Origin of the sequence: Acidithiobacillus concretivorus, from assembly GCF_018853445.1 — a bacterium.
Taxonomy (GTDB): Bacteria; Pseudomonadota; Gammaproteobacteria; order Acidithiobacillales; family Acidithiobacillaceae; genus Acidithiobacillus; species Acidithiobacillus concretivorus.
Window position 1 is genome coordinate 1 of sequence record NZ_JABELD010000029.1, and the last position, 55,949, is coordinate 55,949.

General features: G+C 54.6%; 59 protein-coding genes, 1 tRNA gene and 2 pseudogenes (1 of these 62 running past the window's edge). 36 read left to right on the plus strand and 26 right to left on the minus strand.

All coding sequences use genetic code 11. The annotated features are described in order from the left end of the window. Both HJG40_RS04225 and HJG40_RS04230 read left to right on the plus strand, forming a co-directional pair. Positions 1-368, plus strand: a pseudogene (locus HJG40_RS04225) (NAD+ synthase); the annotation flags it as partial. Then, entirely contained in the window at positions 355-693 is a 339-nt protein-coding gene (locus HJG40_RS04230; RefSeq protein WP_215863037.1) for a P-II family nitrogen regulator, read from the plus strand. The pseudogene HJG40_RS04225 and the gene HJG40_RS04230, both read left to right, overlap by 14 nt. 54 nt (positions 694-747) lie before the next feature. Here HJG40_RS04230 and HJG40_RS04235 read toward each other — a convergent pair whose 3' ends face one another. Continuing rightward, positions 748-1,494, minus strand: coding sequence for an outer membrane protein assembly factor BamD (locus tag HJG40_RS04235; RefSeq protein ID WP_226857120.1), 747 nt, complete (start codon positions 1,492-1,494; stop codon positions 748-750). Positions 1,495-1,522: 28 nt separating this feature from the next. Here HJG40_RS04235 and rluD point away from each other — a divergent pair, with 28 nt between their 5' ends. From rluD to def, 8 genes are read left to right on the plus strand one after another with little or no spacing between them, the layout of a single operon-like run. Next, positions 1,523-2,482: a 23S rRNA pseudouridine(1911/1915/1917) synthase RluD gene (rluD, locus tag HJG40_RS04240; RefSeq protein ID WP_215863038.1), complete on the plus strand. Its 960-nt coding sequence runs from the start codon at positions 1,523-1,525 to the stop codon at positions 2,480-2,482. Beyond that, on the plus strand, positions 2,472-3,230 hold the full coding sequence (gene pgeF, locus HJG40_RS04245; protein ID WP_215863039.1) for a peptidoglycan editing factor PgeF: 759 nt from the start codon (positions 2,472-2,474) through the stop codon (positions 3,228-3,230). Before rluD ends, pgeF begins: the two co-directional genes overlap by 11 nt. A 6-nt stretch (positions 3,231-3,236) precedes the next feature. Continuing rightward, complete coding sequence (locus HJG40_RS04250) at positions 3,237-3,788, plus strand: cupin domain-containing protein (RefSeq protein WP_215863040.1); 552 nt, start codon at positions 3,237-3,239, stop codon at positions 3,786-3,788. After that, positions 3,785-4,957, plus strand: a complete 1,173-nt coding sequence (locus HJG40_RS04255; RefSeq protein ID WP_215863041.1) for a RuBisCO large subunit C-terminal-like domain-containing protein — start codon at positions 3,785-3,787, stop codon at positions 4,955-4,957. The genes HJG40_RS04250 and HJG40_RS04255 overlap by 4 nt, the downstream gene beginning before the upstream one ends. Further along, positions 4,957-5,613, plus strand: a complete 657-nt coding sequence (locus tag HJG40_RS04260) for an HAD-IB family phosphatase (protein WP_226857122.1) — start codon at positions 4,957-4,959, stop codon at positions 5,611-5,613. Before HJG40_RS04255 ends, HJG40_RS04260 begins: the two co-directional genes overlap by 1 nt. After that, on the plus strand, positions 5,603-6,232 hold the full coding sequence (mtnB, locus tag HJG40_RS04265; protein ID WP_215863043.1) for a methylthioribulose 1-phosphate dehydratase: 630 nt from the start codon (positions 5,603-5,605) through the stop codon (positions 6,230-6,232). The genes HJG40_RS04260 and mtnB overlap by 11 nt, the downstream gene beginning before the upstream one ends. Further along, positions 6,229-6,750 (plus strand): glycine cleavage system transcriptional repressor, encoded by a 522-nt coding sequence (locus HJG40_RS04270; protein ID WP_010641569.1) that lies wholly within the window; start codon positions 6,229-6,231, stop codon positions 6,748-6,750. The genes mtnB and HJG40_RS04270 overlap by 4 nt, the downstream gene beginning before the upstream one ends. Continuing rightward, a complete protein-coding gene (def, locus tag HJG40_RS04275; protein WP_215863044.1) occupies positions 6,750-7,259 on the plus strand; it encodes a peptide deformylase in 510 nt (169 codons plus the stop codon). Before HJG40_RS04270 ends, def begins: the two co-directional genes overlap by 1 nt. Before the next feature lie 56 nt (positions 7,260-7,315). On the opposite strand, the gene rfbB is transcribed toward def, so the two are convergent. The 19 genes from rfbB to leuS all read right to left on the minus strand — a co-directional run bounded on the left by rfbB (position 7,316) and on the right by leuS (position 26,717). Continuing rightward, positions 7,316-8,452, minus strand: a complete 1,137-nt coding sequence (gene rfbB / locus HJG40_RS04280; protein WP_215863045.1) for a dTDP-glucose 4,6-dehydratase — start codon at positions 8,450-8,452, stop codon at positions 7,316-7,318. 13 nt (positions 8,453-8,465) lie between these two features. Then, on the minus strand, positions 8,466-9,356 hold the full coding sequence (gene rfbD, locus HJG40_RS04285; RefSeq protein ID WP_215863046.1) for a dTDP-4-dehydrorhamnose reductase: 891 nt from the start codon (positions 9,354-9,356) through the stop codon (positions 8,466-8,468). Between the two features lie 99 nt (positions 9,357-9,455). After that, complete coding sequence (locus HJG40_RS04290) at positions 9,456-9,962, minus strand: hypothetical protein (RefSeq protein ID WP_215863047.1); 507 nt, start codon at positions 9,960-9,962, stop codon at positions 9,456-9,458. Continuing rightward, positions 9,962-10,300 (minus strand): DUF3579 domain-containing protein, encoded by a 339-nt coding sequence (locus HJG40_RS04295; protein ID WP_215863048.1) that lies wholly within the window; start codon positions 10,298-10,300, stop codon positions 9,962-9,964. Before HJG40_RS04295 ends, HJG40_RS04290 begins: the two co-directional genes overlap by 1 nt. Positions 10,301-10,363: 63 nt before the next feature. Next, the gene (gene rfbC, locus HJG40_RS04300) at positions 10,364-10,912 is read right to left on the minus strand and encodes a dTDP-4-dehydrorhamnose 3,5-epimerase (RefSeq protein WP_215863049.1); all 549 of its coding nucleotides are present in this window, start codon (positions 10,910-10,912) and stop codon (positions 10,364-10,366) included. Further along, positions 10,909-11,793 (minus strand): glucose-1-phosphate thymidylyltransferase RfbA, encoded by an 885-nt coding sequence (rfbA, locus tag HJG40_RS04305; protein ID WP_215863050.1) that lies wholly within the window; start codon positions 11,791-11,793, stop codon positions 10,909-10,911. The genes rfbC and rfbA overlap by 4 nt, the downstream gene beginning before the upstream one ends. Beyond that, positions 11,783-12,700, minus strand: a complete 918-nt coding sequence (gene galU, locus HJG40_RS04310) for a UTP--glucose-1-phosphate uridylyltransferase GalU (RefSeq protein ID WP_215863051.1) — start codon at positions 12,698-12,700, stop codon at positions 11,783-11,785. The genes rfbA and galU overlap by 11 nt, the downstream gene beginning before the upstream one ends. 66 nt (positions 12,701-12,766) lie before the next feature. Next, positions 12,767-13,456 carry a DUF502 domain-containing protein gene (locus HJG40_RS04315; RefSeq protein WP_215863052.1) on the minus strand — a complete coding sequence of 230 codons (690 nt, stop codon included), beginning with the start codon at positions 13,454-13,456 and terminating at the stop codon, positions 12,767-12,769. A 63-nt stretch (positions 13,457-13,519) separates the two neighbouring features. Beyond that, on the minus strand, positions 13,520-14,896 hold the full coding sequence (locus HJG40_RS04320; RefSeq protein WP_226857124.1) for a sigma-54-dependent transcriptional regulator: 1,377 nt from the start codon (positions 14,894-14,896) through the stop codon (positions 13,520-13,522). 13 nt (positions 14,897-14,909) lie between these two features. Next, positions 14,910-15,362: a hypothetical protein gene (locus HJG40_RS04325; protein WP_226857126.1), complete on the minus strand. Its 453-nt coding sequence runs from the start codon at positions 15,360-15,362 to the stop codon at positions 14,910-14,912. Between the two features lie 71 nt (positions 15,363-15,433). Further along, positions 15,434-16,945, minus strand: a complete 1,512-nt coding sequence (locus tag HJG40_RS04330) for a sensor histidine kinase (protein ID WP_215863054.1) — start codon at positions 16,943-16,945, stop codon at positions 15,434-15,436. Between the two features lie 154 nt (positions 16,946-17,099). After that, complete coding sequence (gene recN / locus HJG40_RS04335; RefSeq protein ID WP_215863055.1) at positions 17,100-18,779, minus strand: DNA repair protein RecN; 1,680 nt, start codon at positions 18,777-18,779, stop codon at positions 17,100-17,102. Next, entirely contained in the window at positions 18,780-19,667 is an 888-nt protein-coding gene (locus tag HJG40_RS04340; RefSeq protein WP_215863056.1) for an NAD(+)/NADH kinase, read from the minus strand. 79 nt (positions 19,668-19,746) lie between these two features. Then, a complete protein-coding gene (locus HJG40_RS04345; protein ID WP_215863057.1) occupies positions 19,747-20,511 on the minus strand; it encodes a type III pantothenate kinase in 765 nt (254 codons plus the stop codon). Beyond that, positions 20,466-21,410: a biotin--[acetyl-CoA-carboxylase] ligase gene (locus HJG40_RS04350; RefSeq protein WP_215863058.1), complete on the minus strand. Its 945-nt coding sequence runs from the start codon at positions 21,408-21,410 to the stop codon at positions 20,466-20,468. Before HJG40_RS04350 ends, HJG40_RS04345 begins: the two co-directional genes overlap by 46 nt. After that, positions 21,379-22,638, minus strand: coding sequence for a glutamate-5-semialdehyde dehydrogenase (locus tag HJG40_RS04355; protein WP_226857129.1), 1,260 nt, complete (start codon positions 22,636-22,638; stop codon positions 21,379-21,381). The genes HJG40_RS04350 and HJG40_RS04355 overlap by 32 nt, the downstream gene beginning before the upstream one ends. Before the next feature lie 101 nt (positions 22,639-22,739). Then, positions 22,740-23,735 (minus strand): DNA polymerase III subunit delta, encoded by a 996-nt coding sequence (gene holA, locus HJG40_RS04360; RefSeq protein WP_215863059.1) that lies wholly within the window; start codon positions 23,733-23,735, stop codon positions 22,740-22,742. A 1-nt stretch (position 23,736) separates the two neighbouring features. Beyond that, a complete protein-coding gene (locus HJG40_RS04365) occupies positions 23,737-24,255 on the minus strand; it encodes an LPS-assembly lipoprotein LptE (RefSeq protein WP_215863060.1) in 519 nt (172 codons plus the stop codon). Continuing rightward, complete coding sequence (leuS, locus tag HJG40_RS04370) at positions 24,252-26,717, minus strand: leucine--tRNA ligase (protein ID WP_215863061.1); 2,466 nt, start codon at positions 26,715-26,717, stop codon at positions 24,252-24,254. Before leuS ends, HJG40_RS04365 begins: the two co-directional genes overlap by 4 nt. 167 nt (positions 26,718-26,884) lie before the next feature. On the opposite strand from leuS, the gene HJG40_RS04375 reads away from it, so the two are divergent. Next, positions 26,885-27,688, plus strand: coding sequence for a DNA-formamidopyrimidine glycosylase family protein (locus HJG40_RS04375; RefSeq protein WP_215863062.1), 804 nt, complete (start codon positions 26,885-26,887; stop codon positions 27,686-27,688). 36 nt (positions 27,689-27,724) lie between these two features. On the opposite strand, the gene HJG40_RS04380 is transcribed toward HJG40_RS04375, so the two are convergent. The 4 genes from HJG40_RS04380 to HJG40_RS04395 all read right to left on the minus strand — a co-directional run bounded on the left by HJG40_RS04380 (position 27,725) and on the right by HJG40_RS04395 (position 29,033). Next, the gene (locus tag HJG40_RS04380; RefSeq protein ID WP_226857131.1) at positions 27,725-28,192 is read right to left on the minus strand and encodes a rhodanese-like domain-containing protein; all 468 of its coding nucleotides are present in this window, start codon (positions 28,190-28,192) and stop codon (positions 27,725-27,727) included. Between the two features lie 83 nt (positions 28,193-28,275). After that, positions 28,276-28,530, minus strand: a complete 255-nt coding sequence (locus HJG40_RS04385; protein WP_215863063.1) for a hypothetical protein — start codon at positions 28,528-28,530, stop codon at positions 28,276-28,278. Positions 28,531-28,617: 87 nt separating this feature from the next. Next, positions 28,618-28,830, minus strand: coding sequence for a type II toxin-antitoxin system HicA family toxin (locus tag HJG40_RS04390; RefSeq protein ID WP_215863064.1), 213 nt, complete (start codon positions 28,828-28,830; stop codon positions 28,618-28,620). Beyond that, entirely contained in the window at positions 28,827-29,033 is a 207-nt protein-coding gene (locus HJG40_RS04395) for a type II toxin-antitoxin system HicB family antitoxin (RefSeq protein ID WP_215863065.1), read from the minus strand. Before HJG40_RS04395 ends, HJG40_RS04390 begins: the two co-directional genes overlap by 4 nt. 320 nt (positions 29,034-29,353) lie before the next feature. Between HJG40_RS04395 and HJG40_RS15355 the strand changes: the two are divergent. The 4 genes and pseudogenes from HJG40_RS15355 to HJG40_RS04415 all read left to right on the plus strand — a co-directional run. Then, a pseudogene (locus tag HJG40_RS15355) lies at positions 29,354-29,590 on the plus strand (type I restriction-modification enzyme R subunit C-terminal domain-containing protein); the annotation flags it as partial. A 2-nt stretch (positions 29,591-29,592) separates the two neighbouring features. Further along, complete coding sequence (locus HJG40_RS04405) at positions 29,593-30,372, plus strand: HTH domain-containing protein (RefSeq protein ID WP_215863066.1); 780 nt, start codon at positions 29,593-29,595, stop codon at positions 30,370-30,372. A gap of 222 nt (positions 30,373-30,594) precedes the next feature. Next, the gene (locus HJG40_RS04410; RefSeq protein ID WP_215863067.1) at positions 30,595-30,855 is read left to right on the plus strand and encodes a hypothetical protein; all 261 of its coding nucleotides are present in this window, start codon (positions 30,595-30,597) and stop codon (positions 30,853-30,855) included. After that, complete coding sequence (locus tag HJG40_RS04415; RefSeq protein ID WP_215863068.1) at positions 30,848-31,057, plus strand: type II toxin-antitoxin system HicB family antitoxin; 210 nt, start codon at positions 30,848-30,850, stop codon at positions 31,055-31,057. Before HJG40_RS04410 ends, HJG40_RS04415 begins: the two co-directional genes overlap by 8 nt. A 50-nt stretch (positions 31,058-31,107) precedes the next feature. Here HJG40_RS04415 and HJG40_RS04420 read toward each other — a convergent pair whose 3' ends face one another. Together HJG40_RS04420 and HJG40_RS04425 are read right to left on the minus strand one after the other, a co-directional pair. Continuing rightward, the gene (locus HJG40_RS04420; RefSeq protein ID WP_215863069.1) at positions 31,108-32,223 is read right to left on the minus strand and encodes a ribonucleotide-diphosphate reductase subunit beta; all 1,116 of its coding nucleotides are present in this window, start codon (positions 32,221-32,223) and stop codon (positions 31,108-31,110) included. A gap of 20 nt (positions 32,224-32,243) precedes the next feature. Further along, a complete protein-coding gene (locus HJG40_RS04425; RefSeq protein ID WP_215863070.1) occupies positions 32,244-35,096 on the minus strand; it encodes a ribonucleoside-diphosphate reductase subunit alpha in 2,853 nt (950 codons plus the stop codon). A 515-nt stretch (positions 35,097-35,611) separates the two neighbouring features. Between HJG40_RS04425 and tldD the strand changes: the two genes are divergently transcribed. The 21 genes from tldD to nuoN all read left to right on the plus strand — a co-directional run. Continuing rightward, on the plus strand, positions 35,612-37,057 hold the full coding sequence (tldD, locus tag HJG40_RS04430; RefSeq protein ID WP_215863071.1) for a metalloprotease TldD: 1,446 nt from the start codon (positions 35,612-35,614) through the stop codon (positions 37,055-37,057). A 97-nt stretch (positions 37,058-37,154) separates the two neighbouring features. Further along, on the plus strand, positions 37,155-39,080 hold the full coding sequence (gene ftsH / locus HJG40_RS04435) for an ATP-dependent zinc metalloprotease FtsH (RefSeq protein WP_215863072.1): 1,926 nt from the start codon (positions 37,155-37,157) through the stop codon (positions 39,078-39,080). A gap of 53 nt (positions 39,081-39,133) precedes the next feature. After that, a complete protein-coding gene (folP, locus tag HJG40_RS04440) occupies positions 39,134-39,946 on the plus strand; it encodes a dihydropteroate synthase (protein ID WP_215863073.1) in 813 nt (270 codons plus the stop codon). Then, positions 39,943-41,283, plus strand: a complete 1,341-nt coding sequence (glmM, locus tag HJG40_RS04445) for a phosphoglucosamine mutase (protein ID WP_215863074.1) — start codon at positions 39,943-39,945, stop codon at positions 41,281-41,283. The genes folP and glmM overlap by 4 nt, the downstream gene beginning before the upstream one ends. A 97-nt stretch (positions 41,284-41,380) precedes the next feature. Next, the gene (gene tpiA / locus HJG40_RS04450; RefSeq protein ID WP_215863075.1) at positions 41,381-42,154 is read left to right on the plus strand and encodes a triose-phosphate isomerase; all 774 of its coding nucleotides are present in this window, start codon (positions 41,381-41,383) and stop codon (positions 42,152-42,154) included. A gap of 4 nt (positions 42,155-42,158) precedes the next feature. Continuing rightward, positions 42,159-42,596 carry a preprotein translocase subunit SecG gene (gene secG / locus HJG40_RS04455; RefSeq protein WP_215863076.1) on the plus strand — a complete coding sequence of 146 codons (438 nt, stop codon included), beginning with the start codon at positions 42,159-42,161 and terminating at the stop codon, positions 42,594-42,596. A gap of 37 nt (positions 42,597-42,633) precedes the next feature. Next, positions 42,634-42,718 (plus strand) — tRNA-Leu (locus HJG40_RS04460). A gap of 134 nt (positions 42,719-42,852) precedes the next feature. Continuing rightward, complete coding sequence (locus HJG40_RS04465) at positions 42,853-43,209, plus strand: NADH-quinone oxidoreductase subunit A (RefSeq protein ID WP_024893593.1); 357 nt, start codon at positions 42,853-42,855, stop codon at positions 43,207-43,209. Next, the gene (locus HJG40_RS04470; RefSeq protein ID WP_010641695.1) at positions 43,200-43,676 is read left to right on the plus strand and encodes a NuoB/complex I 20 kDa subunit family protein; all 477 of its coding nucleotides are present in this window, start codon (positions 43,200-43,202) and stop codon (positions 43,674-43,676) included. The genes HJG40_RS04465 and HJG40_RS04470 overlap by 10 nt, the downstream gene beginning before the upstream one ends. A 3-nt stretch (positions 43,677-43,679) precedes the next feature. Then, positions 43,680-44,288, plus strand: coding sequence for an NADH-quinone oxidoreductase subunit C (locus tag HJG40_RS04475; protein ID WP_215863077.1), 609 nt, complete (start codon positions 43,680-43,682; stop codon positions 44,286-44,288). Then, entirely contained in the window at positions 44,272-45,525 is a 1,254-nt protein-coding gene (locus HJG40_RS04480) for an NADH-quinone oxidoreductase subunit D (protein ID WP_215863078.1), read from the plus strand. Before HJG40_RS04475 ends, HJG40_RS04480 begins: the two co-directional genes overlap by 17 nt. A 3-nt stretch (positions 45,526-45,528) precedes the next feature. Beyond that, a complete protein-coding gene (gene nuoE, locus HJG40_RS04485; protein ID WP_215863079.1) occupies positions 45,529-46,020 on the plus strand; it encodes an NADH-quinone oxidoreductase subunit NuoE in 492 nt (163 codons plus the stop codon). Continuing rightward, positions 46,010-47,293 carry an NADH-quinone oxidoreductase subunit NuoF gene (gene nuoF, locus HJG40_RS04490; protein WP_215863080.1) on the plus strand — a complete coding sequence of 428 codons (1,284 nt, stop codon included), beginning with the start codon at positions 46,010-46,012 and terminating at the stop codon, positions 47,291-47,293. Before nuoE ends, nuoF begins: the two co-directional genes overlap by 11 nt. After that, positions 47,293-49,641 carry an NADH-quinone oxidoreductase subunit NuoG gene (nuoG, locus tag HJG40_RS04495; protein WP_215863081.1) on the plus strand — a complete coding sequence of 783 codons (2,349 nt, stop codon included), beginning with the start codon at positions 47,293-47,295 and terminating at the stop codon, positions 49,639-49,641. The genes nuoF and nuoG overlap by 1 nt, the downstream gene beginning before the upstream one ends. Continuing rightward, a complete protein-coding gene (nuoH, locus tag HJG40_RS04500) occupies positions 49,641-50,666 on the plus strand; it encodes an NADH-quinone oxidoreductase subunit NuoH (RefSeq protein ID WP_215863082.1) in 1,026 nt (341 codons plus the stop codon). Before nuoG ends, nuoH begins: the two co-directional genes overlap by 1 nt. A gap of 10 nt (positions 50,667-50,676) precedes the next feature. After that, positions 50,677-51,168 carry an NADH-quinone oxidoreductase subunit NuoI gene (nuoI, locus tag HJG40_RS04505; protein ID WP_010641710.1) on the plus strand — a complete coding sequence of 164 codons (492 nt, stop codon included), beginning with the start codon at positions 50,677-50,679 and terminating at the stop codon, positions 51,166-51,168. A gap of 16 nt (positions 51,169-51,184) precedes the next feature. Next, positions 51,185-51,781: an NADH-quinone oxidoreductase subunit J gene (locus HJG40_RS04510; RefSeq protein WP_215863083.1), complete on the plus strand. Its 597-nt coding sequence runs from the start codon at positions 51,185-51,187 to the stop codon at positions 51,779-51,781. Next, the gene (gene nuoK / locus HJG40_RS04515) at positions 51,781-52,098 is read left to right on the plus strand and encodes an NADH-quinone oxidoreductase subunit NuoK (protein WP_226857157.1); all 318 of its coding nucleotides are present in this window, start codon (positions 51,781-51,783) and stop codon (positions 52,096-52,098) included. The genes HJG40_RS04510 and nuoK overlap by 1 nt, the downstream gene beginning before the upstream one ends. Position 52,099: 1 nt before the next feature. Then, positions 52,100-54,082, plus strand: a complete 1,983-nt coding sequence (gene nuoL, locus HJG40_RS04520; protein WP_215863084.1) for an NADH-quinone oxidoreductase subunit L — start codon at positions 52,100-52,102, stop codon at positions 54,080-54,082. A gap of 6 nt (positions 54,083-54,088) precedes the next feature. Beyond that, on the plus strand, positions 54,089-55,570 hold the full coding sequence (locus HJG40_RS04525; RefSeq protein ID WP_226857135.1) for an NADH-quinone oxidoreductase subunit M: 1,482 nt from the start codon (positions 54,089-54,091) through the stop codon (positions 55,568-55,570). Between the two features lie 13 nt (positions 55,571-55,583). Next, positions 55,584-55,949 carry the 5' portion of an NADH-quinone oxidoreductase subunit NuoN gene (gene nuoN / locus HJG40_RS04530; protein WP_215863085.1) on the plus strand. Its footprint extends 1,080 nt past the window's final position, so 366 of the gene's 1,446 nt are visible here — the first part of the coding sequence; its start codon is at positions 55,584-55,586; its stop codon lies beyond the right edge, outside the window.

Sequence of the window (55,949 nt, forward strand, 5' to 3'; positions counted from 1 at the left end):
GTAATCATCCTGCTGTGGTCATCCCCGAGCGGGTTTTGAGTCGGCCACCCTCGGCGGAGCTGGCACCTGATCAACGCGATCAGGATAGTTTGCCCGCCTATGAGGTGCTGGATGCCATCATTGCGGCCTATGTAGAAAATGACCGGTCTGCAGCCGAACTGATTGCCTCTGGCTTTGCAGCTGACACGGTGCAGCGGGTATTGAAGTTAATTGACCGTGCCGAGTATAAAAGAAGGCAGGCGGCTCCCGGTGTGCGCATTAGCACCCGCGCATTTGGAAAAGATCGGCGCTATCCTATTACCAACGGCTACGCTTCCTGGAGTGGCCATCATAACCTGAACGAGGAGCAACACCATGAAAAAAATTGAGGCGATCATCAAGCCCTTCAAGCTGGATGACGTGCGCGAGGCATTGCAGGAAATTGGTCTGGCCGGAATGACCGTAACGGAAGTGAAGGGTTTCGGGCGGCAAAAAGGGCATACTGAACTCTACCGGGGGGCGGAATATGTGGTGGATTTTCTGCCCAAGCTCAAGCTGGAAGTGGTCGTCGGCGACGACATGGCGGATCGCGCCATTGAAGCTATCGAACAGTCTGCGCGTACCGGCAAAATTGGCGATGGTAAAATTTTTGTGACTGCTGTGGAAAGAATTATTCGTATTCGGACTGGCGAAGAGGGTGTCGAGGCGGTCTGATCCTGTTCACGGGGGTGCAGCCAGCTGCACCCTCAAATCTCAATTGGTTTCGGCTCAGTTGGCTATGCCCAGATCGCCCAGATATTTGCTTTTGGGGTAGTTGTAGGCGAGCACCTTGCTTACGGTTTCCGCCTGATTCTGGAGATTAAGGTGTCGGTAGGAGCGGACCAGATAGTACAGGGCTTGTTCCCTTGAAGGGCTGAGCTGATAGCGGGTGACCACATTGTCACAGCGATTGGCTGCCGCAACATAAGCGTGGCGCACATAATAGAACTTGCAGATATCCAGGTTGCGCTTGCCGAGAATGTCGATGATTTTGGCCATGCGCAGACGGGCATCGACAGCATAGGGACTATGGGGCCAGCGTGTGGCCAGAGTTTGTAGAGTGCTAAAGGCTTCTTCGGCAGGTTTGGGATTCCATTCGGCGCCCTGGATGCCTTCATAGTAGGCAATGCCTTTCAAATACCAGGCATAATCCACATGAGGATTAGCCGGATGCAGTTTGATAAAGCGTTCGGCTGCTGCTGCAGCGGCTTCGGAATCGCCACTCTTGTAGTAACTGTATGCAGTATCCAGTTGCGCCTGTTCTGCATAGGGACCGTAGGGATAGCGGGTTTCCAGTTCTTCATAATGACGAATGGCCGAGGTGTAATCTCCGCGTTCCATGGCTTGCTTGGCGGGCTGATACATTTGTGCAGCCGAAGCGTGGGTTTCTGCAGCCTGATCACCTTTGTGGGGCGTGCTGGCACAGCCAGCCAGAATGGCAGTACAACAAAACGAAATAAGTAAGCGTTTGCGCATGAAGGACAATAGTCTATAGTGGCGAGCCATGAGCGACGATACTACGGGACTTCCCATGATTTTGCCAGTGGATCAAGCCGGTGAACGACTGGATGCGGTTTTGAGTGCCCTGCTACCGGACATCAGCCGCAGCCGGATCCAGACCCTGTTGAAAGACGGCCATATTCGGGTGAACGGCGCCGTCGAAAAACCCAGCCTGCGTATTCAGGGAGGCGAAGCGGTAGACATTGACTGGCCGGAAAGCGAACCCAGTGTCTGGCTGGCCCAGGATATTCCTCTGCATATTATGTATGAAGATGCGCATATTCTGGTCGTCCACAAACCGGCCGGACAGCTGATCCATCCCGGTGCCGGTCATGCAGATGGTACCTTGGTGAACGGGGTGCTGGCGCATCTACCGGATAACGCCTATTTGCCCCGGGGTGGTATTGTCCATCGTCTCGACAAGGATACCACCGGTTTGCTGGTAGTGGCCAAAACCGAAATGGCGCGGCAGTCGCTGATAGACCAGTTGGGTGACCATACCATGCACCGGGAATATCTGGCCCTGGTGAACGGCCCGATGACTGGTGGTGGGCGGGTGGATGAACCCATTGGCCGCCATGCCCATGATCGGCTGCGGATGACGGTGCGTGCCGACGGGCGTCCGGCGCAAACCGATTTTCGTCTGGTGGAGCGCTTTCCGCGCCACAGCTATCTGCGTTTGCGTCTGGCGACAGGGCGCACCCATCAGATTCGGGTGCACATGACCCATATTGGTCACCCGCTGGTCGGGGACCCGGTATATGGGGGGCGCATGAGCGTACCCCAGGGTCTGGATGCTGAGGGCTTGGCTTACTGGCAGCAGTTTCGCCGTCAGGCTCTGCATGCCTGGCGTCTGAAGTTGTACCATCCGGAAACGGAAGAGTTGATGAGCTGGGAAAGCCCGCTTCCGGAGGAAATGGAAAAACTGCTGGATTTGTTGCGGCAGGCCCGCCGTGCCCACTGAGGCACCATCTATTCCATCTATTCTAACTCCCGACTGGCCGCTGCCAGCCGGAGTACATAGTGCGATTACCCGGCGCAACGGGGGTTGCAGTGAAGGTCCTTATCATTCCTTCAATTTGGGTGATCATGTCGGTGATGTGGGCCAAGCCGTAGCCAAAAACCGCGAACAACTTCGTGCCTTGCTGAAATTACCTCAAGAACCACAATGGCTGCGCCAGATACATGGAACGGAATTGTTGCAGATTCCAGCTGCTCAAGACCTCTCTTCGCTTCCTGAAGCCGATGGGGCGGTGACCCATCTTGCGGGGCAAGTGTTGGCGGTGTTGACTGCAGATTGTCTGCCGGTGTTGGCTTGCAGTCGTGACGGCCAGCATCTGGGAGCCTTTCACGCCGGCTGGCGGGGTCTACTGGCTGGCATTCTCGAAAAAGGAGTGGCGGCTCTGGGAGTGTCCGGCAAGGAAGTTCTGATATACTTGGGTCCAGCCATTGGGCCCGAGGCTTTTGAAGTGGGTCCGGAGTTAAGGGCAGCTTTTGTTGCGGAAGATCCGCAGGCTGTCAGCGCCTTTCGTGCAGGGGTAGGGGATCGCTGGCTGGCGGATATTTATCAGCTTGCCCGGCAGCGCCTGCACCGGGTTGGGGTCACGACCATTTATGGTGGAGGCCTGTGTACTTTCAGTGATACCGAATTTTTTTCGTACCGGCGGGATGCAGTGACCGGACGAATGGCATCTTTGATCTGGAGGGAATAAGTCATCATGGCGACTTTACGCAGAGCCGGTGATCCGGCGCTGGTTACGGACCCTGATATCATTGCCGGGCTGTTGGCTCCGCTGGGTGTGCTTCTGGAAAAACTCCCTGTTCCCGCAACAGACAGCAGCCGCTCCCTGTTGGCCCAGGCAGAACTCAGTGGCGACGATCAGGAAAAATTGCTGGAGACTCTGGATGCGGTATTTCGGCGCTTACAATCCGAAAAAGGGTATCAGGACCGGGATCTGGTCGTGCTTTATCCCGGTCACCCCCAGCTGGAGGCACTCAACGCCCGCTTTCATCGGATTCACACCCATGATGATGAAGAGGTGCGTTACATCGTCGATGGCGAAGGGGTTTTTGGCTTTGTGCTGCCCGATGCGCAGCAGGTCGAGCTGACCGTGATGGCGGGCGATTATATTCATGTCCCGGCTGATGTGGAGCACTGGTTCCGCCTCAATCAACTCCAGCGGATCAAGGCGGTCCGTTACTTCAGTGCCCAAGGCGGATGGACTCCTCATTATACGGACCGTCCCTTGCAGAGTTTTCACGATTTATGAGTGACTACATCGAGGTGGATTACCAGTTTTCTGCCGGGGTTGATGCGCAGCGGCAGGCTCAGGCCATTGCCATCGGTCAGACTGCAGGAAGTTGGGACGCGCGCTTTCAGCATCGGGAAGAACAGCTTCGGGGGCATCTTGCCGAAGTGCGGGCATTGCATGACTTACCCGAGGGACGACACCTGGCGACCATCCGTTTTCCCGCCGAAAATGTGGATGGACGCATGGGTAGCCTGCTGACCATGATATTCGGGAAATATTCTTTGGCGGGTCCGGCCAAGGTCATGGCCATACGCTTACCCGCCGAGTATGGGCAATCCTGTCGCTTTGGTCTGGCGGGAATCCGCAAAAAACTGAACGTAGCGGAACGCCCGCTGATTATGGCCATTTTCAAGCCCGCTCTGGGGCTTAGTGCTGAGGATCATGCCGAAATTCTGGCGGAAGTGGCGATGGCTGGTCTGGATATCATCAAAGATGATGAAATTCTGCCGGACCTGCCCTCAGCAGCGACGCTGGCCCGCTGGGAAGCCTGTGCACCCATTATTGCGGCGCGTCGCGATCGCACCGGGCGGGATTTACTTTACGCCATGAATCTTTCCGGCGATGCCCGGCAGGTTCAGGAACTGGCCCGGCAACTGGTTGCCCGGGGGGCCAACGCCTTGCTTCTGAATGTGCTTGCCTATGGATTCCCCATGCTGGAAGCCCTGGCGGCGGATCCGGAAGTGAATGTCCCGATTTTTGCGCATCCGGCTCTGGCTGGAGCCTGGTGCGCCGCACCCGATTATGGTTTTGCCTATGCGGCCATACTGGGGACGGCAATGTCCTATGCTGGCGCGGATGCGGTTCTTTATCCGGCCCATTATGGCAGCTTGCCTTTTCCGGAGGCGGACGAGCAGGCCATTGTTGCGGCCTTACGGGCGCGGGGTGTGGCGCCAGTTCCCTCGGCGGGGGTGCACCCCGGTATGTTGGGTGCCATTCTGGAAGATTACGGCCCCGAGGTTATTCTCAACGCCGGTACCGGAATTATGGATCATCCCATGGGACCCGCCAACGGCGTGCTGGCCTTTCATGAAGGGCTGGAACGCTGGCAGGAGGGCGCTTCCCTGAAGCTGTCTGATCTGCCCGCCGGACCTTTGCGCGCGGCTGTGGAAAAATGGGGGGCTGCCTGATGCTGTCCAAAGCTATTTTCTGTGATTTTGATGGAACCATCACGGAGCAAGAAATTTTTGTCGCCTTAATGCGGCATTTCGCCCCGGAGGCTGCCGCACAGGTTCTTCCGGAAATTTATGCGCAACGCTTCAGCTTGCGGGAAGGATTACCCCGGATCCTGGAAGGCATTGCTTCCCAACGCTGGCCGGAAATGGAAGATTTTGTCCGGGGTACGGCCTTGCGTCCCGGTTTGGAGCGTTTACTGGCTTCTGCTCGCCAGGCGGCTGTGCCTTTTATTGTGGTAACGGGTGGCTTTACCCGTATGGCAGAAATCGTCCTGGAACCTTATCGCGCCGATATTCATGCGATTCACGGGCTGGAAGCGGATTGCTCCGGCCCGACCTTGCGGGTTTTTTCGCCCTGGCAGGATGCCCATGAACTGGTAGCCAAGCGTCAGGTGCTTGCCCATTATCAGCCTGCAACGGCGCTCTGCATTGGCGATTCCATCACTGATCTGCGGGTGGCGCGCGACTGCCCTCTGGTTTGTGCCCGTGATCGGCTGGCGCAATATCTGCAGGAAGAAGGCAAGGCTTTTATTCCCTTTGAAACGCTGGATGACGTCAATGCCGCACTGGCTGCACGTGGTTGGTGGAAGGAGGGTGCCGATGCATCATGAAGATTTGCGACAGGAGCTGGCACTGGCTGCCCGAAGCTTTTACGAAAGAGGCTGGATGCTGGGAACAGCCGGTAATTTATCGGCGCGCATGGCTGAAGATACTTTCTGGATAACCGCCAGCGGCCGTCCCAAGGATTTGCTGGACACAGAAGATTTTGTTTCTGTAAACCTCCAGGGAGAAGTGCTGCTTGCTGCCAGCGGACGTAAACCCTCGGCAGAAACTGCCATCCATCAGGTGATTTATCAACATATTCCTGAAGCCCGGGTGGTTTTTCATGTGCATTCCATTGAGGCCAATCTCTGCGGGCATTTCGCCAGAAACGGGCAACTCCGTCTGCCACCTCTCGAGATGCTCAAGGGACTGGGGGTTCCCGATGCGGAACCTGAAACAGATCTGCCGGTTTTTGCCAATCATCAGGACGTTGCCCGCATTGCCAAAGATATGGATACTGCTTTTACGCAAGCCATTCCTCCGGTGCCCGGTGCGCTGATTCATCAGCATGGCGTCACTGCCTGGGGCAGTGATTTGTTGTCTGCACGCCATCACCTGGAATTGCTGGAATACTGTTTTCGTTATCTCGTACAGGCTAAAGCCCTCGCTATAGGAGTTCAGGCATGAGTCAAGCGCTTCTCACCGTCATCGGCGAAGATCGCCCCGGTATTGTCGCCGCAGTCACCCAGGCGCTGTTTACGGCGGACTGCTCCATTGGTGACGCTTCCATGATGCGTTTAGGCGGTTATTTCACCATCATGCAGGTCATTGACTACAGCAGGGACCTGGGCTCCGTGGAAATGGCCCTGGATCCTGCCATCAAGCGCCTGAATTTACGGGTACACCTGGATCCTATTTCCAGTGTTGCGGTCGCGGCAGATCTTCCCAACACCCGGGTCACAGTTTATGGAGCCGATCATCCGGGTATTGTGGCCGGAGTGACCGGAGCCCTGGCTGCCATCGGTTTTAATGTGATTGATCTGGAAAGCGAAAGCTCCGGAAGCGCCGAGCGGCCACTGTACGTCATGGTCATTCAGGGTTATGCCCCCGATGGCATTGAAAGCGTGCGCAAGGCGGTTTTGCCCCTGCGCGAAAAAGAAGGGGTAGAAGTGGGTGTCCACCCCATTGAAGCGGCCGTATTCTGATGACAGTACTGTCCATCCTCACCTATCCCGATGCGCGTCTGCAGCGCAAGGCCGAAGCTGTCCAGGTTTTTGACGATGAACTGCAAAAATTTGTCGGGGATTTGACCGAAACCATGTACGCGGGTCCGGGCGGTGTCGGTATTGCTGCCCCTCAGGTGGACCGCCATCAGCGTATTGTCATTGTCGATGTACGTCCCAAACTGGGGGATGATTGTCATGGTCTGATGGTGCTCATCAACCCCGAACTGATGGCCTGGGAAGGCATGGCTGTGGGCCGCGAGGGCTGCATGTCGGTCCCGGATTTTACCGGCAATGTCATCCGCGCCGAGCGCATTCAGGTGCAGGCTCAGGACGTGTTGGGACGCGAGCGCAGTTATGAATGTGAAGGCTTTGAGGCACGAGCGGTGCAGCATGAAATGGACCATCTCGACGGCTTTCTGTTTCTGGACCGTTTGGTATCCCGAAAAACCGATCTGTTCCGCCGCAAAAACTACCAGAAATCCAAATAGCCAGCATCCTGGTTATGGTGATTCTGGGGTTATGCGTCGATCTGCATAAGCCGACCTTAGTCGGCTCCGTACTGGGTATCCAGCCAGTGACGATAACTGCCATCCATGACCTGTTGCCACCATTGCGGATGCTCCAGATACCAGAGGATAGTGCGCTGAATGCCGGTGGGGAAATCTACCGCTGGTTCAAAAGCCAATTCGCGGGTGATTTTGTCCGCATCAATGGCATAGCGGCGATCATGTCCGGGGCGGTCACGAACATACTGAATCAGTTCCTCGCTGTGGCGTCCCAGCGCCGGGGCGGCCTGAGGGTATTGTCCGGCCCAGCGAGGATTGCTGGCGAATAATGCATCCATCTTCCGGCAGACCAGTTGTACAATGTCGATGTTGGCCCATTCGTTACAACCACCAATATTGTAGCTTTCGCCTTCCCGGCCCTCATCAAGAATAGCGGCGATCCCCCGGCAGTGATCCTCCACATAGAGCCAGTCACGAATCTGCTGACCATCACCATAAATGGGCAGGGCTTTATTGTGAAGAATATTGACGATGATGAGGGGGATAAGTTTTTCTGGAAAATGATAAGGCCCGTAATTATTGGAGCAGTTGCTGGTCGTGGTGCTTAATCCGTAAGTGTGCTGATAGGCGCGGACCAGATGGTCGGAGCCCGCCTTGCTGGCAGCATAGGGAGAATTGGGCGCATAAGGCGTGTCTTCGCGAAAGGCAGGGTCTTTAGGCCCGAGGGTGCCGTAAACTTCATCGGTGGAAATATGATGAAAACGATGGGGAACAGGGCCTGCCGGACCATCCAGCCAGAGAGATTTCGCCACTTTGAGGAGCGTATGGGTGCCGACGATATTGGTCTGGATAAAAGCATCAGGATCATGAATGGAGCGATCGACGTGGCTTTCCGCAGCAAAGTGCACAATGATATTGATGTCATGGGCACGCAGGCTGCTTTCAAGCAATGCCGCATCATTAATGTCACCCTGAACAAAGTGAAAGCCGGGATGCGTTTCCAGTCCGTCAAGATTGTGGTGGTTGCCGGCATAGCTTAGGACATCGTAAGCGACCAGAATTCCATGAGGATGATTCTTTAGCCAGTAGTGACAAAAATTGCTGCCAATAAAACCGGCGGCACCGGTGACCAGCAGGCGTTTTTCAGCGGGCGATGCAGAAGAGGTTGCGGTCATGGGGTTTCCTTGTCTAATCAGAATCGGTATCGGTGAGCATTTGCCGCAGTGCCTGACGCCAATGTGGAGCCGCACCTAACGAGGCATAGCTGCTACTTTTATCCAGTACCGCGCAGGCGGGGCGGCGGGCCGGGGTTGGGTAGTCGCTGGCGGGAATCATCCGGATGGGGATGCTCTGCTGGAGCAGACCCAAAGCCAGAGCTTCTTCCTGAATCGCCACCGCAAAATCGTACCAGGAGGCCACTCCGGCATCCGTCCAATGCTGAATGCCGTTGAATGCAGGTTGTTCGCAGGCCCGCCAGATGGCAGCCGCCAAACCTGCTGCCCAGGTAGGACTGCCAATCTGGTCACCAACCACCCCCAGAGAGTCCCGTTCTGACATCAGCCGCAGCATGGTTTTGACAAAATTTTTACCGTGGGTGCTATACACCCAGGCTGTCCGCAAAATGAGCGCTTTTTCCTGCAGAATACGGACAATCTCTACCTCGCCGGCAGCCTTGCTGGCACCATATACGCCAAGTGGATGACGGTCACTGTCCGGCTGATAAGGGGTCGCCTGACTCCCGTCAAATACAAAATCCGTGGAAACATGAATGAGCCGGGCAGAATGTTTTCGGGCAGCCTCTGCACAATAAGCAGCGCCATCCCGATTGATGGCATAGGCTGTTTCCGATTCCGACTCGGCAAGATCAACGGCAGTATAAGCGGCGGCATTGATGATGAGGTCAGGCTGAAAACTCTCGGCAGCCTGTTCCACCTGTTCCTGAATGGCAATATCTGCCTGGGCGCGGGACAAGGCGCGTAGTTTAACAGACTCAGGATGGTGACGTTGGAGTTCCCATCCTAACTGCCCATTCGCACCAAACAGCAGGACGCGTTTGATTCTGTCTCCGGCGGTGGTCATGCCTGGCTCCTGCTTCCTTGCAGCAGGCTCATGTAAGGAGTCAGGCAAAGGCGCATACCAAGGGGCCTGTTAGCATCCATATAATTTTCCTCGGAAAATTTAGTCAGAACGCCCGGTTGGGGCGTAAAGAAATTCATAGAAGTTGTCCATGGCAATGCCCTGGGTATCATAGCCCGTCACTTCGACCTGATTATTTTGGGTACCCACCGCCACCATGCAGGCATGCTTTTGAGGCAGAGCAGAGGCCGCTACGAAAGAGGATCCTTTTTGCCCGCAGGTATTGTGCGGATATTCCTGATTCAGACTGACAATAAGCTGATCAGCTATCTGCTGCGCTTGCTGTGGAGACCTGGCCGCAAAAGCCCGTTTATTGTGCCAGGCATCGGCAATGGCTTTGCTTTCTGTGGGCGTGCTGGCTGATGCCATGGCTTCATGATGCATCTGGTCCAGGGTCTCTAATGCCACATACAAATCGGTGCGCGCACCACTTTGCTGATCAATGACATGAACACTGAGAATAATGGTCAGTATGCCATAAATGACGATGACCGCGCCGAGCGCCCAGGCAAAACGCAGCCGACTGGATTTGTCAGGACGACTTGCCATCAGGAAGGCCGCCGCTGGGCGGGGCGGGCCCGGCGATGCCCGGAATTTTTGCCCTGTTGCCGATCGGCTATCGCGCCCTCTTCATGTCGGACCTGCAAGCGATTTTCGGCGGCAAAGCGCATGATTTCCGCAAAGGCTTCGGGGCGGAGTTGCTCCAGACTTTCATCCATGATGATGGCCGCATTGCCATTAATGTTGGCGGGCTCAATCAATGGTAAGTAATGAATTTTATGGTCAGCACCGAAATGGGCGAGCCCCACCCCTTCTATGAGCATTTCAGCCCAGGCTGAGGGACGAAATTTGCCCCCGCTTTCGGTTACGCCATCAATGATGATCATGGATACCGCTGCTCCTCAGGAAAGGGGGCGATAATAACGCTCTTCGCATGGAGAATGAAGGGTTCACGAATAGGTTTCCGCCTGTGCGAAAGAGCATCCGGCCGCATCCTTGCTGGCCAGCTGGGGTTTCGAATTCGTGAGGAGGGGCCAGTCTATGCCGATATCCGGATCATTCCAGACAATACAACGCTCGGCTTCCGGGGCGTAAAATTCAGTCGTTTTATAGAGAAAGTCGGCGCTGTTGCTCAGTACGTAAAAGCCATGCGCAAAGCCGGGCGGTACCCAGAGCATCTGCTGATTTTCTTCAGAGAGTGTGGCCCCGACCCATTGACCTAAGGTGGCGGAAGATCGGCGCAAATCTACGGCCACATCAAAAACAGCACCTGAAACAACGCGTACCAGCTTTCCCTGGGGCTGATGAATCTGATAATGCAGGCCACGCAGCACGCCCTGTTGCGAACGGCTGTGGTTATCCTGCACAAATGACAGATTCAGACCAGCATCACTAAACTGGCGTTGATTCCAGCTTTCCATGAAAAATCCCCGGGTGTCGCCAAATACTGTGGGGGTAATGAGCAGCACTTCGGGAATACGCAATTTTTCAATGATCAAAACGGTGACCCTTCTTCAATGATGCGCAGCAGATATTCCCCATAACCACTTTTTTTCAGTGGGGCGGCAAGTTCTGTGAGTGCATCTGCATCAATATAACCCATGCGGTAAGCTATTTCTTCAGGGCAGGCAACTTTCAGGCCCTGACGTTCTTCCAGAGTGCGAATGAATTGTCCGGCACTGAGCAGATCGGCGTGGGTGCCGGTATCCAGCCAGGCCGTGCCGCGTCCCAGCACTTCTACATGCAGGCGTTTTTGTTCGAGGTATAAACGATTCAGATCGGTGATTTCCAGTTCGCCACGTGGTGAAGGACGGATTTCCCGGGCCAGACGACTCCCATCTGCATCATAAAAATACAGGCCGGTGACTGCAAAAGAGGATCGTGGTTTGGCAGGTTTTTCTTCCAGACCAATAGCAATTCCCTGACGGTCAAACTCTACCACGCCATAAGCCTTGGGATTGGCAACGTGGTAAGCAAAAATCGTTGCCCCGTTATCGGCCTGGTTGGTTTGCTGCAGAGATTCGCTGAGATCATGTCCATAAAAAACATTGTCGCCAAGCACCAGTGCCGAAGGGCTACCCGCCAGAAAATTTTCGGCAATCAGCAAGGCTTGCGCAAGGCCGTCAGGACGCGCTTGTTCGGCATAGCAAAAATCCATCCCCCACTGCCGACCATCGCCCAGAAGCTGCTGAAAACGTGGAAGATCGTTGGGGGTGGAAATAATCTGGATTTCGCGGATTCCAGCCAACATCAGCGTGGCGAGAGGATAATAAATCAAAGGCTTGTCATATACCGGCATCAGCTGCTTGCTAACTGCCTGGGTCAGCGGATATAGACGGGTACCCGAACCCCCGGCGAGGAGAATACCTTTACGCTTCATTAACGGTCTCAGAATTTTCAGTTTTACTCTGGCTGTGACTCTGGCACAGGCCATTCATAAACTCTGTAAAATCGGCGCCCACTTCGGGATGTAATTTGCCGAAGGCAATGGTGGCCTTGAGATAGCCCAGTTTATCGCCACAATCAAAGCGCTGACCGGCAAAACGATAGGCCAGCACCTGACGTTCGCTGAGCAGGTGCGCAATGGCGTCCGTCAACTGGATTTCACCTCCTGCGCCACTCTGGGTATTTTCCAGAAAATGGAAAAGTCGGGCGGGCAGAATGTATCGACCGACTACCCCCAGATTGGACGGTGCTTTTTCCGGCTGGGGTTTTTCGACGATACCGCTGACCTGAAAAATACGTTCGTCCCACGGGCGGGCGTCTACCACCCCATAACGGGTAGAGTGTTCGCGGGGGATTTCTTCCACGCCAAGAATGCCGGCCTGATAGCGATGGTGCTGCTCGACCATTTGCGCCAATACGGGTGGCTCGCCGAGCATCAGATCATCGGCTAGCAGCACTGCAAACGGTTCATCACCGATAACCGGTTTGGCCATCAGTACAGCGTGACCCAGCCCCAGAGGGTAAGGCTGACGCAGAAAAATGGTACTCACATGGCTGGGTAAAATGCTTTGTACCTGTTCCAACAAGGCTTTTTTGCCACGCTTTTCCAGTTCGTTTTCCAGTTCGTAGGAGACGTCAAAGTGATCTTCAATGGCCCGTTTCCCTCGGCCACTGATGAAAATCAACTGATCACAGCCCGCCGCAATGGCTTCTTCTACGGCGTATTGGATCAGGGGTTTGTCCACGACCGGCATCATTTCCTTGGCGCTGGCTTTGGTGGCCGGTAAAAATCGGGTACCCAGACCCGCCACAGGGAAAACTGCTTTACGTACTTCAGCCATACATGTTCTCCTTTGGTATGCGGCGAGTATAACGAACACAACCCGTCTCTCGCAAAGTGTTTGGCTTCATGAGGAAGAATCGGCATCGGATTCAGAAGCTTCCTGCTGGATGCCGGGTTCCGGTTTTTCCCGAAGCATTTTTCCGCCACCGACACCACCAGCCATGGCAAAACGTAAAGCCTGCTGGGGTGTCATGTCTGGAAGTGGGATTATTTTATCTTTAGGAATCAGACAGGTGAAGCCGCCTACGCCATAGCTCATGGGTATAAAAACAGCCACACAGTCTTCAGGAAGGTGCGGTAGTTCGTGCAGGGAGTCACGGGTGACTAGCCCGATGATGTAGCCCATATCTCCCCCTTGCCGGACCAGTACCGCACTGCGAAAGCCCCGGTCTGCGCCACCAAACAGTAATCCCACCGTTTCCTGAATGGTGCTGTAAAGACTGTGCAGAACCGGGATTCGCGCCAGCGCCTTGTTCATCCAGTCAAAAATCCATGCGGTCAGAACATGGGAAGCCAGAAAACCAACGCCCAGAATGGTCAGCAAGGTCAGGACCAGCCCCAGACCAGGAATGTCTATTCCGAAAATTGCCTTGATTGGCGCTTCAAACAAGTTGTTGAGCCAGCCGCCAATCCATAACACCACATAAATGGTCAGGCCGATGGGTAGAGAGATGAGCAGGCCCTGGGCGAACCAGCGGCGCAAATGCAGATGCTGAAAACGTGAAGGCGGTTGAACGGGTACTGGCAGTGTCATTGGGACCCCGTTTTAGTAAAAACCGCACCAGCATAACAAAAAATGCCAGGAAGTGGTGGATGATTACGGGGCATCATCGCGTTCCTCCTGGTTCTTGAATAGTTGCGGGGCCAGGCCATGTTTGCGCATGAGCTTGTAAAGATCGGTGCGATGGCGGCCAGCAATGCGAGCAGCCCGGGAAATATTGCCGTCCGTGGCACGCAGCAGATTTTCAAGATACACGCGTTCAAAGGCTGTTTTGGCATCCTGTAAAGGCGGAAAGGCACGGGATCCACCCTGACGGCCAGCATCGGGAATGGCCTCTCCCGAGACCCAGCCTTTTTCGGTGACGGCGGCGGCAAAGGTGATGGCGTTTTCCAGCTCTCGAACATTTCCGGGCCACGGTCGCTGCATCAGCTTATCCATGGCTTCGGGGCTGAAACCTGGAATATTGCGTTCGAGGCGCTGGCTTTCCCGATCCAGAAAATATTGGGCAAGCAGCAAGATGTCTTCGGGGCGTTCACTGAGGCTGGGAACCCGTAGGGGAATGACGTGCAGGCGATAATATAAATCTTCCCGAAAGGCGCCGCTGGCAGTCAGCGCATGAATATCCTGATGGGTGGCGCTGATGACGCGTAAATCCACGGATATTTCCGTTTTTGCGCCGACCGGGCGTAACGTGCCTTCCTGTAATACCCGCAGCAGTTTGACCTGCAAGGCCAGAGGGAGGTCTCCAATTTCGTCCAGGAACAAAGTGCCCTGATCAGCGCTGCGAATGAGCCCGATATGGTCTTGAGTGGCTCCGGTAAAAGCCCCTTTAACGTGGCCAAATAGTTCACTTTCGGCCAGTTCGGAGGGAATCGCACCGCAGTTGACGGCGACAAAAGGCTGGTCACTACGGGCGCTGGCTTCGTGGATAGCTCTGGCGACACGTTCTTTGCCCGAGCCACTTTCTCCAGAAAGAAAAACACTGGCCTGGGAAGTGGCTATGCGGGTAATTTCGTTGACCAGACTGGCCATGACCGGACTGCGATGGAGGATGCTTTGCCCGGCCTGAGCGCGTAGGTCAGCCCTTAACTTGCTGAGCTCACGGCCAGCGAGGCGTTGTGCCAGTGCCGCTGTGCATAAGGTTTGTAATTCGTCATTACTGAACGGTTTGCTGAGATAACCAAAAGCCTGGGCACGCATGGCTTCTACAGCGTTAGGAATGGTGCCATGGGCGGTCAGCAAAATAACCGGCAAATCGGGATCACGAGCCTGAGCAGCTTCAAGAACCGCCATCCCGTCCATGATGGGCATGCGTAAATCGGTGATCAGCAAATCCACACTTTCCTGGTCCAGTAGTTCCAGCCCTTGCAGCGGATTGTTGCTGCTCAGTACCCGGTAATCTTCACTTTCCAGCCACAAACCCAGCAGCCTTAAGAAATCCGGATCATCATCAATAATGAGAATAGTGGGCATGATTTTACGCATCTCAGGGTAAGGGCGCGCCGTGCGCTTCCAGGGTTTTTTCTGCATGCTGGTGGAGCAGAGATTCCAGACGTTGAAGCCGTGCTTGTGCGGCACCTGCAGCATTTTGTGCCGCGATGGCCTGTGCTTGGCTTTGCTGAATGCGGACTTTTTCTTGTTTAAGAAGAGTAATATTTTCCAGCAGGGCATTGACGCTGCGCCGCAAGGGCAGGGTCTGGCTGGCCAGATCCGGGTTTTGTGCCGCCATGCCGAGCTCCCGGGCAGCGTTATCCAGGGCGGTTTTATTAAGAGGGCCACTGCTTAAGTAGCTGTTCGCCAGGGCTAGATGAATATGAGCGCAACTTGCAGATTCAGCGGACCCGCAATGATGCAGTGCTTTGAGTAGATCAGGTCGGGGCGTTTTCGAGAGCGGCAGAGGTACCGCCTTGGGCTGGCTCGGTACGGCCGGGTGAATCATTGCACAGGCTCCCAGTAGCCATAGGAGAGTGAAGGTGCCGAGTGAGCGGATCACAAGCAATAATCGGTGCATCAATGGGCTGCCTTCTGAGGAGAAGAGGGAAGCCAGATTTCTGCGCTGAGCCCTCCCTGTGGACGGTTTTGAATGCGTATCCAGCCGTCTTGAGCGGCTACCAGTTCGCGGGTGATAGCTAATCCCAATCCGGTACCTCGTGGTAAACTGTTACTGACCGGAACCTGATAGAATCGTTCAAATACCCGTTCCAGCAAAGCTTCAGGAATGCCCGGGCCTTCATCTTCTACCCGGAACAGAACGCCCTGCTGTTCGGCAATAGCCTGCACGTGGATTTGTCCGCCGGCAGAGCTGTATTTGTTGGCGTTGCTGACCAAGTTGCTGAGAATTTGCCGCAAGCGCTGCGGGTCGGCGTACACTTCCAGCGGCGCATTACTCTCACAAAGCAGAGTTTGCTGCTTTTTTTCCGTTAATGGCTGCATGCGGTTTTGCAGGTCTTCCAGGATCTCGGATACCTTGACAGTTTGGGGTGAAAAATCCAGGGATTGCGCCTGTAAGGCATGCATGTCGAGCATTTCCTGAATGGCCGCATATAATTCCTTGACCTGACGGACGACAATTTCGAGGACTTCGCGTTGCCTTGGCAGAAGCGGGCCAATGCGCTCGCTGAGCAGTAATTCACTGCCGGAACGGGCTGAGGCTAGAGGTGTTTTCAGTTCGTGAGAGACCTGGCTGAGAAATTGGTGGCGCAGGCGCTCTTCTTCCCGCAGGCGGGCCTGCATGCTGTCGATGCTGCGGGCCAGATCGCGCAATTCCTGGGGTCCATCGCTGGCAACATGGGCGACTTTACCCGCCCCGATATCTTCCAGGGCCAGACGGAAGTCCTTTAATGGTCGGGTCAAGGCCGTGGCAACCCGCCAGGGTATCAACAGGCTGAGCAGCGCCGTAATAACCACCAGTGCATAAAGCAGTTGCACGGCCTGTGAACGCGCTGCCGCTGCCGCTTCTCCCTGACGGAGAAGCAAGGACTGCATAGCCTGATGAACATCATGAAAACGCGCTTCTACAGACATCCGGTTGGATTTGCCGTCGAGTACAGCCGTTTGCCCTGAATTCGGGGTTGCTGCTTCTGCAGACTGCAAATAATGGGTCAGACTCACTTGTAGTTGCTGGAGCGCGTTGGCAAGTTGGGGATAGGCTGTTGCGCCGGTCTGTAGTGTCTGTAAAGACGTTTGTTCGTGATGAATCAGGTGGGTAAAGGTGGTTTCATAACCAGACTGGGGCAGGACCTGCGCCAGATCCTGATAAAATTCGGCCTGACGTTGTTGTCCATGAATTTCCAGTAATTGCTTTTGCAGTGGCAAGCCAATTTCAATCAGCGTATTGCTGCTGTCGCCCAGGGTATGAATCGCCTGAATAGCCGCAAACACGACTCCCGCGACCAGAAACAGGATGATAATGGCAAAAAACAGGACGCTACGGGGAATCGAAATGGCGCCATGATGATCTTTAGCCGGGAGGTCCCTCATCTTTTGTCCGGTGTTCTGTTCTTCCATAAAGTCCGTAGCCATCTACTTCTCCATGCCAATTGCCCAGAACATGGGCAGCGCATTGCCGGAAACCAGTGTATGCGACTGACGTCCAGCGGCCTAGTGTAGATTATCGGCTACAGCAGATCGGGCCAAAGTCGCTGCAAAGCATCCACGGCAACTGTCGTTTTTAGGATTATGCGTCCACATTGGCCAGAAGCGTGGCCGCTGCCTCGAATACAGCCGTGTTGAGATCAATGCCGCCGAGCATGCGGGCAATTTCCTGCTGACGTTGTGCAGTTTGAAGGGGGCTTATGGCGCTGAGGGTTTGCCCATCCTTCACCTGTTTTTCAATGTGCAGGTGATGGTGACCCTGCGCTGCCACTTGGGCAAGATGGGTAACACAAAGCACCTGCTGATGGGTGCCAAGGCGGCGGAGCAGACGTCCTACGCGTTCGGCAACGGCCCCACCAATACCCACATCCACTTCGTCAAAAATCAGGGTGTCAATGCGCTCGGGTGCCGCCAGAATGACCTGTAAGGCCAGACTGATACGGGAGAGTTCTCCGCCGGAAGCCACCTTGGCCAGGGCCTGTGCCGGATGGCCGGGGTTGGCGGTAATCCAGATTTCTGTCTGATCCCAGCCGGAGTCACGCCAGAATTTTTCTTCTTCCGGGTGACTGGATAAACGTAATTCAACCTGAGCATGGGGCATGCCCAGCTGACGGATTTGTTCGGCAACCGCGTCCGCCAAGGCTTGCTGTCGGGCTTGCCGGGCGATGGTGAGAGCCTGACTGTGCTGAATATAGGTCGTTTTGGCTTTGAGTAAAGCCTGCTCAGCGGCAAGCAACGAGCTTTCCAGGTTTTCTGTTCCCTGCAGTTCCTGCCGCAGGGTATCGCGTTTGGCGATTAACCCCGGCAAGTCACAATGATATTTGCGTTGAAGATCCTGCAACTGTTGCAAGCGTCGGGCAATTTCTTCCAGACGTTCGGGGTCGGCTTCCAGATCAGCCAGATAGCTATGCACATTGGAAATGCTTTCTTCGACCTGAATGAGAGCGGCATTGAGCAAGGCCTCATTTTCCTGCAGACGGGCATCATGCTGAGAAGCTACGCTGAGATGACGCTGGGCCTCGGCCAGGGCGCGGTTGGCTGGATGCGATTCACCTTCCAGGCCTTCCAGCGCAGCCTGGAGGTGTTCGCGCAATTTCTCGACCGCGCCGAGACGCTGTTCCTCGCTGCGCAGGCTTTCCCATTCTTCTTCCTGCAACTGTGCGGCTTCCAGCTCCTGCAGCTGAAAGCGCTGCCAATCGGCCTGTTCATTCTGACGGGTTTGCTCCGCTCGTAATTGCTGGCAGCGCAGCGTCTGTTCCCGCCATAGTCGATGCTCTTCAGCCACCTGATCCAACCTGGTTTCCAACCCGGCAAAACGGTCCAGCAGGGCCAGTTGACGGTCGGCGTGGAGCAACTTTTGATGTTCATGTTGTCCCAGCAGCTCAATCAGATACTCACCAAACTCCCGCAGCTGGGTGAGGGTGACGGTGCAACCATTGATAAAAGCCCGGCTACGGCCATTGCGCTGGAGGACCCTGCGCAGTACACACACCGGTTCATCTGCATCCATATCCTGATCGCGCAACCATTGGCGGGCGGCATGTTCGGGGGCAAGCGCATATTCAGCACTGATTTCGGCCTGCTCTGCACCATGGCGGATACTGTCCGCATGGCCCTTATCTCCGAGGAGCAGGGCGATGGCATCCACCAGAATGGATTTGCCCGCACCGGTTTCTCCGGTGAGTACAGTCAAACCCGCATCAAAATCAATGCTGACGCTGTCAATCAGGGCAAAATTGCGAACCTGCAGGCTGAGCAGCATTTAATCTTCTCCTGGTGATTCGGCCCAATGCAGTTTTTCCCGCAGTATCTGAAAGAAGTTTTTCTCTTCTGGATGAATAAAACGTGCCGAGCAGGGGGCACGGCGGATGTGAATTTCATCGCCAACAGCCAGAGGAACGCTGCAGTGACTGTCCAGGCTGAGGGCGGCAGGCTGACGACTGGCGGTCAGGCGGGCACGGATGGCCACGGTATCGGCGACGACCAGCGGCCGGGCGGTGAGGGTGTGCGGGCAGATGGGTACCAGCAGCAGGGCGGCAAGGCTGGGAGACAAAATGGGGCCACCCGCTGACAAGGCGTAGGCGGTCGAACCTGTTGGAGTGGCAATGATGACCCCATCAGCGCGCTGGGTATAAACAAAGCGGCCATCCATATGGACGCTCAGTTCAATCATGCTCTCGCCGCCGCCTTTATGAATAAAGACTTCATTGATCGCCAGACCGCTGTGTATTTGTTGATTGTCGCGCCATAACTCAGCATTCAGGACCCGGCGTTGATCTTGCTGATAATGACCCTGCAAAATGGGTGGCAGGGCGCTTTCTATTTGGTCAATGGAAAGATCCGCCAGGAAGCCCAGCCGCCCCTGATTAATGCCGAGAATGGCAATGCCATTACTGGCCGTATTTCGGGCCGTGCCCAACAGGGTGCCGTCGCCGCCAATGGCAATAACCAGATCTGTTTCCGCACGGGCTTCACTGAAAGCCATCTGTTTCAGGCCGAGGGTATCATCGATCTCGCCAGAACATTGGGTTTCGATAAAAACTTCCCGCCCCTGGGATTGAATGAAATCACGCAACAGGCGCAACCCCGGTAGTACCGAAGGATCACGGTATTTGCTGACGAGCAGGACGCGCTGGAAGGGCTTGGTCATGGGAGTAGCCTACATGGGGGCGTTACAAACGCCAAGAGGAAAATGCCGGTTTTCGGGGTGGGGGAGTTCAGGGCGATAATTACGCCTGCAGCCACCCATAAAAACCGCGTAGCAGAAGATCGGGAACATGCTGGCTGTTGGGGACTTGCGCCTGCCAGAGCGCCGCATCACCACCGGTCAGTAGCACCTGGGCATCGGGAAACATCTGCTGAAAATGAGTAATGGCACCCTGCAAGGCGTCGGCAAATAAATGGAACACGCCGGACTGGATGGCTGCACCCGTACTGTTACCAAGGGCGGCGGCGGGTACGGGCAAATCCATGTCGGGGAGGAGTGCCGTACCGAGAAACAGGGCATGAAGGCTCATGGTGATTCCCGGAAGAATTCTGCCCCCCTGAAAACGGCCATCGGCAAACAGGTCAATGGTAATGGCCGTACCCATGTCAATGATGATGCTGCTTTGGGCGGGGTAATCCTGAGCCGCAGCAAGCAGGCAGCAGCGTCGATCAAACCCTAGCGTTTCACCGGGAACATAGGCGTTGGGGACGCGTTGGTTGAACACCGCCAGATCCGGTTCGCTAAGACGTGCTTTGGGCAATAATTCCCGCCAGGTTTGCAACGCTTCCGGCACGACCCCTCCCAGCGCAAAAGTCTCTTCCTCCTCATGAGGGCGTAGCTGTTCCCACTGCTGTAAAATATGCGCAGGATGCAAGGCGGTTGCGGCGCTGATGCTCTGAAAATGCAGACCATCGTTGCTCTGCGCCAGCAGGGTTCGGGTATTGCCAACGGCGATGAATATCATGATGCCAATGGCCGCAGACTGACGTCGCCAGCACTTAACCATACCGGGTCTTTGTCCGGCTCCTGTACCTGCAGGCGACCATCCCCGCCAATGCCCAGCACTGCTGCCGAATAGTGTCCCCGCACATCGCTGATCTGCACAACCTGGCGCATCATGGGCGCTGCCGCTTCATTCCAGAGCGGCAAAAAGGGTTCCAAGCCGTCGCGATCAAAGCGGGCGAAATCCGTCTGCCAGCGGCGAATGATTTGTCCGGCCAGATGGCTGCGGGAGAGCTTGATCTGGTGTTGTGCCAAGCTCGTGGCAGTGTCCGGCAGGGTAGGATCGTCGTGTACATTCAGTCCCAGGCCAAGTACCAGGCGGTTTTGCCCGGAGGGCATGCGGCGTGCTTCAAGCAGCAATCCCCCTAGTTTTTGCCCGGCCACCCAAATGTCATTGGGCCACTTGATCCACAATCCGCCGATACTTTTTTGCAGTACCTGAAAAACTCCCAAACCAGCCACCAGTGTCAGGGCAGGGTTAATGCTGGCCGCTTGCGTCCAGCCATAACTCATGGCCAGATGCCGACCAAAGGGTGAAGACCAGTGCCGCGCATGACGCCCGCGTCCGGCCCACTGACTTTCTGCCAGACAAACGCCGGGGTTGGCTTCGCTGCCCAGCATTTCGCTGTTGGTCGAAGCACAGGCCGACAGTATCCGGATTTGTGCTTCCGGAATGTTGGCAGCAGCGGCAATTTCCGGGCGGGAAAGGGGCGGGTGAGGATAATCGAGCTGCAGACCCTCGGCAGTCTGGCGCAGGGGAATTCCCCACTGCTCTGCTTCCTGAAGCAGGGTAGTGGCCTCTCCCGCATCGTTAAAGCACTCAGCATGAACCAGAACGTCCAGCAGTTTTTGCAGTGCCGCTGTGGGTGCTTCAGGGGCGGATATGGCCGTCTCCCAATACAATCCATTTTTGCAAGGTTAGCCCTTCCAGACCAACTGGACCGCGAACATGCAGACGATTGGTGGAGATGCCAATTTCCGCCCCCAGACCATATTCAAACCCATCTGCGAAGCGGGTGGAGGCATTGACCATCACCGAGCTGGCGTCGACTTCACGCAAAAAGCGGCGGGCGTGGGTATAATTTTCGGTCAGAATGGATTCGGTGTGCTGGGACCCATAGCGATTGATGTGCGCAATAGCCGCGTCGAGATCGTCGACAATTTTGAGGGAAATGATGGGCGCCAGATACTCCGTGCCATAATCTTCTTCCGTAGCTGCCACGGCACCTGCAAGGCGTGGCAAGCTCCGTTCGCAGGCCCGGACTTCGATGCCTTTTTCCTGCAGCGCCGTGACAATAGGAAGCAGCAAATCTTCCATTCGATCCTTGTGGATCAACAGGCTTTCGGCGGTGTTGCAGGTGCCCAGTCTTTGGGTTTTGGCGTTGACCACCACTTTCAGTGCTTTGCGGGCATCGGCATCGGCATCCACGTAAACATGGCAGTTGCCGTCCAGATGCATAATCACCGGTACTGTGGCATCGGCCTTGATGCGGGAAATCAGCCCCTTGCCGCCGCGCGGAATGACCACATCCACATGAGCATCCATACTGATCAGCACGCCGACGGCTTCCCGGTCTGCCGTGTTGACGTATTGCACCAGATCCAGAGGTAATACCGACTTACCCAAAGCTGCCCGCAAGCGTTCGGCAATAGCCATGTTGCTGTGCAGGGATTCCGAGCCACCGCGCAAAATGACCGCATTGCCCGACTTGACACAGAGACCGGCGGCATCAGCCGTGACGTTGGGGCGTGACTCGTAAATCATGGCAATCACACCCAGCGGCGCCCGCATGTGACCAACCTGAATGCCGCTGGGGCGATAACGCAAATCCGTGATTTCACCGACAGGATCGGGAAGTGCGGCAATTTCTTCGAGGCCCTGGGCCATCGCCTCAATGCGCGTCTCATCCAGTCGCAAACGGTCAATAAAGGCGGCATCCTTGCCCGCCTCTTCGGCGCTGCGCAGATCTTTGCGATTGGCGCGCTGCAGATTATCGGCATCACGCCGCAAAAATTCTGCCATCAGGCGCAAAGCTTGGTCCTTGGCGGCGCTATCGGCGCTTTGCAAGCGTCGTTGGGCGCTGCGGGCCCGTTCGCCAATTTTTTCCATTTCCTGGTGCAAATCCATCATCAGTCTCCTTTTTCGTGTCAGCCAGGCTGGCATGAGTTCAGCGAAGAACCTTCGGTGTATGGGGATTCATTCGCGCGGATATTGGCTCTATTGTGCCGTTCTCAAGCCGATCCGGCAATTCGCAGGCATAAATCGGTCAGGGCGGGCCAGACCGGAGTGGGGTCCTGACCCTTGATGCGGGCATCAATTTCAAGGCATTCACGGATACCCGCCAGCAGGCTATGACCCGGCAAACGCCGTGCCGCCGTGCGGAACCAGTTTTGGCGGGGAGGGAATACCCGGTTCTGGCGAAAAACCTGATCAACGTCCACATGGGCGGCGCGTAATTCCGCCAGTATCCGCAAATCCTTGTGGAGTGCCCAGAGACAAAGGGCCGGTTCACCATCCCCACTGCGCAGACGATCAATAATGCGCAGAATTTGCGTCGGTTCAGCGCGCAGCGTCGCATCCGCCAGATCATAAATATTGAACTGACTGCTGTCGGCCAGTACGTTACGAATAGCGGCAACATCCACCGCCTGCCCCGGATAAATCTGCTGCAGGCGTAAAATAGCCTGATGACAGGCCCCAAGATTGCCCGCACTCAGATCCGCCAGCAACTGGATGGCCTCTTGATCTGCCGACATTTTTTGCAGCTTGAGGCGCTGTTCTATCCAGCGGATCCAGTCTGCGCCTTCGGGGCGATACAACAACATGGTCTGGCCGTGACTTTCCAGGGCTTTGAACCATTGCGTTTTCTGGACGCTGGCATCGGGGCGCGGGCCGCTGAAGACGAGCAGAGCATCGGGGGGTGGTGAAGTCAGCCAGTACTGCAGGGCGCTGACGCCTTCCTTGGGGAGTTTGATGCTGTCCAGACGCAGGAGGAGCAGGCGTTGTTCAGCGAAAAGCGAGCCAGCATCCCGCTCATCGCGCAGCGCATCCCAAGGGGCAGCGGAATGATTCAGTCGTTGTCGTTGGGCAAAACCCTGTTCTGCAGCAACCTTGCAGAGTGCTTCTTCAGCCTCTTGCAAAAGCAGCGGTTCATCAGAGAACAAACCGTAGACGGACGCCAGCTTACCCTGCAGGTGTCCTGACCACTGTCCCGGCTTGAGTCGCATCTCAGCCGCCGGACTGACGGACGACCGGACTGTTCAGAACCCGCCGGAGAATCTGCCGGGCACCTTGCTCCATCAGCAATCTTTCCATGCGAATTTGTTGCTCATTGGTAGCCAGAGGGTTCCCGCTGTTATAACTGAAACTGTTTTCCACCAGCAGCGGCTGGGCGGGAAGAATGATTTTTTTCTGATGATCCATGACGCTGAATTGCGCATGGAGGGTGTCCAGAAATTCCAGAGCCACGCCGCTACTGGGGCTGATGCTGATAATTCTTTGCGAGACATAGGCATTATCAATTTGCAGGAGAGGACCATCCGCACGGCTGTAATTACCGTCGCGCTGCAATTCACGGTGAACGGCTGCAGCCAGAGCACCGCCGCTGGGACCGCTGCCAGAGACACGCATCCCCTGCAACTTGGCCGGAACGGTTGATCCGGTCTGCAAATGAAACCCACAACCTGCCAGCGCGAGCAAAAGCAGGCTCATCAACCCGTAAATGCCACGCTGGCGCAATGCTTTCATCCCAGCACCAGATTAACCAGGCGGCCCGGCACGACAATGACTTTGCGCACGGTTTTACCTTCCAGATGACGTTGCATGGCGGGGCTGGCCAGCACTGCCTTTTCGATGGCGTTATTGTCCGCTGCGACCGGAAAATCCATGCGTTCCCGCAATTTCCCGTTAACCTGGATGACCAGGGTCAGCGTGTCCGACTTGAGTGCCTCGGGGTCGGCGCTGGGCCAGGGGGTATGGATGATATTGCTTTTCTGGCCTAACACTTCCCAAAGTATTTCGGTCATGTGCGGGGCAAAAGGCGAGAGCATCAGCACAATGGCACGCAATCCCTCGCCCAGCACGGCACGCAAGTCTGTGGGCGCATCAGCACCGACTTTCATAAGGCTGTTACTCAGTTCCATGATGGCAGCAATGGCCACATTAAAATGATAACGACCTTCCATATTGCGGCTGACGCGTTCAATGCACTGATGAACAGCACGACGCAGATCTTTCGCCTCGTCAGACAATTCTGCCGGTACCATCAGATTCTCTGCCCCATATTCATGGACCAGACGCCAGATGCGGCTCAGAAAGCGATGCGCCCCTTCGACAGCCGCATCAGACCACTCCAGATGTTGTTCGGGTGGTGCTGCAAACAAAATGAAAAGACGGGCAGTATCCGCACCATAGCGATCAATGAGTCCTTGAGGATCAACCGTGTTCCCCTTGGATTTACTCATTTTGCTGCCGTCTTTCAGCACCATGCCCTGAGTGAGCAACTGCTTGAAGGGTTCATCGTGAACAGCATCTGCAGGTAACAACCCCACATCCCGCAGCAGGCGATTGAAAAAACGGGCATAGAGAAGATGCAGTACGGCATGTTCCACCCCGCCCACATATTGATCCACCGGTAACCACTCGGCGGCACGCGCATCCAGCATGGTATCGGCATCAGGACAGGCGAAACGGGCGTAGTACCAGGAACTTTCCACAAAAGTATCCATGGTATCGGTTTCGCGCCGCGACGGAGCCGCACAGCGCGGACAGGGCACATTCAGAAACTCCGGATCATCCAGCAGGGGAGAGCGGGGGTCCTTGAGTTGATAATGGGTGGGGAGCACGACCGGCAAGTCCTGCTCAGGAACCGGCACCACGCCACAATGTTCACAATGAATCATGGGGATGGGCGTACCCCAGTAACGCTGACGGGAAATCCCCCAATCGCGCAACCGGTAATTGATGGTTTTCTGGCCCAGACCCCGTTCGGCAACAGCCTGGGTGATGCGGGTTTTTGCCTGCACACTGTCCAGACCGTTGAAGTCTCCCGAATGCACCAAAGTCCCGGCACCCGTGTAGGCTTCGGTCATGGCTGCTGCTTCAACCGGCGCAGATTCTGCCGCAATAACAATCTGGATGGGCAGCTTGTATTTGTGGGCAAACTCGAAGTCACGCTGGTCATGGGCGGGCACACTCATCACTGCCCCTTCTCCATAACCCATCAGCACAAAGTTGGCCGTCCAGACCGGCAGTTCAGCGCCGGTCAATGGATGTTTGACGAACAGGCCGAGAGGATGTCCTTCTTTTTCCTGGGTTTCAATGCTGGCTTCGGAAACCGAACCATGCCGGCAACGCTCCAGAAATTCAGCCAGAGCCGGATTCTGCTCTGCCGCCTGCAGGGCCAGCGGATGCTCTGGCGCTACGGCCAGATAAGTGGCGCCCATCAGGGTGTCGGGGCGCGTCGTGAAGACCTTGATGACGCCTTCTCCGCGAGCCAGGGGAAATTGAATTTCCGCCCCCTCAGAGCGCCCGATCCAGTTGCGCTGCATGGTCAGCACCTGTTCCGGCCAGCCTTCATTCAGGGTGTCCAGACCCTCCAGCAATTCTTCGGCGTAGGCGGTAATGCGCAAAAAATACTGAACAATTTCGCGCCGCTCGACGGGGGCACCGGAGCGCCAGCCGCAACCATCCACCACCTGTTCATTGGCCAACACCGTCTGGTCAACCGGATCCCAGTTGACGGTGCTGAGTTTCTGGTAGACCAGACCCTTTTCCCAGAGCTTGAGGAACAGCCATTGTTCCCAGCGATAATAGTTGGGGGTGCAGGTCGCTAATTCCCGTGACCAGTCATAGGATAATCCCAGCCGCTGCAACTGCCCGCGCATGTGGGCAATGTTGTCCATGGTCCACTCGGCCGGGGCCAGACCATTTTTGAGAGCCGCATTTTCGGCGGGCAAACCAAAGGCATCCCAGCCCATGGGTTGCAGGACATCCTTACCGCGCATGCGCTGATAACGTGCGATAGCGTCGGCAATACTGTAATTGCGCACATGGCCCATATGCAGTTGTCCCGAAGGATACGGAAACATGGCCAGAGCATAGAATTTTTCCTTGCCGGGCACGCTGGGTGCGCGGAAAGACTGCTGGTCTTGCCAGCGTTTTTGCACTGCCGGCTCAAGGTCTTGGGGGGAATAGGCGGGAATATCCATGAATTCTGTTGTTCAGCCCGATATGTTGAAGTGGCACAAAGGTTGCCACAGGCACCCGAGTGGCGCAATGTTCCAGCGCGAGGAACGGTCTCCTGCCATTGGCGCATTGTTCCATGCAGGTTAGACTAACCCCTGACAGCAATTAAAATATCGAATTTGGAGAAAACATGGCTGAATTGCCAGAACTGGAATTACTGAAACAAAAATTACGCCGCAACATCCTCAACAAGCGGGTCAATGTCATGCAGGTGCATAATGCCAAAGGCGAGTTGCTGACCGATGGCGCAGGCATTGAAGAAGCTTCTTTCAAGGGCAAAGCCATTACCGATTTGCATCGCTATGGTCAGTACCTGTTTCTGGAATTGGCGCGCAAAGATATTCTGGCCATGCAGCTGGGGGGCGAACTCACTGTCGATTTGGAGCGCGGGCCTGCCCAGGCAGAAAGCGAAGAAGAAGCGCGGGCCGTTCTCGAAATCCAGATCAATGGTCATCAACGCTTACGTCTGCATGGCACACAGTTAGGTAATCGCCTGCGGATGCTCGACGAAAACAGCGATGTGGATTTTCTGACCAAGCTTGGACCCGATCCTTTGATGGTGCATGGCGAAGGACTGGCGGTTTTGCGTGAGGCGCTGTCTCGCCGCCGCAGTGCCCTGCGCAATATTCTTCTGGATGATGCTTTTGCGCCGGGTATTGGTGCGGTGTGGGCTGATGAAATTCTGTATCAGGCGCGCCTGCGCCCTGATCGCACCGCACCCAGTCTGACGGACGAAGAGCGCGACCGTTTTCTGGAGCAGATTCCCAAGGTGCTGGACCGGGCAGTACGCTGTCAGGCCAAAACCAATTTGCTACCCAAAACCTTCCTCACCCGGCATCGGGAAGACAACCTGTGTCCCGGCTGCGGCGCGGTCCTCGAAACCCTGTCGGTGGGTGGTAAAAACGCGCTGTTTTGCCCGGCCTGTCAAAGCTGAGTCAATCCATCCAGGTCGGGTAGCGCCTGCCCGGCCTTACTTGTGTTTCCACGGCAGGCCGCTGGCTTTCCAGCCCTCGACTTTGCCGCGCTGACCCTGGTGGTCCTGCTTACCTTCAAAGCCCCCCAGAATGTTGTAGCAGTGGTGATAACCCAAACTGGCCAGATGCTCGGCAGCCGCCAGCGAACGGCCACCGGTACGGCAAAGCAGCAGCAGGAAATGGTCGGGTGTTACTTCTTTTTTGATTTGCTGGTCAAAATCCGGATTGGGCGTCATGCCGGGATAGTTCTGCCAGGGAATATGTTTACTGTTTTCAATCATGCCCACGAAATCCAGCTCTGGATGCGAGCGGACATCCACTAGCACGGCGTCGGGATGCTCCCGAAGCAGCGCATGGGCTTCTTCCGGCGTCATATCCCCGGCGTGACGTTTGCCGGCAGCCTTGGCGCGTTCATGGGCTTTTTCAAGAATTTCTGCGGTACTCATGGCGGTTGTCATATTCATGTTGGTCTCCTCATGGCGGGATCATGCTTATCCCTACCTTTCATTGTCAAATATAGCACGCCCTGCTGAATTTTAAGGCGACCTCACGGCCGGAATTGTTTTTGACGTTTCAGATTCTGAATCTGCTCTTCAACGGTACTTGGCGCTGAATGTTTGGCCCATAGGCCAAAAGCATTATGATGCGAAGCAGAGGTGTCTTTTCCAGGCATCCTATTATCAATAGGCTCCATGACGGCGGCTGGCTTCACACGATAAAGAACGATGACTCGCTCCTTTCGGGTCAATGCCTTGATAATTTCTGCAGATTTCTTCCGCAGGTCAACAAATGATGCTTCCACGTTCAGACCCTTGATAAGTACGAATTGCAACGGTCCAACAAACGGTTCAGTTCGTGGCTTCGCACGATCTGACCTTGTTCGTTAGGCCTACAAGTCACCGGGTTTTAGCCCTGTATGTTTGGAAATGCGGGCAAGCATACGAGGCCCGATTTCTTCCCCGTCATGGAATGCAAACACGAAATCAGGCCAGCCAGCGCGAGATAATGTGCGGTGAGAACCCGATTGCCGTTTGAGCTTCCAGCCGATGCCAAGGAGAGCGACAAAAATACGCTTCGCCTTTGCGGAAGGCCATTGGCTCATGCAGCAACGAATTCAATGTTAATGGTCATAGGGCGGTTCTCGCCGGATTCAATACGTTCGGCAAGTGCGCGAAGTGCCAGTGTTTCGGCCTTAGCCATTGCCTCTTCGGCGGTGGTGCCATAAGTAAGCACACCAGGAATTTCTGGAACTTCCGCCAACCAGCGGCCATCGGTTTCGCGCTCATACTCAATGTGCAAATTCATGGTGCCCTCCACTGCGTAATAATGGTGATTATTTTACACCCACGGGCTAAAGTTGCCCAACGGTTGAATGATGGGTTGGTCGAAGCCGCTACGCGGAGGAGTAGCCTGCTGTGGCTTCGCGAATTATTCTGCATCTACTGCGCCGAGCTTACCAGAACGGTTGGTTCACACCAGTCAACGAACGTGACAGTCAACAAGGTGGAGGCCAAGGCTCCCGGGATTGCGTACTTGCTGGCGTCATCCGCATAGTTACAAAGCCGTTCATTTCCAAGTCGTGCGCCTTCCCGCCGTGCCTCCAATGCCTTATATTCAGGTCACATACACTGCCGGAGCTCTTCAAGGATGAGGGCGCGCTGAGGCAAATATGGAGCGATCCCGAAACCCCCAAGGGATTTTTACAAGGACTGGCCGAGAAGGGCTATAACCGGGAACTGCTGACCGAGAAGTACAACAACGCTATCGCCGATGCGTTTGCGGAGCTGGGTACCCTGGTACAGGTAAGGGAAGTGTTCAGCGGGTTTCAGCGGTATTTGTATGATGAACGGCAAAGGGAATAAAAATGAGCGTAACGGACAAGAAATGGCGTGCTGTCATAGATGAGGTGTTGGCGGAATCATCTATGCCGTTACACTACACTGACATTGCGGAGCGTATTGTAGAAAGAAAACTTAGGATCAACCTGGGTGCTACTCCAGCGGCTACTGTGAACGCTCAGATATCTCGATCTATCAAACATGAGGGCTCAGATTCGCCATACGTACGAGTGGATCGGGGCGTTTTTGCTTTAAAGAGCATGATTGGTGAGACTCCAGCAGCTTTTCCCCAGGGTTCAGAGAATGTAAGCGCTGAGGTCGATGAATACCAGTATGATATTATTACTTCTTTCGGAATGTTCTGGCGCCGTGACAATGTAGAATGGAATGCAATGCCTAAACTTTACGGGGTCCAACAGATAGGCGCCGACTCAGTAGACTTCTGCAGACAAATTGGCATCTATCTACTGTATGACGGCAGAGAGGTAATTTACGTTGGACGTAGCACTGACCGCCCATTAGGACGACGACTTTACGAGCATACTACTGATCGTATGGCTACAAGATGGGATCGGTTTTCGTGGTTCGGTCTGCTTCCTGTATCCGAGACCGGCAGCATCGGGGTTATGCCAGTGACATACCCAGCGGAAAAGCTGATTCCTGCATTGGAAGCAATACTTATTGAGGCCCTGGAACCACGGCAAAATCGAAAGCGTGGGGATGATCTCGCGGCAGTGGAGTATAGCCAGAAAACTGACCCAGATATTGATAAGAGAAAGGCTAAAGCCCTTATCGATAGGATATAGTACGGGCAGAGGAGATCAGCAACATAACTTGTTAAGAAAATGGACTGCTGTCCAGATTATGATCACCAGACCGCTGGGGTGGTATTATGCGGAGCGAACTTCAGGTTTAGACTGGAGGCGGTCGTTGGATTGCGCTAGGCTTAACCCAGGTGGATTTGCTCACTCCAGAAGGAGACCAATTCATGAATCAAACGAATGGGGCGCTTAGGCTTGGCGTAATTCTTGGGTAGACACGAAAAAATCCAGACTGCCGTTCTCGGCGGCCGGAGCGATGCCAACATAGCTTTTGTTGACCTTTTGTCTTTGTTAGGTGGTCTCGGATTTATGCTTCGCGTCAAGGGAGACCATCATATCCTTACCAAAGAAGGGGTGGCCGAGATCATCAATCTCCAACCCATAGGACGCATGGCGAAGCCCTACCAAGTGAAGCAAACGCGCAGCATACTCACCAAATATCAACTAGGGATTAATAACGATGAGTAAGTATGAACTGGTCATTTATTGGAGTAACGAAGACGATGCTTTTATCGTGGAAGTTCCTGAGCTCCCTGGCTGCATGGCCGATGGCGCGTCTTATCAAGAGGCGGTAACCAATGTGGAACGGGTGATTAGTGAATGGGTCGAGATGGCAACGGATCTGGGGCGCTCTATACCAGAGCCACGCGGGCGGTTGCTTTATGCGTGAAGTCTCCTTGTTTGCATTTGACGCCCCTGCTGCGGTCAGAGTCCCCAACATCAATCCCAGCTCAGCGCCCCGCCAGTCTGATACTCCGTCACCCGGGTTTCAAAAAAGTTCTTTTCCTTTTTGAGGTCCATCATTTCGCTCATCCACGGGAAAGGGTTTTGTACGCCCGGATATTGCTGCGGCAGGCCTAGTTGTACTAACCGCCGGTTTCCGATGAATTTGACGTAGTCCTTGAATATTGGGGCATTCAGGCCCAGAACCCCACGGGGCATGGTGTCGTCGGCGTAGGCGCATTCCAGTTCCACGCCACGACGAATCAGATCAATAATTTCCTGCTGGAAGGTTTCTGTCCAAAGCTGTGGATTTTCGACCTTGATCTGATTGGCCAAATCAATACCAAAATTACAGTGCATGGATTCATCGCGCAGAATGTACTGGTATTGTTCGGCTGCGCCTACCATCTTGTTCTGTCGGCCCATGGCCAGAATCTGGCTGAACCCGACATAGAAAAAAGTTCCTTCCATAATGGCCGCAAAAACAATCAACGAGCGCAGCAGTTTCTGGTCATTTTCCAGGGTGCCCGTCTTGAAGTTGGGGTCGGCCAGGATGTCGATGAAGGGCATCAGAAACTGGTCTTTATCCCGCACCGATGGTACTTCGTGGTACATGTTGAAGATTTCACCTTCATCCAGGCCAATGGATTCAATAATATACTGATAGGCGTGGGTGTGAATGGCTTCCTCAAAGGCTTGCCGTAACATGTATTGGCGGCATTCCGGCGCAGTAATATGCCGATAGGTGCCCAGTACAATGTTGTTGGCAGCGAGGCTGTCGGCTGTCACAAAAAAACCAAGATTACGCTTGACGATACGGCGCTCATCTTCCGTGAGGCCTTTGGGGTCTTTCCAAAGGGCAATATCACGAGACATCTGGATTTCCTGGGGCATCCAGTGGTTAGCGCAGGCGGCCAGATACTTGTCCCAGGCCCACTGATACTTGAAAGGAACCAGTTGATTGACATCCGCACGACCGTTGATGATGCGTTTGTCTTCGGCCCGTACCCGGGCGAAACGCATGCTTTCCTCTTCCGGCACAGACTCCGGCAAATCATTCAGGCTGCTGCTGCGCAGTGGTTCGGGACGCAGGCTGTTTTCAAAATTCAACATAACGGCAATTTCTCCTCTGCTTATTGGCAGGCTTCACAGGTGGGATCATCAATGGCACAGGCCTTGGGCTGGTGGCCGGACACGGCATTGAGCGTGCCTGTTTGGACAGTAGATTTTTCCGCCGCTGTGGCTCCCAGCGAACGCAGGTAATAGGTGGTTTTGAGCCCGCGCTTCCAGGCCAGACGGTAGGTTTCATCAATTTTCTTGCCGGACGGCTGACCAAAATACAGGTTCAGACTTTGCGCCTGATCCAGCCATTTCTGACGACGGGCAGCGGCCTCTACCAGCCATTCCGGATCGGTTTCGAAGGCATTGGCATAGAGCGGCTTGAGGGCGGCAGGAATGCGGTCCACGGGCAAGACCGATCCGTCGAAGTATTTGAGGTCATTAACCATGACTTCGTCCCAGAGTCCCTGACGTTTGAGGTCATGCACCAGGTAGCTGTTTACCACCGTAAATTCGCCGGACAGGTTGGATTTGACGTAAAGGTTTTGATAAATGGGCTCAATCCCCTGGCTGACGCCGACAATATTGGAAATGGTCGCCGTGGGGGCAATGGCCAGACAATTGCTGTTACGGATGCCTTTGCGAACCTTGTCCCGCAGCCCGTTCCAGTCGAGGCGAATGCTGCGGTCTACGTCAACGCCGTGTTCGCGACTGGCGGCCAGCAGTTCGATACTGTCTATGGGTAATACCCCCTGACTCCAGAGTGAACCCTGGAAGCTCGGGTAACTGCCCCGTTCCTGCGCCAGATCAGCAGAAGCTTCAATGGCGTAGTAGGAAATCACTTCCTGACTGATGTCTGCAAAGGCGACAGCCGCTGCCGAAGCATAGGGTATCCGCATTTCCAGCAGGGCATCTGAAAAGCCCATCAGACCCAGACCCACAGGACGATGGCGCATATTGCTGTTGCGCGCTTTGGCCACTGCGTAGTAGTTCATGTCGATGACATTATCGAGCATGCGCATGGCGGTGCGGATGGTCCGGCTGAGCTTGTCGGTGTCCAGCAGTTCCAGCAGATCTTCGGGCGTGCTGTCGGTGCGCAGGGCGGATTGATCGGTGCTTGCGGTATTTTTAAGGTGCGCAATCAGGTTCACGGAGCCCAGATTACAAACGGCAATTTCCTTGTCGTTGGTGTTGAGGGTGATTTCCGTGCAGAGATTGGAACTATGTACGACGCCCACGTGCTGCTGCGGGCTGCGCAGATTGCAGGGATCCTTGAAAGTAATCCAGGGATGGCCGGTTTCAAACAGCATGGTCAGCATTTTGCGCCACAGCTGCAGAGCCGGGATTTTTTTGTACAGTTCGATTTCACCCGCATCTGCCATGCGCTCGTAATGTTCGTAGCGTTCCCGGAAAGCGGAGCCGGTCAGATCATGCAGGTCTGCCGTTTCATTTGGGCTGAACAGCGTCCAGGCAGTACCACTTTCCACCCGCTCCATAAACAGGTCAGGAATCCAGTTGGCGGTGTTCATGTCATGGGTGCGGCGCCGGTCATCGCCGGTGTTTTTGCGCAGTTCAAGAAATTCCTCAATGTCCATGTGCCAGGTTTCGAGGTAAGCGCAGACTGCACCCTTGCGTTTGCCGCCCTGGTTGACGGCAACGGCGGTGTCATTGACCACCTTGAGGAAAGGTACGACGCCCTGGGATTTGCCATTGGTGCCCTTGATGAAAGAACCCAGTGCCCGTACAGGGGTCCAGTCGTTACCCAGGCCGCCGCTGAATTTGGAGAGCAAGGCGTTTTCCTTGATGGCCTCGTAAATATCATCCAGATCGTCGCCCACGGTGGTCAGGAAGCAGCTCGACAATTGCGGGCGCAAGGTTCCTGAATTGAAAAGGGTGGGGGTCGAACTGACAAAATCGAAGCTGGATAGCACTTCATAAAAGGCGATGGCCTGTTCTTCACGATTCACTTCATTGACAGCCAGACCCATGGCCACCCGCATCCAGAAAGACTGAGGCAGTTCAATGTGGCGTTCGCGGACATGCAGGAAGTAACGATCATAAAGAATCTGCAGGCCCAGATACTGGAAATTGAGGTCGCGCTCGGGTTTGATGGCCGCCGTAATGCGGTCCAGATCATATTGACCAAGGCGCGGATCAATCAATTCGTGCGCAATACCGGTCTGCAGGTAATCCCGGAAATATTCAGGATAGCGGGCGGCCATTTCGGTCTGGGTGGCGGCTTCACCCAACACTTCCCAGCGTACCCGGTCCAGCAACAGGCGCGCAGAAACATAAGCATAGGCGGGGTCGCGCTCGATCATGACCCGGCTGGCCAAAATGGGGGCCTGAAACAGTTCATCTTCGCTGATGCCGTCGTACAAATTTTTGCTGGTGTTGTTCATCAGGGTATCAACGGAAACAGCTTCTCCAAGACCGCTGCAGGCTTCCTGAATGACGGCCCGCAAACGCTTCAGGTCGAGCACCCGCTGAGTACCGTCCGGGTATTTCACCTGAATTTGCGGTGTGTCCGTCTGAGGAGCTGAAACGTTCTGTTGACGGCGTTCGCGGGCGCGCTCTTCGCGGTAAAGCACGTAGGCACGCGCGACTTCATGTTCACCCGCCCGCATCAAGGCCAGCTCTACCTGATCCTGAATATCTTCTATATGAAAGGTGCCGCCACCCGGCTGACGTCTTTGCAGCGCCTCAATGACCTGTCCGGTCAGGCGCGTGACGAGGTCGCGCACCCGGGCGCTGGCGGCACCGCTGCCACCTTCCACAGCCAGAAAGGCTTTGGTCATGGCAATATGAATTTTGCTGGCATCAAAGGTGACCATCGCATTGTTGCGGCGGATGACCTTGTAATGACTGGCTTCTGATGGATCATATGCAGGATTGCTGACAACAGTTTGAGCGGCGGGATTGGGCATGTTGAGACTCCGAAGCTGGGCGTAAAGGGCCTGGAAAAAGCGTTTGTGTCACGCAATGGGCACCCGGAAAACAATTTGCCTACCAGACACCTCACACACCAAATATAGTCTTGCTGGCGCTGTTGTCAACTACATATTGTGGATGAAAGGGTGGATAAACGGCTTGCAAGGTGTGGATAAGATAGCCAGTGCAATCATTTTGCGAAGGTTTTCGGAGGGGCACAAAAACGGCAGAGGGCGGGGAGGCTTTGCAGCGACTTTGGCCCGCGCCGTGGTTGTTCTTGGTGAAATCCTGCGCCCGTCAGGAGAGCTGTCTGAGCCCAAAGGGCGAGTTCTCTCCTGACAGCAGGATGAGCCTTAGAACAACAGGCAAGGGCCGTTGGCGCAAAAAGCCTCCCCGCCCTCTGCCGTTTTTATGGGAATTACAGATCACTTCTAAAGAGGTAAAATTTGGACTTGTTCTAATTGGTGTCTTGGGCGCATACTGACGGCTTAGACTCTCAAGGAAGGATGATATGACTGCTTCAACCCTCGATATAGCGCGTGCCACCTTGTTTACTCCCGGCGGAATCAGTGAAGGGGAGCTGGAAAAAGTGTTTGGCCGACTGTCTCATCGGGCGCTGGACGACGCCGACTTGTACTTTCAGTACAGTCGCAGCGAAGGCTTCAGTCTCGAAGAAGGGGTGGTGAAAAACGGGAGTCATTCCATTGAGCAGGGGGTAGGGGTGCGCGCCATTCAGGGCGAGCGTCAGGGCTTGGCCTACTCGGATGAAATTGGCGTCGAGGCGCTGCTGACGGCTGCCGATGCAGCGCGCGCCATTGTGCATCAGCCGGGTGAAAATCGGGGTCTGGTCTGGCAGCGGCGCAATGGGCTGTCCTTGTATCAGCCAACTGATCCGCTGGCTTCTATCCCTAATGAAGAAAAAATCGCCCTGCTGGAGCGGGTGGAGCAAGTGGCGCGATCAGTAGACCCCCGTATTGTTCAGGTGATGGCCAGTCTCAGCGCCAAATTTGAGGCGATACTGGTGGCACGGCTGGATGGCACCATGGCGGCAGACGTGCGTCCCTTGGTACGTCTCCATGTTTCGGCCATTGCCGAGCAGGGCGGACGTCGCGAGCAAGGGAGTGCCGGTGGTGGTGGTCGTTATGATTACCAGACCTTCCTGAAAGGCCAGATGGCCGATGATTTTGCCCGCGAAGCCGCGCGACAGGCACTGATAAATCTGGAAGCGGAAGCGGCGCCGGCAGGAAGTATGGATGTGGTGCTGGGGCCGGGTTGGCCGGGCATTTTGCTGCATGAAGCCATCGGCCATGGCTTGGAAGGTGATTTCAATCGGAAGGGCACCAGCGTATTTAGTGGTCGGGTCGGTGAGCGGGTTGCTGCTCCTGGGGTGACCGTGGTGGATGACGGTACCCTCGAAAATCGCCGGGGTAGCCTGAATGTCGATGACGAAGGTACGGAAACCCAGTGTACCACCCTCATTGAAGATGGAATCCTCAAGGGCTATTTGCAGGATACGCTCAACGCCCGCCTGACCGGCACCCGTTCTACCGGCAATGGTCGTCGCGAGTCCTACGCACATCTTCCCATGCCCCGGATGACCAACACCTACATGCGTGCGGGCAATCGGGACCCTCAGGAAATTATTGCCAGTGTCCGGCGTGGTCTTTATGCAGTGAACTTTGGCGGGGGGCAGGTGGATATTACCAACGGTAAGTTTGTGTTTTCCGCTTCTGAAGCTTATCTCATTGAAAATGGTAAAATAACCCGGCCGATTAAAGGCGCAACGCTAATTGGTAACGGACCGGATGTGCTGACCAGGGTTGAAATGATTGGTAATGACCTCCAATTAGACACGGGTGTGGGTACTTGTGGCAAAGATGGTCAGAGTGTGCCGGTAGGTGTCGGTCAGCCTACCCTCAAAATACGTGATCTGACGGTGGGAGGAACACAGGGTTGAAAAAAATCTTATTGTCAGTGGCTTTTCAGAGGGCTAACATCAAAGCATCTGTCAGTCTTGAACCTGGATTAAATTCTCCCGTGCGGGGGGGTAACATATGAATAATGTCTTAAAAAACGTTTTGTTATGGGTGGCCATAGGGGTCATCCTGATGCTGGTGTTTCAGAACCTCAATACGAGTAGTTCGACGCCCGCTCAGGCTATGGACTTTTCGACGTTTGTGAATAGCATCAAACAAGGGCAAGTAGCCGATGTGAATATTGATGCCAATCATGTAACAGGTAGTCTCAGTTCGGGGCAAAAGTTCAGCGTCTACACGCCGGCTAATGATACCCAGCTGGTGCCCCAGTTGCTTGCCGCAGGCGTAAAAATCAATGTGAAGCCCCCGGCAGGACAATCTATTTTGTTGTCCATCCTGATTTCCTGGTTCCCCATGCTTCTGCTTATTGGTGTCTGGATTTTCTTCATGCGGCAGATGGGTGGTGGCGGTGCGGGTGGTCGTGGTGCCATGACTTTCGGGCGCAGCAAGGCCCGGATGCTGACCGAAGAAAATAACAAGGTCACTTTCGCTGATGTGGCAGGCGTTGAAGAAGCCAAGGAAGAGTTGGCGGAAATTGTCGACTTTCTGCGCGATCCCCAAAAATTCCAGCGCCTCGGTGGTCGGATTCCCAAGGGTGTGCTGTTGATGGGTTCACCGGGTGCCGGTAAAACCTTGTTGGCACGCGCCATTGCCGGTGAAGCCCGGGTACCGTTCTTCTCCATTTCCGGCTCGGATTTTGTGGAAATGTTCGTGGGTGTTGGTGCCTCACGGGTTCGTGATATGTTCGAGCAGGCGAAAAAACATGCACCCTGCATCATTTTCATTGACGAAATCGATGCGGTTGGACGTCAGCGTGGCGCGGGTCTCGGCGGTGGTAATGATGAGCGCGAACAGACCCTCAACCAGTTGCTGGTAGAGATGGATGGTTTTGAAGGTACGGAAGGGATTATTGTGGTGGCTGCCACCAACCGTCCGGATGTGCTGGATCCTGCCTTGTTGCGTCCTGGTCGCTTTGATCGTCAGGTCACTGTGCCCCTGCCCGATATTCGGGGTCGTGAGCAGATTTTGCAGGTTCACATGCGCAAAGTACCCATTACGCCCGACGTGGATCCCAAAGTCATTGCCCGGGGTACGCCTGGTTTTTCTGGAGCGGACTTGGCCAATCTGGTCAATGAAGCAGCGTTGATGGCGGCCCGCAAGAGTAAGCGTTTGGTCGATATGCATGACTTTGAAAATGCCAAAGACAAGGTCATGATGGGTGCTGAACGCAAATCGGTCGTGATGAGTGACAAGCAGCGGGAAACTACGGCATATCATGAATCGGGTCATGCGGTAGTTGCCAAGTTGTTGCCTGGCACAGATCCGGTCCATAAGGTGACTATCATTCCTCGTGGTCGTGCTTTGGGTGTCACCATGCAATTGCCTACTGAAGACCGCTTCAATTATGAGCGTGAGGAAATTCTCTGTAACATTTCCATTCTGATGGGCGGGCGTATTGCCGAAGAAGTCTTTTTGAATCAGATGACCACGGGTGCGGGTAATGATATTGAACGCGCCACGGATCTGGCTCGGAAAATGGTGACCCAGTGGGGTATGTCCAGTATTGGTCCCATGGTGATTGGTGAAAAGGAAGAAGAAGTGTTCATCGGTCGGGAAATGACCAAGCACAGTAACATTTCCGAACAGACAGCCATGACAGTGGACGGAGAAATCCGGGGCATCATTCGTGAACGTTATGATGTGGCGCGCAAATTGATTGAGGGAAATCGCGACAAGGTCGAAGCTATGGCCCAGGCATTGTTGAAGTTCGAAACTCTGGATTCCAATCAGGTGAATGACATCATGGCCGGGCGTGATCCACGTCCGCCGGTAGATGACGCAGGCAGTTATCCGACCATGCCCACGGATGGTAATGCCGCCAGTTCGGATAAAACCGGCGGTCAGACGCTGCCGGGCCTCAATCCCGGAGAACATCCCGTTTGACCGTAACGCTGGATTGCAATGGGCGCCCGCTGTATTTGGGGCGCCCTTGTGTTATGGGGATTTTGAATGTCACGCCCGACTCTTTCTCCGATGGCGGAACATATACTCGTCCGGAGTTGGCGGTTATGCGGGCCCGTCAAATCTGGGAGAGTGGCGGCGATATCATTGATATTGGTGCGGAATCAACCCGTCCAGGTGCCCCCGCTGTTTCCGAGTCGGAAGAAATGGATCGCCTGCTGCCCATTGTGGAAGCGGTGCTGGCAGCAGTGCCTTTGCCGGTGTCCATAGATACTTACAAAGCTAAGGTCATGCGCGAAGCCTGGTCCCTGGGCGCGGGCTTGATGAATGATGTCACGGCACTGCAGGGCGATTCCCAATCGCTGGCCATGGTCGCAGAGTTGGACATTCCGGTTTGCCTGATGCATATGCGGGGCACTCCACGAAACATGCAGACCAATACCCACTATGACGATGTGCTTGGCGAGGTAACCCATTTTTTCAGGGAACGCATGGCTGCATGCGCAACCGCAGGAATCCGCCGTGAACAGTTATTACTGGATCCCGGATTTGGTTTTGCCAAAGATCTCCAGGGAAACTGCCGGCTTTTGCGGGAACTGGACGCCCTGCAAAGTATAGGGTTGCCGATTGTTGTCGGGGTTTCCCGAAAAAGCATGATTGGGGAGTTGTCTGGTGTCGCCCTTGCCGCTCAACGACTGGCCGGTAGTATTGCCGCCGCACTCTGGGCTGTGGCCCATGGTGCGCAGGTGTTGCGCGTTCACGATGTGGCAGAAACGGTGCAGGCCATCAAAGTCTGGACAGGTATTCAGGAACAAGGGGCTGAAAAGCCGTTGAGGGAAGTGCAATGAGTAGAAAGTGGTTTGGCACCGATGGTGTCAGGGGGCGGGTCGGAGATTCCGTCATTCACCCGGAATGGGTGCTGAAGTTGGGATGGGCGGCGGGTCATGTGCTGACCGCTGGAGTCACGGGACGGCCCCGGGTGGTAATCGGCAAGGACACCCGTCTTTCCGGTTATTTGCTGGAATCGGCACTGGAATCCGGTCTTGCTAGTGCAGGTGTGGATGTGTTGCTGGTCGGTCCGCTGCCGACACCAGCCATTGCCTATTTGACGCGAACCCTGCGTGCGGACGCTGGAATTGTTATCAGCGCTTCGCATAATCCCTATCAGGATAACGGTATCAAGTTTTTCTCGGGGGACGGCTATAAATTGCCCGATGCCCAGGAAGAAGCCATTGAAGCCTGGATGGATCGGCCAATGCTGGTTTCTGATTCCGAACAGCTTGGTAAGGCGCGCCGTGTCGAAGATGCAGCAGGTCGGTATGTAGAGTTTTGCAAAACCACCTTTCCGGCCAACCTGGACTTGCGTGGCCTGCATCTGGTTGTGGATTGTGCGCACGGCGCCAATTACAAAGTGGGTCCCATGGTATTCCGGGAGTTAGGCGCACAATTGACCTTGCTCGGTGTGGAGCCCAATGGCATCAATATCAATGCCGGAGTCGGCTCGACCTGTCCGGAAAGTCTGCAGGAGCAGGTGCGCAGCACTCAGGCTGACCTCGGTATTGCTTTTGATGGGGATGGCGATCGACTGATTTTGGTGGATGGCCAGGGCGCGCTGCTGGATGGCGACGAACTCATCTGGCTTTTGGCCCGCGACATGCAGCAGCAGGGTATTTTGTCTGGCGTGGTCGGTACAGTCATGAGTAATCTGGCCCTTGAGCAGGGTCTTGCTGATTTGGGAGTCCCCTTTGTGCGTAGTGCCGTCGGAGATCGCTATGTTCTTGAAGCCATGCAGCAGCACGCCTTTCCTCTGGGTGGCGAATCATCGGGGCATATTATTACGCCGGCCAATACCACGGGGGATGCGATTCTGGCCGCCTTGCGCGTGCTGGCCATTATGCGTAAATCTGGCAAAAGCCTGAAGGCATTACGGGAAGGCTACCAGCCCTATCCGCAGGTGCTGATTGGTGTACGTCTGGCAGATGCCCGACGTTTGCTCGATCATCCCACAGCGCAAGAACGGGTTGCGGCTGCAGAACAAGAACTGGCAGATAAAGGGCGGCTACTGGTGCGGCCATCAGGTACAGAACCATTGTTGCGGGTCATGGTCGAGGCTGTGTCAGCAGACCTGGCGGCGCGGGTTGCCGAGAAGCTTGCTAAAGAACTCAGTGATCTGGCGCCCGGATAAAATCAGAAAATGCAAAATTGACCGCTTCGAGTGGAGTCTTTACACTCGGTCGCACATTAGACGATTATGACATATAGCTGAACAAGGAAGATTTGATTTGCGTCCCACCATGGTTGCAGGAAACTGGAAGATGAATGGCCTCAGCGCCGATGCCGTGCATCTTACCCAAGCCATTCTCAGCGCCGATCTGGAGCAGATGCGTCCTGAAGTGGTGCTGTTCCCGCCGTATACCCTTTTGCACGCGGTGACTCAGGAAGCAAAGGGAACCGCGTTGCGTTGGGGGGGGCAGAACTTGTTCTGGGAACCCAATGGAGCCTATACCGGAGAAATTTCGGGCGCAATGCTCCGCGACATGGGTTGTCGCTATGTTTTGGTGGGACATTCGGAAAGACGGCAAATTTTTGCGGAAACGGACGAACTGGTAGCCCGTAAAGTCAAAGCGGCGCTGTCATCGGGCCTGATACCCGTGGTCTGTGTGGGTGAGAGCGAAGCTGAGCGCGCCCAGGGAGCTACCGAACAGGTTCTGCAGCGTCAGGTAGAGGCGATATTGCCTTTGTTGAATCTGGAGTCTAACCAGCCTAATCTCATCATTGCCTACGAACCCATCTGGGCCATCGGCACCGGGCAAAGCGCCAGTCCGGAACAGGCCCAGGCCGTACACGCTTTTATTCGTAAGCTGGTGGCAGGACATTCAAGCCAGTTGGCCAAGCGCCTGATTCTGTTGTACGGAGGCAGCGTCAAAGGCAACAACGCAGCGGCGCTGTTTGATCAGGAAGATATTGATGGCGCTCTGGTTGGCGGAGCATCCCTGAGCGCGGGAGAATTTATCCAAATTTGTCGTGCTGCCGAATCGGCAGGACGAGGAGGTTGATTTGATGTACACCTTGTTATTGGTGTTTCAGGTGATTATTTGTGTCGTACTGGTAGGGTTGATCCTGATTCAGAAAGGTCAGGGGGCGGATATGGGTGCAGCATTTGGCGGTGGTGGATCGCAAACCGTATTTGGTGCCCAGGGAGCGGGAAATTTCCTCAGTCATACCACTGCAGTCATTGGCGCCATATTTTTCCTGAACAGTCTTGGTCTGGCGTACCTTTCCGATAATGCCGCAAGCGGTGTGGTTTCTGGAATTGCTTTGCCAAGCAAGGCGCCGGTTACCAGCACGCTACCGGCAAAACCCGCTACGGCGACGCCCACGGTCGTTCATCCTGCGGCAGCGGCTACGGGTTCTGCGGCAGCGGCTGTAAGCCCATCTGCAGCAGGCAGTGTGCCGGCAGCGCCAGTTTCTACAGCCAAAACACCTGTGAAGCCTTGACGTAGCAAGCGGGTCATGAGAAAGTTTTAAGACTTCGGCCGAAGTGGTGAAATTGGTAGACACACCGTCTTGAGGGGGCGGCGGCGCAAGCTGTACCGGTTCGAATCCGGTCTTCGGCACCAAATTGCAGCCTATAGGGCTGTTTTTTTGTCTCTGGAGTATACCAGAGCATTGATTTATATATAAGAAAATTAATTTATAGCGGATTCTGAAGGTGGTGTTTTCAGGTCCATATTTGGGTGGAGGAGTGTTGGGGATGTTGAACCACTATTTGCCCGTGCTCATCTTTATTGTGGTGGCACTGGTGGTCGGTGTGGTCCCATTACTGATGGGCGCCTCGCTGGGACCGCACAAACCGGATAGCGAAAAGCTCTCGCCCTATGAATGTGGCTTTGAGGCTTTTGAAGACGCGCGCGTCAAATTTGATGTGCGCTATTATCTGGTAGCCATTCTGTTCATTCTCTTTGATCTGGAAATTGCCTTCCTGTTCCCCTGGGCCGTGGTCTTTGATCAGATCGGCATGATGGGTTTTCTGGCCATGATGATTTTTCTCGCCATTCTCGTGGTGGGTTTCATCTATGAGTGGAAAAAAGGAGCCTTGGAATGGGAATAGAAGGTATCCTCGAAAAAGGTTTTGTGACCACCAGCATTGATACCGTGGTCAACTGGAGTCGTACCGGCTCTTTGTGGCCCATGACTTTTGGGCTGGCATGCTGTGCCGTAGAGATGATGCATGCCGGAGCAGCCCGTTATGATCTGGATCGCTTTGGTATCGTGTTTCGTCCCAGTCCCCGCCAGTCTGACGTGATGATTGTGGCCGGGACTCTGGTGAATAAAATGGCCCCGGCCTTACGTAAGGTCTATGACCAGATGCCGGAACCGCGTTGGGTGGTTTCCATGGGTTCCTGCGCTAATGGTGGTGGCTATTATCATTACTCGTACAGCATTGTGCGTGGTTGTGATCGCATCGTGCCGGTGGATATTTATGTTCCCGGATGTCCGCCCACTGCCGAGGCGCTACTGTACGGTCTGATTCAATTGCAGAAAAAAATTCGCCGAACCAACACAATAGCCAGGTAAGCCATGACTGACGCACTCGAAAACCTGCGCCAGACACTGAGCGCAAAGCTGGGAGATCATCTGCGCGATGCCCGTATGGATCGTGAAGAATTGACGGTGGAAATAACTCTGGAAGGATTCCACGCAGCTTGTCTCTGGTTGCGCGAAGATCCGGACTGCCGCTTCGACATGCTGATAGATGTATGCGGCGTTGATTACTCCGAATATGGCGACGGTACCTGGGAAGGGCCGCGTTTTGCGGTGGTCTATCATTTGCTTTCCCTGCCAAACCGGCAGCGCATCCGTTTGCGGATATTTGCGGACACAGAGTTGCCGATTGTCCCTTCCGTAGTGGATGTCTGGGCGGCTGCCAACTGGTTTGAGCGGGAGACTTTTGATCTTTACGGAATTTTGTTTGATGGTCATCCCGACCTGCGCCGTATTCTTACCGATTATGGTTTTGTGGGTTATCCCTTCCGTAAGGATTTTCCGCTGGTGGGAACCGTAGAAATGCGTTACGACGCCGATCAGGGGCGCGTCATTTACGAACCCACGCGCACCGAAGAACGGGTGGTTGTCCCGCGCATCATCCGGGCCGAGGAGGAGGGGCGCTACAATGCCAGAAATCAATAATTTTACGATGAACTTCGGGCCGCAGCATCCTTCGGCACACGGGGTGTTGCGTCTGGTGCTGGAGCTGGATGGAGAAGTCATCGAGCGAGCTGATCCGCATATTGGTTTGCTTCATCGTGCTACGGAAAAGCTGGCCGAAAATAAAACTTATTTGCAGAATTTGCCTTATATGGACCGCCTCGACTACGTGTCGATGATGTGCAACGAGCATGCGTACTGCCTGGCCGTGGAAAAGTTGCTTGGCCTGGAAGTGCCAAGACGCGCCCAGTATATTCGTACGCTTTTCGACGAAATTACCCGGGTCCTCAACCATCTGCTCTGGCTGGGTGCCTATGCGCTGGATGTAGGCGCAATGAGTGTTTTCCTGTACTGCTTTCGTGAGCGCGAAGACCTTATGGACGTCTATGAGGCGGTTTCCGGTGCGCGGATGCACGCAGCTTATTATCGACCTGGCGGGGTTTATCGTGATCTCCCGGCGCAGATGCCCCAGTATGTGGCCTCGCCTTATCGGGATGCCAAGCGCCTGGATGAACTCAATGCCAATCGTCAGGGAACGGTGCTCGATTTCATTGAAGATTTTACCCGGCGTTTTCCCGGTTATGTGGACGAATATGAAACATTGCTGACGGATAACCGCATCTGGAAGCAAAGAACAGTCGGTATTGGTGTGGTGGATTCCGAGCGGGCGGTGCAGTTGGGTTTTACTGGTCCCATGTTGCGGGCTTCCGGGGTGGCCTGGGATTTACGTCGAACCCAGCCTTACGCGGCTTATGCGGATCTGGATTTTGAAATTCCCGTCGGTAGTACCGGGGATTGTTATGACCGCTATCTGGTGCGGGTGGCGGAAATGCGGCAAAGCAACCACATTATTGGCCAGTGCGTGAATTGGCTGCGCCAGAATCCGGGGCCGGTCATTACGGACGACTTCAAGGTGGCCGCGCCGCCGCGTGAAGAAATGAAGGGCAGCATGGAAGCCCTCATCCATCACTTCAAGCTGTTTTCGGAGGGTATGTCCGTTCCGGCGGGAGAAGTGTACACGGCTGTCGAGGCTCCCAAGGGAGAATTCGGGATATACATGGTTTCGGACGGGGCGAACAAGCCCTACCGGATGAAAATCCGTGCCCCTGGCTTTTCTCATCTGGCGGCGATGGATGAAATGGCCAAGGGACACATGATTGCAGATGTGGTGGCGATACTGTCCACCATGGATATTGTTTTCGGCGAGATTGACAGGTAGAGCATGTTATCGGAAAAGTCCCTGAAAGCTATTGCCTTTGAGCGCAGCAAGTATCCGCAGGAAGAAGCGCGTTCGGCGTTGTTGGCGGCACTGCGTATTGCCCAGGAAGAACAGGGTTACCTGCGTGATGAACTGATTGAATATGTGGCAGAAATTTTGGGTTTGCCAGCCATTCAGGCTTTTGAGGTGGCGACCTTTTATACCATGTATGACCTCAAGCCCGTGGGTCGCCACAAGCTTTGCGTCTGTGGCAGCGTGTCCTGCTTTCTGAACGGATCAGACAAAATCATTGGCCATCTGAGTAAAACACTGGGAATCGGTCCAGGTGAAACGACGGCTGATGGTTTGTTCACCTTGCAGGAAGTGGAATGCCTGGGTGCCTGTAAAGATGCACCGATGATGCAGCTGGGAGATCGCTACTACGAAAACCTGACTCCGGAAAGTCTTGATGTGCTGATTGCCCAATTGCGGGGAGGATCTGAAGATGTACGTTAATGGCGTTACGCTGCAGAATCGTGGTATTCCCGACTCCCATCGTTTGTCCGTGTATGCCGGAACCGGTGGTTATGAAGCCTTGCGCAAGGTCCTCCAGGAACCGATGGCGCCCGAGCAGATTATTGCCGAAATGAAAAAATCCGCTTTGCGCGGGCGCGGTGGCGCTGGTTTCCCGACCGGATTGAAATGGAGTTTCATGCCCAAAGGTGTCAGCGGCACGAAATACCTGCTCTGCAATGCCGATGAGGGCGAGCCCGGTACCTGCAAGGATCGGGATATTATGCGCTATGAACCGCATCGCCTGATTGAAGGGATGATTATTGGTGCCTATGCCATGGGTGCCACGGCGGGCTACATTTTTATTCGTGGCGAGTTCATTGAACCCATCAATATTGTCGAGGAAGCGCTGGCTGAAGCCTATGCAACGGGGTATCTCGGCCAGAATATTCTGGGTACCGGTTTTTCCTTCGATTTGTATGTATATCGGGGTGCCGGGGCCTACATTTGTGGGGAAGAAACCGCGCTCATGGAAGCCCTGGAAGGCAAAAAAGGCCAGCCGCGCTTCAAGCCACCTTTCCCGGCCAGTTATGGGCTTTACGGACGTCCTACCACCATCAACAATGTCGAAACTTTCGCCTCGGTGCCGGACATCATCACCAAGGGCGGCGAATGGTTTTTGAATCTGGGTAAACCCAATAATGGGGGCACCAAGATTTTTTCAGTCACTGGCCAGGTCCAGAAACCTGGAAATTACGAAGTTCCCATGGGGCTTCCGTTCCGGGAGCTGCTGGAGATGGCCGGGGGGTTGCGCCCTGGTCGCCAGCTGAAAGCGGTGATTCCCGGTGGAACCAGCACGGCGATGGTGGCTGGAGAAGTGATGATGGATGTCACCATGGATTATGACTCCATTTCCAAGGCGGGTTCGGCGTTGGGCGCGGGTTCGGTGATTGTCATGGATGACAGTGTGTGTATGGTCCGTACGGTAGAGCGCATTGCCCGTTTTTATATGCATGAGTCCTGTGGTCAATGTACACCCTGCCGCGAAGGCATGGGTTGGTTGTGGCGGGTTATGCATCGCCTCGAAAACGGTCAGGGTCGGGAAGAAGACCTGCAACTGCTTCTGGATGTGGGTTCGCGGATTGAGGGGCGGACCATTTGCGCCCTGGCAGATGGTGGGGTTGCGCCCGTGGTGAGTTCCATCAAGCTGTTTCGTGAGGAATATGAATACCACATTGAACACAAAAGCTGCATGATCAGTATGAGGGAGCACTGATGCCACATATTGAAATAGACGGACAGCAAATCGAGGTGGCAGCTGGTACCACGATCATGGAGGCCGCCGAGTCTTTAGGGATTTACATTCCTTTTTTCTGCTATCACCCGAAACTTTCCGTTGCAGCCAACTGCCGGATGTGTCTGGTGGATGTAGAAAAAGCGCCAAAACCCTTGCCCGCTTGCGCCACCCCGGTGGCCGACGGAATGAAAATTGCCACAACTTCGCGCAAAGCGAAAATGGCCCAGCAGGGTGTTCTGGAATTTTTGCTGATCAACCATCCCCTGGATTGTCCGATTTGTGATCAGGGCGGCGAATGCCCCTTGCAGGACATCACTATGGGCTTTGCCAATCCGCACAGTCATTACAATGAGGAGAAGCGGGTTGTCGAAGACAAGGATATCGGTCCGCTGATCACTACGGAAATGACCCGCTGTATTCAGTGTACCCGCTGTGTGCGTTTTGGGCAGGAAATTGGTGGCATCAAGGAGCTTGGGGCTACCGGACGCGGTGAACACATGGCCATTGGCACTTATGTCGCCAAGGCTGTGAAATCGGAATTATCCGGAAACATGATTGATTTATGTCCGGTGGGTGCGCTGACCAGCAAGCCCTTCCGCTACAAGGCCCGCTCCTGGGAACTGAAGCACACCCCCGGCATTTGTCCGCATTGTTCCACGGGCTGCAATACCGATGTCCAAAGTCTGGGCAAGGAAGTACTGCGGGTTTTGCCGCGCAATAATGAAGCCGTCAATGAACAGTGGATTTGTGACAAGGGGCGCTATGCCTACACCGGATTGAATGCGCCTGATCGGGTGACTAAACCCTTATTGCGCGATTCACAGGGTAAGTGGACGGAAGTCTCCTGGGCAGAAGCCCTGGAAGCGACTCTCGCCGGACTGGAAAAAGTGCTAGCCCGTCACGGTGCAGACAAGCTGGCCGGACTGATTTCCGGACAGTCCAGTAACGAAGAACTGTTTTTGTTCCAGGCCTTGTTGCGCGGACTGGGTAGCCCGCATGTGGATCATCGTCTGCATCAGCAGGATTTCCGTGCAGATGCGGCCATGCCTCTTTATCCGGCGCTGAATATGAGTCTGGAAGAACTGGAAAGAGAACCACTGATTGTGCTTTGTCATGGCTTTACCCGGCACCAGCAGCCGCTGACCAACCATCGCCTCCATAAGGCGGTACTAAACGGCGGCAAGGTGGTGAGCATTGACAGCATGCGTCAGGATTTCAATTTTCCGGTCACCCAGATGGTTGCCGAGGCGGGTGAAGATCTGGCCTTGTATCAGCAACTCGCGGGGCATTTTGCCCATGTTCATGAAGAAAAACAGACCGATGCTCTGGTACATTTGGCCCAAGAAATGGCGGCAGCAGATAATCCGCTCATTTTGATTGGCAGTGCCTTGCTGCATCATCCCCAGGCTGCCGATTTGCTGGCGCAGGTGGAAAGTATTGCCGAGCTGGCGGGTGGGCGGATTGGTTGGCTGGCAGATGAAAGCAACAGTGCCGGAGCCTGGCTGAGCGGCTGTGTACCCCAGCGCGCTCCTGGCGGCCACCTGCTGGCAGAGTCCGGTTTACCTGCAGGTGCCTGCTGGAATGCTGAAATGCAGGGCTTTATTCTTTTCGGAGTAGAGCCGGGTGTGGATAGTCTCGCAGGGGCACAAGCCGTCCAGAATTTGCGCGATGCCGAGTTTGTTTTAAGTATCAGTCATTTTGGCAACGAAGCCCGGCAGTATGCGGATGTGATATTACCCATGGCCGCGTTTGCCGAGGGTTCAGGTTCTTATGTGAATAATGAAGGACGCTGCCAGTCCTTCCGTGCGGCAGTGAAATTACCTGGCGAAGCCCGCCCCGGCTGGAAAATATTGCGGGTATTGGGTGATAGTCTGAAGCTGCCGGACTTTCAGTACAATGAACTGAGCGAAGTGAGCGCCGCCTGGCATCATGCCGTGGGCGACTATGGTATGGATATTCCGCCTTTCCATGCTTTTCCAACACTGAAAGCCGTGCAACCCATACCAGCAGGCGCGTTGTTGCGCCTTGGCGACTGGCCGATTTATCAGGGAGATCCTCTGGTGCGCCGGGCCAAGCCGCTGAGTACGCCATTAGTTGCCCGAATGCATCCCGATCAGGCCCGTCAGTCAGGAATTCGGGGTGAGGCAGTAGAAGTCAGTACCGCATCAGGAAAAGTCACTCTGGCCTTGGATATGGATACGCATATTCCCCTGGGTTGCATCTGGATTCCTCTGGGCTACCCGGAAACTTCGGGATTGGGTGCACCTTATATGCCCTGTTCCGTAGCAATGGCAGCATTACTGCCGGAAACCCAGAGGGCATCATAATGCATGATTTTTATCATAGCGGCTGGTGGGCGGTCATCTGGTCGATTATCAAAATTGTTATTGTGGTGGTGCCGTTATTGCTGGGTGTGGCTTACCTGACACTGGCAGAACGCAAGGTCATTGGTTACATGCAGGTACGTCTGGGACCCAACCGGGTGGGTTTCAGAGGTTCGCTGCAGCCTATTGCCGATGCGCTGAAGCTGATGTTTAAGGAAGTCATCATTCCCACCAGTGCCAATCGCTTTCTGTTTTTGGCGGCGCCGGTACTGGCGTTTGTCCCCGCCCTGCTGGTCTGGGCGGCAGTGCCTTTCGGGCCGGATGTGGCTATCTCCAACATGAACGCCGGTTTGCTGTACGTGCTGGCGATTGCCGGGCTGGGCGTGTACGGCATTATCGTGGCGGGCTGGGCTTCTAATTCCAAGTATGCGTTTCTGGGTGCCATGCGTGCCGCCGCACAACTGGTTGCTTACGAAATCGCCATGGGTTTTGCCCTGGTCGGGGTATTGATGTTGGCCCAGACCCTGAATCTGAGCAAAATTGTCGAGGCCCAGGCCGGTGGCGGATTCTGGTCCTGGTACTGGTTGCCCCTTTTCCCGTTTTTTCTGGTGTATTTTATATCCGGTGTGGCGGAAACCAACCGCGCACCTTTTGACGTAGCGGAAGGCGAGTCGGAAATTGTCGCCGGTTTCCATGTAGAATATTCGGGAATGGCTTTCGCCCTGTTTTTCCTGGCGGAATATGCCAACATGATTTTTGTGTCGTTGTTGACGACGGTCCTGTTTCTGGGCGGTTGGTATGCACCCATCAACACACCATTATTGACCTGGATACCTGGCCTGGTCTGGTTGCTGCTCAAAACCGCTTTTCTGCTATATGTGTTTTTGTGGATTCGTGCGACATTTCCACGCTATCGCTATGACCAGATCATGCGCCTGGGCTGGAAAGTGTTCATTCCGGTAACCATTGCCTGGATTGTGGTAGTGGGTATTGCCCTGGAAACACCCATGCGTGCCATTCTGCGCTGAGGAGAACAATATGCAAATTCGCCCAAAGCAGTGGTTCAAGACTTTTTTCCTGACGGAAATGCTGCGCGGTATGCAGCTGACTGGCCGGTATTTTTTTGCTCGCAAAATTACCGTGCAGTATCCCGAAGAACAAACTCCCCAGTCTCCGCGTTTTCGGGGGCTGCATGCCCTGCGTCGTTATGAAAACGGTGAAGAACGCTGTATCGCCTGTAAATTATGTGAAGCCGTTTGTCCGGCATTGGCGATCACCATTGAAAGTGAACAACGCAATGATGGAACCCGACGCACTACCCGTTATGACATTGATCTGAGCAAGTGCATTTTTTGTGGTCTTTGTGAAGAATCCTGCCCGGTGGATTCCATTGTCGAAAGTCGGGTGCTGTCCTATCACGGCGAAATTCGTGGTGATCTGATTTATACCAAGGATATGCTGCTCGCTAATGGTGATCGCCTGGAAGCAGAATTGGCAGCGGATCGCGAAGCAGACCGCGCATATCGTTGACAGGAAAATAATTATTATGATCATAACCACCATCCTTTTTTACCTTTTTTCGGCGATATTGCTGGGTTCTGCGACAGCGGTCATCACGGCAAGAAATCCGGTATATGCGTCTCTTTTCCTGGTGCTGGCGTTTTTTAATGCTGCCGCCCTGTTTATTTTGCTGGGCGCCGAATTTTTGGGTCTGATCCTGATTCTGGTTTATGTGGGCGCGGTCATGGTGCTTTTCCTGTTTGTGGTGATGATGCTCGATATTAATTTGACCCGTCTCAAGGAAGGGTTTTTGAGTTATCTGCCGCTGGGGCTGGCCATTGCCATTTTGGGCGTGCTGGAACTGGCCGTGGTTTTCTGGACTTCGCCCTTGGGCCATATTCCTGCTCCGGGTCCTATTCCTGCCAATGCAGATAATACCCGCGCCCTGGGCGTATTGCTTTACACCCATTATTTATATCCATTTGAAATTGCAGCAGTGATTTTGCTGGTTGCGATTATTGCGGCGATTGCCCTGACCTTGCGGCGGCGCCAAGGCACTAAAACCCAGAGTATTGATGTGCAAATGGCAGTGCGTGCCAAAGATCGCATCAGCCTGGTGAATTTGCGGGGGCCAGAACAATGATGATGGGTGGACAACCAACGCTCGCCGCTTATCTGATACTCGGAGCTCTCCTGTTTTCCATCGGTGTGGTGGGGATTTTCCTGAACCGCAAAAACGTGATTATTTTGCTGATGGCCATTGAATTACTGCTGCTGGCGGTGAATATCAATCTGGTGGCCTTTTCCCGCTATCTGGGTAATCTCGAAGGGCAGGTTTTTGTGTTTTTCATCCTGACGGTAGCTGCTGCTGAAGCGGCCATTGGTCTGGCCATTCTGGTGGTTTACTTCCGGAACCGCCGGAGTATCAACGTAGAAGATATTGACGAGTTGAGAGGCTGATATGTGGGTTTTTGACTGGTTGAACGCCTTTCCGCCTCTCCTTGTGTACCTGATTATTCCATTGGCACCGCTGGCTGGCTCTCTGGTGGCGGGTTTTGGCGGCTGGAAGCTGCAGGAACAAGCGCACTGGGCGCCCTTGGCGGGGGTTGCGGTCTCTTTTTATCTGGCCCTGGCGGTACTGTTTCAGACCCTGCATGGTGTCGATTTTTACGGCAATATCTATACATGGGCGGTGCTCGGCCATCTGCAAGTTCCCATTGGGTTTGATGTGGACAGCCTGACCGCGCTGATGCTGGTGGTGGTGACCTTTGTGTCGCTTTGTGTGCATTTGTACACCATAGGCTACATGCATGGTGATCCTGGTTATGCCCGCTTTTTCAGTTATATTTCCCTGTTCACTTTCAGCATGATCATGCTGGTGATGAGCAACAATTTTCTGCAGTTGTTTTTTGGCTGGGAAGCGGTGGGTCTGGTTTCCTATCTGCTCATCGGTTTCTGGTTCCAGCGCGAAAGCGCCAATGTCGCCGCCCTGAAGGCATTTATTGTCAATCGGGTCGGTGATTTCGGTTTTCTGATTGGTATTGCCGCTATTTATCATTACTGCGGCAGTCTCGATTACCGCACCGTATTTGCCATGGTGCCCCATCTGGTCGGCCAGACCGTGGAAATTATTCCCGGACATCCCTGGAATGTACTGACCTGGATTGCCTTGCTGCTGTTTATCGGTGCCATGGGCAAATCAGCTCAGGTGCCGCTCCATGTCTGGCTCCCGGAATCCATGGAAGGCCCAACCCCCATTTCGGCGCTGATTCACGCGGCGACCATGGTTACTGCCGGGATTTTCATGGTGGCCCGGATGTCGCCCATTTATGAACAGTCAGCCACAGCGTTGACCGTGATTTTGTTGATTGGCTCTATTACCGCCTTGTTCATGGGGCTGATCGGCCTGGTGCAAAATGACATCAAGCGCATTATTGCCTACTCGACCCTTTCCCAGTTGGGATACATGACGGCTGCACTGGGGGCTTCGGCCTTTTCAGCGGCTATTTTTCACCTCATGACCCATGCTTTTTTCAAAGCGTTGCTGTTCCTGGCGGCGGGTTCGGTGATTCATGCCATGGCCAATGAGCAGGACATCCGCAAAATGGGCGGCTTGCGCAAGGCCATGCCCATCACGTACATCACCTTTCTGATTGGTGGCCTCGCGCTGTCGGGTATTCCGCCCTTTGCCGGATTTTTCAGCAAGGATCTGATTATCGAAGCCGTGGGCATCTCTACTTTGCCAGGAGCCGGTTGGGCAGAGTTCATGCTGGTTGCGGGGGCCTTTGTCACGGCTCTATATACTTTCCGTATGTTTTTCATGGTGTTTCACGGTACACCGCGCATGGATCCCTACACCCGGGATCATCTGCATGAGTCACCCTGGGTGATTACGGTGCCACTCATTGCATTGGCTATTCCTGCGGCATATGCCGGTTGGGCGTACATCGGTCCGGTAGGCTTGGGGCATTTTCTCGATTCTTCGCTGGTTATTGCTCCGCAGTTCAACACCATCGGTGAAATTGCCGCGCATTGGCAGGGCGCTGCTGTCTTTCTTGTGCATGGTCTGGAAGCCTGGCCCTTCTGGTTGGCCGTGGCGGGTATTGTCTGTGCTGCCTACTTTTATGCCTGGAATGCGGGGTTACCCGAATGGCTCAGCCGTATCCTCAGTCCGGCAGTCTGGTTGCTGGAGAGTAAATATGGTTTTGACGCTTTCAATAATACGGTTCTGGTACGCGGTGTTATTCAGTTTGGACGGTTGTTCTGGCATGTTGGCGACGAAAAACTGATTGACGGCCTGATGGTTAATGGCACCGCTTTCGGCATCGGCAAGTTGGCATTGTCCTGGCGTAAAGTGCAAACGGGATACATTTATCATTATGCTTTCGCCATGATTATCGGGTTGATTTTATTCATGACATATTTTGTGATCTGGAAGGGGTAGGCACTGATGAACGCTTCGCTCCTCAGCTATTCTATCTGGATACCCATCGTCGGCGGCCTGCTGGTTCTGGCCGTTGGAGATCGCCGTGCGGCGATGGCGCGTTGGTTGGCCCTGATTGTGTCCTTGCTGGCGTTTGCCGTTACCATTCCCCTCTATACGGGTTTTGATACGCACACTGCGGCCATGCAATTCAGTGAGCGGGTTTCGTGGATTCCTTCCCTGAATATTTACTATCACCTCGGTGTGGATGGTATATCCCTGTGGTTTATATTGCTGACCAGCTTTTTGACCGTGCTGGTGGTCATCAGCTCCTGGCGTAATGTCCAGACCCGGGTTGCCCAATTTATGGCGGCTTTCCTGATTATGGAAGGCATGATGATTGGCGTGTTCTGCGCTCTTGATGCCATTCTTTTTTATGTATTCTGGGAAGCCATGCTGATTCCGATGTTCCTGATTATCGGCGTCTGGGGTGGACCACGACGGGTGTATGCCACCATCAAGTTTTTTCTGTATACCTTCCTGGGTTCCGTGTTGATGCTGGTGGCTTTGTTGTACCTGTATTTTCACAGCGGCAACAGTTTCGACTTGCTGGTTTATCAGCATACCCCCCTGGGAATGACGGCGCAGATTCTCATTTTTATTGCCTTTTTTGTGGCGTTTGCCGTAAAAATTCCCATGTGGCCAGTACATACCTGGTTACCAGATGCCCACGTGGAGGCGCCTACCGCCGGATCGGTGGTGCTGGCCGCTATCATGCTGAAAATGGGGGCCTACGGTTTTCTGCGACTGAGTCTGCCCATTGTTCCGGATGCCAGCCACAAACTCGCCTGGCTGATGATTCTGCTTTCCCTGATCGCCATTATTTACGTGGCGCTGGTGGCTATTGTTCAGGAAGACATGAAAAAACTGGTGGCGTACTCCTCCATTGCCCACATGGGTTTTGTGACGCTGGGCTTTTTCGTGTTTGATAGCGTAGCCATTGAAGGCAGTATTATTCAGATGCTCTCTCACGGCTTTATCAGTGCCGCCATGTTCCTCTGCATCGGCGTACTGTATGACCGTATGCATACCCGGAATATCAAAGCCTATGGAGGGGTCGCCAACGTCATGCCGATATTTGCGGCGTTGATGATGTTATTCGCCATGGGTAATGTGGGTTTGCCGGGGACCTCCGGTTTTGTGGGTGAGTTTATGGTGGTGCTCGGCACTTATCAGGTGAATCCGTGGTACGCGATTCTTGCCGCTACTGGCTTGATTACAGGTGCCAGTTACACCCTGTGGCTGTTCAAACGCGCTATTTTTGGTGGAATTGTGCACCCCGAGGTGGCCGCCCTGAAAGATCTCGATGCCCGCGAAATGCTGGTGCTTGGGACACTGGCGGCGTTCACCCTGCTCTTGGGCGTATGGCCCGCACCTTTCCTTGATATCGTACATACTTCGGTACAGCATCTGGTGGCGCAGGTAGCTGTTTCGAAAATTCCGGCGTAGAAGGACTCTGCCTATGAATGCTTTTCTGCTGCATTGGACTTTTGCCATACCGGAAATCTGGGTGTTGATCATGGCCTGCGTGGTGTTGCTGGCGGATTTGTACCTGGGCGAACGACTGCGGGACGTAGCTCCGGTATTGACCGTACTGACGCTGCTGGGTGCAGCGGTGCTGACCTTTTTTGAATTGGGACAAAGTGGTACGACTTTCGCCGGTTTGCTGGTGCTGGATCCGTTTACCAATGTGGCCGAATTGTTCAGCTATCTGGCCGTATTGATGGTGGTGCTCTATTCGCGACGTTATTTGATGGATCGTGGCATATACCGGGGCGAAATCTACGTGTTGCTGCTTTTTGCCCTCTTGGGTGTCATGGTGATGGTC

Coding starts and splice junctions, on each gene's coding strand:
- HJG40_RS04230 (WP_215863037.1), top strand. CDS start 355: ATGAAAAAAATTGAGGCGATCATCAAGCCCTTCAAGCTGGATGACGTG.
- HJG40_RS04235 (WP_226857120.1), bottom strand. CDS start 1,494: ATGCGCAAACGCTTACTTATTTCGTTTTGTTGTACTGCCATTCTGGCT.
- rluD (WP_215863038.1), top strand. CDS start 1,523: ATGAGCGACGATACTACGGGACTTCCCATGATTTTGCCAGTGGATCAA.
- HJG40_RS04250 (WP_215863040.1), top strand. CDS start 3,237: ATGGCGACTTTACGCAGAGCCGGTGATCCGGCGCTGGTTACGGACCCT.
- HJG40_RS04255 (WP_215863041.1), top strand. CDS start 3,785: ATGAGTGACTACATCGAGGTGGATTACCAGTTTTCTGCCGGGGTTGAT.
- HJG40_RS04260 (WP_226857122.1), top strand. CDS start 4,957: ATGCTGTCCAAAGCTATTTTCTGTGATTTTGATGGAACCATCACGGAG.
- mtnB (WP_215863043.1), top strand. CDS start 5,603: ATGCATCATGAAGATTTGCGACAGGAGCTGGCACTGGCTGCCCGAAGC.
- HJG40_RS04270 (WP_010641569.1), top strand. CDS start 6,229: ATGAGTCAAGCGCTTCTCACCGTCATCGGCGAAGATCGCCCCGGTATT.
- def (WP_215863044.1), top strand. CDS start 6,750: ATGACAGTACTGTCCATCCTCACCTATCCCGATGCGCGTCTGCAGCGC.
- rfbB (WP_215863045.1), bottom strand. CDS start 8,452: ATGACCGCAACCTCTTCTGCATCGCCCGCTGAAAAACGCCTGCTGGTC.
- rfbD (WP_215863046.1), bottom strand. CDS start 9,356: ATGACCACCGCCGGAGACAGAATCAAACGCGTCCTGCTGTTTGGTGCG.
- HJG40_RS04290 (WP_215863047.1), bottom strand. CDS start 9,962: ATGGCAAGTCGTCCTGACAAATCCAGTCGGCTGCGTTTTGCCTGGGCG.
- HJG40_RS04295 (WP_215863048.1), bottom strand. CDS start 10,300: ATGATCATCATTGATGGCGTAACCGAAAGCGGGGGCAAATTTCGTCCC.
- rfbA (WP_215863050.1), bottom strand. CDS start 11,793: ATGAAGCGTAAAGGTATTCTCCTCGCCGGGGGTTCGGGTACCCGTCTA.
- galU (WP_215863051.1), bottom strand. CDS start 12,700: ATGGCTGAAGTACGTAAAGCAGTTTTCCCTGTGGCGGGTCTGGGTACC.
- HJG40_RS04315 (WP_215863052.1), bottom strand. CDS start 13,456: ATGACACTGCCAGTACCCGTTCAACCGCCTTCACGTTTTCAGCATCTG.
- HJG40_RS04320 (WP_226857124.1), bottom strand. CDS start 14,896: ATGCCCACTATTCTCATTATTGATGATGATCCGGATTTCTTAAGGCTG.
- HJG40_RS04325 (WP_226857126.1), bottom strand. CDS start 15,362: ATGATTCACCCGGCCGTACCGAGCCAGCCCAAGGCGGTACCTCTGCCG.
- HJG40_RS04330 (WP_215863054.1), bottom strand. CDS start 16,945: ATGGCTACGGACTTTATGGAAGAACAGAACACCGGACAAAAGATGAGG.
- recN (WP_215863055.1), bottom strand. CDS start 18,779: ATGCTGCTCAGCCTGCAGGTTCGCAATTTTGCCCTGATTGACAGCGTC.
- HJG40_RS04340 (WP_215863056.1), bottom strand. CDS start 19,667: ATGACCAAGCCCTTCCAGCGCGTCCTGCTCGTCAGCAAATACCGTGAT.
- HJG40_RS04345 (WP_215863057.1), bottom strand. CDS start 20,511: ATGGTTAAGTGCTGGCGACGTCAGTCTGCGGCCATTGGCATCATGATA.
- HJG40_RS04355 (WP_226857129.1), bottom strand. CDS start 22,638: ATGATGGATTTGCACCAGGAAATGGAAAAAATTGGCGAACGGGCCCGC.
- holA (WP_215863059.1), bottom strand. CDS start 23,735: ATGCGACTCAAGCCGGGACAGTGGTCAGGACACCTGCAGGGTAAGCTG.
- HJG40_RS04365 (WP_215863060.1), bottom strand. CDS start 24,255: ATGAAAGCATTGCGCCAGCGTGGCATTTACGGGTTGATGAGCCTGCTT.
- leuS (WP_215863061.1), bottom strand. CDS start 26,717: ATGGATATTCCCGCCTATTCCCCCCAAGACCTTGAGCCGGCAGTGCAA.
- HJG40_RS04375 (WP_215863062.1), top strand. CDS start 26,885: ATGGCTGAATTGCCAGAACTGGAATTACTGAAACAAAAATTACGCCGC.
- HJG40_RS04380 (WP_226857131.1), bottom strand. CDS start 28,192: ATGAATATGACAACCGCCATGAGTACCGCAGAAATTCTTGAAAAAGCC.
- HJG40_RS04390 (WP_215863064.1), bottom strand. CDS start 28,830: ATGAGCCAATGGCCTTCCGCAAAGGCGAAGCGTATTTTTGTCGCTCTC.
- HJG40_RS04395 (WP_215863065.1), bottom strand. CDS start 29,033: ATGAATTTGCACATTGAGTATGAGCGCGAAACCGATGGCCGCTGGTTG.
- HJG40_RS04405 (WP_215863066.1), top strand. CDS start 29,593: ATGAGCGTAACGGACAAGAAATGGCGTGCTGTCATAGATGAGGTGTTG.
- HJG40_RS04415 (WP_215863068.1), top strand. CDS start 30,848: ATGAGTAAGTATGAACTGGTCATTTATTGGAGTAACGAAGACGATGCT.
- HJG40_RS04420 (WP_215863069.1), bottom strand. CDS start 32,223: ATGTTGAATTTTGAAAACAGCCTGCGTCCCGAACCACTGCGCAGCAGC.
- HJG40_RS04425 (WP_215863070.1), bottom strand. CDS start 35,096: ATGCCCAATCCCGCCGCTCAAACTGTTGTCAGCAATCCTGCATATGAT.
- tldD (WP_215863071.1), top strand. CDS start 35,612: ATGACTGCTTCAACCCTCGATATAGCGCGTGCCACCTTGTTTACTCCC.
- ftsH (WP_215863072.1), top strand. CDS start 37,155: ATGAATAATGTCTTAAAAAACGTTTTGTTATGGGTGGCCATAGGGGTC.
- folP (WP_215863073.1), top strand. CDS start 39,134: ATGGGGATTTTGAATGTCACGCCCGACTCTTTCTCCGATGGCGGAACA.
- glmM (WP_215863074.1), top strand. CDS start 39,943: ATGAGTAGAAAGTGGTTTGGCACCGATGGTGTCAGGGGGCGGGTCGGA.
- secG (WP_215863076.1), top strand. CDS start 42,159: ATGTACACCTTGTTATTGGTGTTTCAGGTGATTATTTGTGTCGTACTG.
- HJG40_RS04465 (WP_024893593.1), top strand. CDS start 42,853: ATGTTGAACCACTATTTGCCCGTGCTCATCTTTATTGTGGTGGCACTG.
- HJG40_RS04470 (WP_010641695.1), top strand. CDS start 43,200: ATGGGAATAGAAGGTATCCTCGAAAAAGGTTTTGTGACCACCAGCATT.
- HJG40_RS04475 (WP_215863077.1), top strand. CDS start 43,680: ATGACTGACGCACTCGAAAACCTGCGCCAGACACTGAGCGCAAAGCTG.
- HJG40_RS04480 (WP_215863078.1), top strand. CDS start 44,272: ATGCCAGAAATCAATAATTTTACGATGAACTTCGGGCCGCAGCATCCT.
- nuoE (WP_215863079.1), top strand. CDS start 45,529: ATGTTATCGGAAAAGTCCCTGAAAGCTATTGCCTTTGAGCGCAGCAAG.
- nuoF (WP_215863080.1), top strand. CDS start 46,010: ATGTACGTTAATGGCGTTACGCTGCAGAATCGTGGTATTCCCGACTCC.
- nuoG (WP_215863081.1), top strand. CDS start 47,293: ATGCCACATATTGAAATAGACGGACAGCAAATCGAGGTGGCAGCTGGT.
- nuoH (WP_215863082.1), top strand. CDS start 49,641: ATGCATGATTTTTATCATAGCGGCTGGTGGGCGGTCATCTGGTCGATT.
- nuoI (WP_010641710.1), top strand. CDS start 50,677: ATGCAAATTCGCCCAAAGCAGTGGTTCAAGACTTTTTTCCTGACGGAA.
- HJG40_RS04510 (WP_215863083.1), top strand. CDS start 51,185: ATGATCATAACCACCATCCTTTTTTACCTTTTTTCGGCGATATTGCTG.
- nuoK (WP_226857157.1), top strand. CDS start 51,781: ATGATGGGTGGACAACCAACGCTCGCCGCTTATCTGATACTCGGAGCT.
- nuoL (WP_215863084.1), top strand. CDS start 52,100: ATGTGGGTTTTTGACTGGTTGAACGCCTTTCCGCCTCTCCTTGTGTAC.
- HJG40_RS04525 (WP_226857135.1), top strand. CDS start 54,089: ATGAACGCTTCGCTCCTCAGCTATTCTATCTGGATACCCATCGTCGGC.